The sequence below is a fragment of the Corallococcus sp. bb12-1 genome (assembly GCF_026626765.1).
GTDB classification, from domain to species: Bacteria; Myxococcota; Myxococcia; order Myxococcales; family Myxococcaceae; genus Corallococcus; species Corallococcus terminator.
Genome location: NZ_JAPNJZ010000016.1, coordinates 171,074 through 228,744, shown reverse-complemented (window position 1 = coordinate 228,744; position 57,671 = coordinate 171,074). Strand labels below are relative to the sequence as shown.

Below are 57,671 nucleotides of genomic sequence, written 5' to 3'. Positions count from 1 at the left end.
CAGTTCGTGGGGCGGTAGTCCTTGAAGAAGTTGCCCCAGACGAACTCGTTCGTGTTGATGGCGGTGATGATGGGGTCGACGATGCGCGCGGCCCCGTCCACGATGTCCAGCGGGGGCTGGAAGTCCAGCTCCTGCACCTTGCGCTCGGCGTGGAGGATGGGGTCTTCGTCCGTCACCCAGCCGGTGTCCGCCGCGTTCATGAAGATGCCGTCCCGGGCGTAGTCCGCCGCGGAGGTGAGCGTCATCATGTTCAGCGCGGCCTTGGCCATGTTGGTGTGCGGGTGCTTGTCCGTCTTGGTGCCGCGCGAGAAGCTGCCCTCCATCGCGGACACGTTGACGATGTGGCCCGGCTGCGAGCGGTCGCGCATCATCAGCGGCTTGAGCTTGCCCACGAGGATGAAGGGCGCCACCGCGTTGATGAGGTGCACCTCCAGCATCTCCGAGGTCTGCACCTCCGACAGCTTCAGGCGCCAGGAGTTCGTCTTGCGCAGGTCCACCTGCTGGAGGTCCGCGTCCAGCCGGCCCTGCGGGAAGAGCGCCTGCGTGTCGGGCTCCTGCTCCATCGCGTAGGGCAGGAGCGACAGCGCCGCCGACGAGTGGATGCCCAGCGCCGGGTCGCTGCTGCGCCACGTGGTGGCCGACAGCGCCGTGCTCACGTCCGTGTCACCCGCGCTCAGCACGTTGCCCGGGGTGCCCGGATTGAGGGCGGGCCGCAGTGCCGCGATGCAGGCATGGTGGCCGGCGAGCAGCGGGCGCACCTCCTGGGGCAGGGTGTTCGCGTCCCGCAGCTCACCCTCCAGCAGGTGCCGGTAGAAGCCCGGCGGACGGCGCACCGTCTGCGCCGCGTTGTTGATGAGGATGTCCAACTTCGCGTGCGTCTCTTCGATGTGGCGCGCGAACAGCTCCACGCTGGGCGCGTGGCGCAGGTCCAGGCCGTGCACGTGCAGCCGGTGGGACCAGTCCGCGAAGTCCGGCTCGCGCGCGTAGCGGAGCACCGCGTCCTGCGGGAAGCGCGTGGTGGCGATGACCGTCGCGCCCGAGCGCAGCAGCATCAGCGACGCCTGGAAGCCAATCTTCACGCGGGCGCCGGTGATGAGCGCCACCTTGCCGTTGAGGTTCGCCTGCTGCGTGCGGCGGGAGTAGTTGAAGTCCCCGCATGCGCTGCACAGCATGTCGTAGAAGAAGTGGAGCTTGCGGTACTCCTGCTTGCACACGTAGCACTTGCGAGGCTCCTCCAGCACGCGCTCCTCGGTCTCCGTGGGCGGCGGCGGGGGCAGCATCGGCAGCGTGAGCACGGGGGCGCGGCGCAGCGCGCGGATCTCCGTGTTGGCGCGCACGACGCGGTCCTTGTCGCGCTTCTCGACCTTGCGCTCGCGCTTGAGCGTGTTCAGCAGCTTCGACTTGGCGGCCTTGTCCGGGTGCACCAGCCGGCCGGCGGCGGCGAGCAGGCCGTGGTGGTCTTCTTCCGGGAGGCGGGTGAGCAGGATGCGGTGCTCGGTCAGCGTCCGCAGCAGGTCGATGGCGCGGCGCACTTCCTCCACGCTGGGGGTGGGAGGAACGGGGGCGTCCTGCGGCGGCGGGGTGGTGTTGACGAGTTGATTCATCGCCCGCGTGCTTACCCTCCCGGACGCTCCAGGGGAAGGCGGGCCCGCAAGGGGCTCGGTGGGCGGGCGGGGCGCCGGGCGTCCGGGCTGGGAACCTACACGGGCCGTCCGCCGGAGCTTCGGTCGTGTCGAGGGCGGAGACGGAGAGGGTGGGCCTGCGCGCCCTGGTGACGGTGTGGGGCGCGCAGCGGCCAGGGTCCCCCCCTCCTTCCACGGAGGGCAGGCGAGGGGACCTGTTTCAAGCGCCGCGATGCAGGCGGCGCGGGGGATTCAACTCAGGAGTCGTAGCCGTAGTAGCCGTCGAGCACGACGACCTTGCGCGTGGCCGGGTAGTAGAGGACGGCGCGCGTGTCGAACTCGTGGCAGTTATGGCAGGACACGCCCTGGGTGTAGAGCCACGCCTGCACGTCGCCGCCACCCGCGAAGGCGTCAATCGCCTGGAGCAGCGCCGCGCCGTCGCCGTAGTAGTTCGACGTGAAGAGGATGCTCTGCGACAGGCCCGCGCGGTTGGTGTACGTGCCGCCCGAGGGATCCGGGAAGGACTGGTCCTGCTCGGCGACCTTCGCGACCACGCCCTGGATGGTGGGGGTCGTGGCGGGGCACGACGGCGTGCGGAACGCGGTGATGGGGGACAGGCCATGCCACGCGCCGTTGTTGGAGCCGACGTTCCACGTCGCGCGCGCGGGCTCCAGCGCCGAGGCGTTGATGGACGTCAGCGACAGCGGCTGGGGCGAGCCCACGTCACACGCGTTGGCGACGTACAGGCAGCGCGTCACCTGGCGGTAGGTGCCGCACGCGGAGAAGTCCGTCGTGCCAGCGGGCTGGTTCTGCACGCAGTCGTAGGTCGCGGGCTGGCAGGAGGGCGACGGCCAGACGTCGTACGCATCCCCGGTGGTGAGCGCGAGGCTGGTGACGCGGCCGACCAGCCGGCCCGTCTTCTGCGCCGTCCCGCCCGCGTTGAGCGCCGCCGTGAAGGTGAGCGGCGTGGTGTGCGGGTCCATGGCCTGCTTCAGCGTGTCGTAGCTCCAGTCCAGCTTGAAGCTGTCCGCGTCCACGTTGCCCACGGCGGGGATGCCGTCCGGCGCGGTGACGGTGAGGGCGCTGGCCGCCGCGTCCACGTTGCCCCGGTACACGAGCGACTGCAGGCCGTTCACGACGTAGTAGGGCGTGACGTCCTCCGACACCCACACGGCGTTGGAGCCGCGGAAGTCATAGAAGCGCGGGGCCACTTCGATGCGCGCGGTGTAGTGCGTGGGCGTGCCCGTGAAGGTGTCCACCGTCACGAACAGGGGCAGTCCGGCCAGCACCGAGTTCAGCTCGTGGCCTTCCGGGAGCACCACCTCCAGCCGGCGCTCGCTGATGATGTTCGCCTCGCCGAACGCGTCGTCGGGCACGTAGCTGAACACGTTGCTCAGGTAGCGGTTCGCCGTGGCGTGGAGGATGAGCGAGCGCACGCCGTTGCGCGTCTCGAAGGTGCCCAGCGTTTCGAAGCTCAGCGTGAGCGACGCCTCGGTGGCGTAGAGGCGCTCCACCGTGGCGGCGGCGGTGCTGGTGCCCGTCGTCTCCACGGACTCGACGGCGTCCGTGGGGGCTTCGGTGGGGCCGCTACAGGCGGGAGCGGCGAATGCGACAAGACATGCGAGTCCGAGTGAACGGGGATTCATGGCGGAGCCTCCGGGGTGGGGAAGCGCCGCATAGCACGTCCGGCTGACACGGGCGGAAGGGCCCCGGTGACAACACTGTTACACAGGTATTGTTACGAGGACTTCTTGTCGAAGGACTGGCTCCAGGTGGGCGCGGCCTTCTTGATGAGTTCCAGGAACTCCGCCGGGATGTCGTCGGAGCCGGTGAGGGGGCGGACCTCCACCACGTCATCGTTGCCCATGCCGCCGGGGTAGCGGCGGGCCCAGGCGATGGCCTCCTCCTTCGACTTCACCTCCAGCACGTAGAAGCCGCCGATGAGCTCCTTCGTTTCGGTGAAGGGGCCGTCCTTCACGTCGGACTTGCCGCCCTTGAAGACGACGTGCGCACCGGCGGAGGAGGCACTGAGGCCCTCGGAGGCGACGAGCACGCCGGCCTTGTGCATCTCCTCGTTGAATTTCATCTGCGCGATGAAGACGGCCTCGTTGAAGGGCGCGTCGGCCGGCGCGGGCGTGGGTTCCGGAGTGGACGGCCTGGGGATGAGCATGAAGCGCATGGGGTGCCTCCTGGGGGGATTCGTGGGTCTACCGGTGCGACGAGTGATGGGCGGCGGAATCGACACGGGGCCGGTGTTTTTCCTCACGGGGCTGCCTGGGTGGGTGGGAGGCAGGCGTACTCGTCCCGGTGAGGAGGTGTTCGCGCTTCGCCACGGAGCACCGCCGTCCGTCCCGTCCGTGCCTCGAAGCGTTGGATGAAGTCGGCCAGGGGGGCCGCGGTGAAGTGGGGGCGTGGAATCCCGGTGGCACGGATGGCGTGCTCGATGGCCTCGGGGGGACCTTCCACCTCCACGAGCGTGTCCATGTGGGCGAACTGTTCGAAGCGCAGGGTGGCGCCGCGGAACCTGTACCAGGCGATCTCCCGCTCGATGTGCTCCTGGGGGATGAAGCCCGTGCGCTCCAGGATGGCTCGCAGCATGGCTTCGTCCTCGACCCGGGTGGTCAGCTCCTCACGCACCTTGTAGCCCTGCTCCGAACGGGCGGGGCCCTTCCAGGTCAGCTCCACCCAGGTGCTCGCGGCAGAGCGGTAGGTGCGCGACCTCAACCGCTCGCCCACCCGCGCCGGGCTGCATGTGTAGTGTTGGTCGATCATCATCCCTTCGAAGCGCAGTGTTCCTCCGGCTTCCTCGACGTGTCGTCGACGCGACAGGAGGTCATCCACCACGCTCTTGAGTTCAATCTCTCGCATGGTCCGGAAGATGGGTCAGGGTGATGAGGCGTGCATGGGAGGGTGATGAGGCGTTTCTCATTCGCGAACAGGTAGACGGGAATTCCCATGGAATACGATTGCGGCTCCTGTCTGGAAGTGAAACCGCGATGAGAAGTTCCTCAGGAGGTAACCGCTTCGCGGACAGGGACAGCCTGTCTCGGGCATGATTGTCGGATGCCGAGCACGTCCGTGAATGCCTCTCCCCTGCCCTGGGGGCCATGGGTCTTGTCGGGCATCCTGGGACTCGCGCTCGTGCGGCTTGTCTATGCGGGGCAGGTGGAGCTGGCGCCGCAGGAAGCCTATTACTGGCAATACGCACGGCATCTGGACCTGTCCTATCTGGACCATCCCCCGATGTGCGCATGGTGGATGGCATTGTCCGTGCGACTCCTGGGCGACTCCGAGGTGGCCGTGCGGCTGCCGGCGATCCTGTCCTCCGCCCTGCTCTCCGGCCTGCTGTATTCGTTGGGCGCGCGACTCTACGCTCCCGCGGTGGGGGCGCTGACCGCGCTCGCCGCGAACGCCACGGTGCTCTTCGGCCTGGGCGCGGTGGTCATGACGCCGGATGTGCCGCTCGTGTTGTATTGGACCGCCGCGCTGCGCGTGCTCTGCGAGCTGGTCCTGCCGGACGGTCGCGGGCCGGGTCGCTTCGGGTGGCGTTGGCTGCTGCTGGGCCTGTTGTGTGGGCTGGGCCTGCTCTCCAAATACACCGCCGCCCTGCTGCCGTTGCAGGTGTTGGCGACGGCGCTGGCCACCCCGCGTGGGCGCGCGGCCCTGCGCACCCCCTCTCCCTATGTCGCGTGCGTTGTCGCCCTCGCGGTCTTCGCCCCGGTGTTGCTCTGGAACCAGTCGCACGACTGGGCTTCCTTCGCGTTCCAGACCACCGGCCGCGCCCGGACGGTGGATGGCTTTCATGCCTATCTCGTGGGGCGCTACCTGGGGCTTCAAGCGGTGGCCGTGGGGCCGCTCCTCTACCTGGCGCTGCTCCTGACGGCGGGTGTCCTGGTGAGACAGGCCTGGCGCGGGGGGGCCCGGGAGCGATTGCTGGCGTTTTCCAGCGTGCCGGGGCTCGCCCTGTTCACGCTGGTGAGCCCCCTGCACTGGGTGAAGATGAACTGGGTGGCCCCCGCGTACATCGGCCTGCTGGTGGCCGCCGCCGCGGGCGGTTGGGCGTTGCGGCACCACCGGGGCGTGCGGGCCTATGGGCTGCTGAGCACCAGCGTGGGGGCCGTGCTGATGGTTGGCATGTACCTGATGCCGCTGTGCCCCTGGGTTCCCTTCCGGGAGCGCGACAACCTGGTGAGCGGCTGGAAGGAGCTGGCGCGCGCGGTGCAACGCTACCGGGACGCGGCCGGTTCACCGCCCCCCCTGGTCGTGGGTTGGGGTTACAAGACCGCGAGCGAGCTGGCGTTCTATCTGCCGGACCATCCGGAAACGCAGTCAGACTCCGCCCTGGGGGGCCATGGGCTGGCGTATGGCTTCTGGATGGACCGGGTGCGCCCGGTGAAGAGCGCCTTGATTGTCGCGGACGCCCGCAAGCCGCTGCGCGATGCGGCGTCTCGCCTGGGGGCGCACTGTGATTCGGTGTTGGAGCTGCCTTCCGTGACCGTCCACCGGGGCCCGCGAGCGGTGACGACCTTCTCGGTGTGGTCCTGTCAGGGCTGGCATGTGCGCCGGGAGGTGGCGCGAGGCGCCTCACGCACGGCCGCGGAGCACGTAACCGACACCTCGCACCGTGTGGATGAGCCTGACTCCGAACGGGCGATCCACCTTGGCCCGGAGATAGCGGATGTAGACCTCCACGACATTGGAGAAGGTCTCGAAGTCATGGCCCCACACGGCCTGGACGATGCGCGTCCGGGACACCACTTCGCCCGCATGCTCCATGAGGAACTTCAAGAGCGCGTATTCCCGCGCGGTCAGCGTGAGCTCCACCCCGGCGCGCACCACCCTCCGGCCCGTGGGATCCAGGGAGAGATCCGCATGGGTCAGGTAGTGGCTGGCGCGATGGTCGACCCGACGGAGCACCGCGCGGACCCGCGCGAGCAGTTCCTCGAAGGCAAAGGGCTTGACCAGCGAGTCGTCCGCACCGGCGTTGAGCGCGCTGACGCGATCCGTGACCGCGTCGCGCGCGGTGAGCATCACGACCGGGGTGAGGTCCTGCTTCGCGCGCATGGACTGGAGCAGGTCCATGCCGGACAGCCCTGGGGCCCTCCAATCGAGGATGACCAGGTCGAATCGTTCACTGCGCAGCAGCTCCTGCGCGTTGGCGCCGTCCTTGCTCTCCCGCACACGGAAGCCCTCTTCCGTGAGGCCACGCGCGATGAAGGAGCGGACTCGCAGTTCGTCTTCGACGATGAGGATGGGCACGGAAGGGGTTCTCTGGCGGAGGGGCTTGGGAAGGGGTGATGCGGCGGCTCAAGGGCGGCTGTCGCCAGCGCCGGGATGGCCCTGGTGCGGGAAGGACACGCGCAGATGCGCTCCTCGTCCCGACGGGAGGAACACCGCGCTCGCTCCGTGGGCCCGGGCGACGAGCGCCACCAGGGACAAACCAATCCCATGGCCCGGCTTCTCGGCGCGGGCCCGCGCGGTCCGGTAGAAAGGTTCGAAGACGCGCATCGCATCCTCGGGAGCGATGCCGGGCCCTTCGTCATGCATGTCGAGGAGCGTGGCGTCCGCGTCCTCGTGGATGCGGACCCGGACGCGTCCGCCCTCGGAGAACTTGAGCGCGTTCTCCAGCACGTTGTCGAAGAGCTGGCGCAGCAGGTGGCTGTCCCCGGGGATGAGCCCCGGAGTCCCGGCCTCGACGTCGACGCGCTGTCGTGCGTCCGGAGGAAGGGCGCGCAGGGACTCCGTGACGAGCTGGGACAGACTGACGGTGTCGACCAGTTCCAGCGTGCCGGGGGCGGCTCCCTGCGCGAGCACCATCAGGCGTTCCACGAGGGTGGCCAGGGAGGTCACCGTCCGGTGCATCCGTTCCAGCGCCCTGGCGACTTCCGGCGGGGGCGACGTCTCCGCCTGGAGCTCCAGGTCGGCCTGGAGCGTCGCCAGGGGCGTGCGCAGCTCATGGGCCGCGTTCGCGGCGAAGCGCCGTGAATGCTCCAGGGACTCGTGGAGGCGCGTGAGCAGCTCCACCAGCGCGACGCGCACGGCGTCGACCTCGCCGTAGCGGGCTTCGGTGAGGAGCGGCGCGGGCAGCGGCGCTCCCGGTTCGATGCCCGAAAGGGAGGCGCTCAGTTCGGTGAGGGGGCGGGCCGCCCAGCGCGCCACCCGTCGACTCATCAGGAGGCTGATGAGCGCTGCGCAGGACGCGCCGATCGCGGCGGCCAGGGGCAGCAAGAGGCGGAGGCGGGGAATGCTCTCCAGTTGCTCCTCCGCCACGGCCAGCCGCCCGTGCGCCTGCTCTCCACACCGCCGGATGCCCGCCCCCCCTGGCGCCTGGGACCAATCACAGCCGGAATGGACGGGGACGTTCGGGTTCCCCCCCAGCCTCATGTCAGCGGAGAAGAGGGCGATGCGGATGCCGAAGGCCGCGAGTTCCTTCTGCTCGGCGTCGGCTTCGATTGCCGCCGTCGCGTCTCCCAGTCCCTTCACTTCCTCCACCAGGTCCACTGCCGCGTCCCGCAACCGCCGGTCCTCTCCCGCGAGCAGCATGTGGTAGGCGAGCAGCCCCGTGGCCCCGGCCGTGAGCGCGCTGCTCGCCAGGGCCACCGCGAGCATGGTGCGCGACAGCCTGTGCACCATCGAGCCTCGGGAGCGCGTCGCGTCAGCCGTTTCCAAGGCCATACCCCGCGCCTCGCAGCGTGCGCACGACGTCGTCGCCCAGCTTGCGGCGAATCCTTCCGATGAGGACTTCCAGGCTGCTCGCCGCCCCGGCGGTGATGTCGCCCCAGACGGATTCCAGCAGCGCATCCCGGCTGACGACGTGCTCTCCGTGGGAGGCGAGCGTCTCCAGGATGGACCACTCCTTGGCGGTGACGGAGACGACCTTGCCGGCACGCAGTGCTTCGCGCCGGCCAAAGTCGAGCACCACGTCCCCCAACTGGATGCGGAGGGTGCTCGTCCTGTCCCTCCTGCGTCCGACCGCGCGCACCCGGGCCCGCAGCTCCGCGATGGCGAAGGGCTTGCCCAGGAAGTCATCCGCGCCCGCATCCAGTCCTTCCACCCGTTCAACCACGCTGTTGTGCGCGGTGAGGATGAGGATGGGTGTCTGGACTCCGTCCCCGCGAAGCTCGCGGCAGAGCGTCAGCCCGGAGCCGTCCGGCAACCCGATGTCGAGGACGATGACGTCCACCTCCTCGGTGAGCGCCTGCCTCGCGTGCTCCACGTCCTCCGCCTGCCGGACGACGTGGCCGTCCCGCTCCAGCGCCTGGGTGACGAGGGAGCGCAGCTCCTGATGATCATCAACGACAAGGACTCGCATGAGGGCTCTTTCACTGCGAGCTATAGCACCCGGAAAAGGGCTCGGCTCTTGCCCCCGGGAAGGCGTTCAGCCGCCGTTTACCCTCGGCTGGCAGGGTGGCCGCATGCCTTCAAGACACGGGATTCGCAGACACAGGGCGCTCGGGGTGGCGCTCGCGTGCTTGATGACAAGCGGCTGCGCCACCTCTCCTTATGATCGAGCCTGGGTGTCCTCGGAGCTCTCGACGCTCGCGGCGCCCGTGGGGCCGGAGACCCCCGAGGCGCCCTCCCTGCCTCCAGGCCTCGCGGGCGTGGAGCGGTTGGATGAGGGGACCGCGGTCGCGGTGGCCCTCTGGAACAGCGCCGCGCTTCAAGCCGACATGGCGCAGCTCGGTGTCTCCAGGGCCGACCTGGCCGAAGCTGGTGCGCTGCCCAACCCCACTTTCTCGCTGCTCATGCCGGTGGGGCCCCGGACGATTGAAACCTCGCTGCTGCTGCCGCTGTTCTCCCTCTGGCAGCGCCCCGCGCGCGTCGCCGCCGCGAAGGTGCAGGTGGAGCAGGTCGCGCGAGGGCTCGTCCAGAACGGTCTGGACCTGGCCCGCGATGTCCGGGTCGCGCACGCGGACTGGGTGCTCGCGCGGAAGCGGCGCGAGGCGCTCGCGGAGCTGGCCGCCCTGTGGTCGCGGACCTTCGAGCTGGTGCAGGCGCGTCTGGCGGCGGGCGATGCCACCCAGGTGGAGGTGGCCTCGCTGCGCGCGGAGGCCCGGCTGGCGGAGGACACCGCCCGGCGGGCGACGACCGATGCGCGGCTGGCCCGGGAGCGGCTGCGGCTGCTGATGGGGGTGGTGCGAAGCCCGTTGTTCGAACAGGCGGAGCCCCTGGAACCTCCCCAGGACACCCGGGCCCTGCGCCCCCTTGCTGAACTCCTCCAACTGGCGCAAGCCGCGAGGCCCGACGTGCGCGCCGCGGAGCTGGGCATCCAGGGCGCGGGAGACCGGCTGGGCTGGGAGCGGTCACGCATCGTCCAACTGCTCGCGCGGCTGGACACGAAGCCGTCGACGGCGGCGGATGGCTCTCCGAAGGCCTTGTGGGTGCCGGGCTTCCAATTGGAGGTTCCCCTCTTCAACTGGAACCCTGGCGGTACGGGGCGCGCGGAGGCGGAGTTGATGCGCGCATCCTCCCGCTACCTCCTGCTCCGGCAGCAGGTGACGAACGAGGTCCTGACGGCGCGCGAAGGCGCCCTCCAGGCGACCCTGTCATTGGAGGCCTTCCAATCCGACATCCTTCCGGCGCTGACCGCCGCGAGCGATGGCGTGCGCAAGGCCTTCGAGGCTGGCGATGCGCCGTACCTCCAGGTGCTGGAGTCGCTGCGCCGCCTGGCTGACGCGCGCCTGCGTGCCCTCGACATTGAAGCAGATCTCCGCCGTGCGCTCGCCCAGTTGGACCGCAGCCTTGGCAAACAGGGAGTGGCCCATGAATAGGCATGTCCGGCTCTGGCTCGTTTCCACGTGCGTGGCCCAACTCCTCTCCTGTCATCAGGAGAAGGCCGCGCCACCGCCCGCCGCGGCGAAGGTCAGCGCCCACACCGAGGAGGCCGCGCTCGCGACGGTGACGCTCACTCCGCGGGCGGAGCAGCGATTGGCGCTGCGCGTCCAGCCCGTGGAGAAGAGGACCGCGACGCAACGGCAGCGGGTGGGCGGTGAGGTCGTGGTGCCATCTGGAAACGCGCTGGTGGTGACGGCGCCCGTGGCGGGAGGCGTGTTCGCGGAGCGCGAGCCATCCGGGCTGCGCCCTGGCGCCTCCGTGAAGCGGGGCGACGTGTTGTTGAGACTGGTTCCGCTGGCCACCGTGGACCGGGACCTCCATGCCCAGGCGCTCCGGGCGGTGGAGGCCGCCACGGCCCGCGATGAGGTGACGTCGGGGCGGCTTGCTCGCGCGGAGCGGCTGCTGAAGGGCGGCGCGGGAACGGAGCGCGGGGTGGAGGAGGCCCGGGCGGAGCGGGCCGTGGCGGGCACGGAGCTCCAGACCGCGCGGACCCGTCTGGAGATGGTGAGCCGCTCCCCGCTGGAGTCGGATGTCAGCCTGCGGGTGCGCGCGCCCCGGGATGGTGTCTTGCGACAGGTGTCGGTCGCACCCGGCCAGTCCGTCACGGCGGGGGCACCGCTCTTCGAAGTGGTGGGTGTCACCGCGAACTGGGTGCGCGTCCCGCTCTTCGTCGACGAGGCTTCACGTGTGCGGGTGGATGCGCCGGTGCGCGTGCATGCGCTGCTTTCGGGACGGGATGAGGGGGTGGAGGCCCTGCCGGTGATGGGGCCGCCCAGCGCGGATCCGCTCTCCGCCACGGTGGACCGCTTCTTCGAACTGCCCGCGTCCGTCCGCCTGGCTCCGGGGCAGCGGGTGGGCATCACCCTGCTGATGGGCAAGGAGGTGCCGGTGCTCGCCGTCCCTGCCTCCGCCGTCGTCTACGACGCGTTGGGAGGCGGCTGGGTCTACGTGCGGCAGGCAGAGCATGTGTACGCCCGGCGCCGGGTGGATGTGCTCCGGCAGGAGGGCGGGGATGTGCTGCTGGAGCGCGGACCTCCCGAGGGCACGTCCGTCGTGACATCAGGCGCCGTGGAGTTGTTTGGAACCGAGTTTGGCGCAGGCCACTGACGGATGGAGCCTTGACCTCGAATGCGTAGACTCATCTCCGCCTGTCTGCATTACCGGCTGGTTCCCATCGCCGCCGCCGCGCTCCTGCTGGTGTTGGGCTATGTGAGCCTGCGCTCCATGCCGGTGGATGTCTTTCCCGAATTCGCGCCACCGCTGGTGGAAATCCAGACGGAGGTCCCCGGCCTGTCCAGCCTGGAGGTGGAGAAGCTGGTCACCACTCCGCTGGAGAACGGGCTCGCGGGCGTGCCCGCGCTCAAGACGCTCCGCTCCAAATCCGTGCTGGGCCTTTCGTCGGTGGTGCTCATCTTCGACCGGGGCTCGGACCTCTTCCGGGCACGGCAGTTGGTGCAGGAGCGGCTGGCGCGCCTGGCGCCCACGCTGCCCGGGGTGGCGCGTCCCCCGGTGATGCTGTCCCCCGTGTCGGCGACGAGCCGGGTCCTCAAGGTGGGCCTGCGCTCCGACACGCTGGACCGCATGGCCCTGTCGGACCTGGCGCGGTGGACGCTCCGTCCCCGGCTGATGAGCATTCCCGGCGTGGCGAATGTCGCCATCTGGGGACAGCGGGACCGCCAGCTCCAGGTGAAGGTCGATCCCGAACGGCTGCGCGCCGCGAACGTGCGGCTGGACGACGTGCTCCGCGTGGCGCGGGATGCGAGCCTCCCCGCGTCGGGAGGTTTCGTCGACACGCCGAATCAGCGCCTGTCGCTCACCCTCGTGGGAAGCGCCACGCTGGAGTCGCTCCAGGAGGCGCCCGTGGCCTTCCGCAATGGGGCCGCCGTCCGGCTCGCGGACGTGGCGACGGTGCAGGAGGGGCACCCCCCTCCCATTGGCGAGGGCATCGTCGACAGCGAGGCCGGCATCCTCCTCATCGTGGAGAAGCAGCCCTGGGGCAACACGCTGGAGGTCACCGCGCAGGTGGAGTCCGTGTTGGAGCAGATGCGTCCCGCGCTCCAGGGCGTCACCGTGGTGCCCGGCATCTTCCGGCCGGCGACCTTCATCGAACAGGCGGTGGGCAACCTCCAGCATGCGGTGCTGCTGGGGTGTCTGATGGTCATCCTGGTTCTGTTCGCCTTCCTCCAGGACGTGCGGACGGCGGCCATCAGCCTCGTCGCGATTCCGCTGTCCCTGATGGGCGCGGTGGTGGCGCTGCGGCTCGTGGGGGCGACCCTCGACACGATGGTGCTCGCGGGCCTGGTGCTGGCCCTGGGCGAGGTGGTGGATGACGCCATCATCGACGTGGAGAACGTCCAGCGACGGATGGCGGAGAACCGGATGTTGGGCAACCCTCGCTCCGCCTTCCAGGTGGTCCTGGAGGCGTCGCTGGAGGTGCGCAGCGCGGTTGTCTACGCGACGGTGATCGTCATCCTCGTCTTCCTTCCCGTGTTCCTGTTGGAAGGCATCAGTGGAGCGTTCTTCCGGCCGCTCGCGGTGGCGTATGTGCTGGCGGTGGGCGCGTCGATGCTGGTCGCGCTCGCGGTGACCCCGGTGCTGTGCCTGCTGTTCTTGAAGCACGCGGAGAAGGAGCCCCGGCTGGGGCGGTGGATGCGCGAGCGGCTGGAGCCGCTGGTGGCCTGGGTGATGGACCGTCCGAAGCTGGCGATTCGCGGGGTCGTCGCCGTATTGCTCACGGGCGGCGTGCTGGCGGTGTCGCTGGGGGAGGGCTTCCTGCCGCACTTCCAGGAGTCGGACTTCCTCATGCATTGGGTGGCCAAGCCGGGAACGTCCGGGGACGCGGTCCTGCGCACGGCGCTGCGCGCCAGCGAGGAGCTGCGCGCCATCCCCGGTGTCCGTCACTTCGGTGCGCACATTGGCCGCGCGGAGGTGGCGGACGAGGTGGTGGGTCCCAACTTCGCGGAGCTGTGGATCAGCCTGGACGCCGTCGACGACTACCCGGCGACGGTGGGGCGCATCAATGAGGTCGTCGAGGGCTATCCGGGGCTTCAGCGGGATGTGCAGACGTACCTCCAGGAGCGCATCAAGGAAGTGCTCAGCGGGGCCAGTGGCTCCATCGTGGTGCGTTCCTTCGGGCCCGACATCGACGTGCTGCGCTCCAGGGCCCGGGAGGTGGAGGCGAAGCTCCGGGCGATTCCTGGGGTGGTGCACCTGAAGGTGGAGCCGCAGGTGCTGGTGCCGCAGATCCAGATACGACTGGAGCCGGAGGCGGGGCGAAGGCTGGGATTGACGCCGGGCGACGTGCAGCGCGCGGTCGCCACGCTGCTTCAGGGGACGAAGGTGGGGGAGGTGTATCGCGAGGAGCGGACGGTGGATGTGGTGGTCTGGGGCGAGGACGCCCTGCGCCAGGACCTGGCGGCGGTGAAGGCCCTGCGCCTCCAGTCGCCCTCCGGCGCTCCTTACCGGCTGGGCGATGTGGCCCGGGTGGAGATGGTCCCGGTGCCCAATGTCATCCAACATGAGGGTGCGTCCCGCCGGTTGGATGTGACATGTGACGCGGAGGGGCGTTCCCTGGGCGCGGTGGTGGGCGACATCCAGGCGGTGGTGGCGGGGCTGGACTGGCCCGCGGGCCATCACGCGGAGGTCCTGGGTGAGCATGCCGAAAGACAGTCGGCGCGTGCGCGGCTGGTGGCCATCTCCATCCTGTCGGTGTTGGGGATCGCCATGGTGCTGTACCTCGACTTCCAGTCGGGCCGGCTGGTGGCGTTGACGCTGGGGACGCTGCCCTTCGCGCTGGTGGGAGGCGTGGTGGGCGTCCTGCTCACGGGCGGTGTCGTGTCATTGGGGTCGCTGGTCGGATTCGTCACGGTGCTGGGCGTGGCCGCGCGCAATGGCATCCTGCTGATCAGCCACTACCGTCACCTGGAGACGAACGAAGGTGTCGTGTTCGGGAAGGACCTGGTCCTGCGGGGCACGTTGGAGCGGCTCCAGCCCATGGCGATGACGACGCTGACCACGGCGTTGGCGCTGGTTCCCCTGGTCGCGGGGGGATTGAAGCCCGGGCAGGAGATCGAACATCCGATGGCGGTCGTCATCCTGGGCGGGCTGTTCTCCTCCGCGGTGCTCAACGTGCTGCTCGTGCCCTCGCTGTATCTGCGCTGGGGGCGGGTGAAGCCTGCGCGGGTCGATTGAGCGTGTTCCGTGGCACCGTCTGTTGAGTCACACTCCTGCATCGCAGCTGACTTGCCATGCCTTGGAAGCCGTAAGCTCACCCCAAAACGTCGGCAGGGTGATGCAGGTCTGTTCCCAGGTGCCTCGACTTTCGATGCCGTTCAGGAGGAGTCCACGTGATGAAATGCCCACCGGTGCAACCGGGTCCATCAGGCACGTGGTTGAGGTTGGCCTTCCTGGGAGCCTTGGGTTGCGTTCTGGCCTGCACGGGGGCGGATCTCCAACTCAAGAGGGCGCCTGCGGTGTTGGCGGATTATCCCCGCGGACCCGGAAGCTTTTGCGCGCTGAACCCTGAAGGGTGTCCGCCCCCGTCACGGCCCGTCCAACCCGCGCCAGTCGAGGAACTGGAATCCCCCGCGAACAAACAAGGGTGCTTGGATGCATGTGAGGCTGGTGGCGAGGTCCTCAAGAACTTTTGTAGGCGTCTTCGGAACACGCGAAAGAAGGCGCTGTGCTGGGCTGCGGCAGAAGGCACCAAGCAGGCCTGCAGAGGGATGTGTGGCGCGATCTATGAGTGCGAAGGCTCCGCGGACTGCGCGCAAGATGCTGGGCAGTGAGGAGGTATCGTGAAGGACTGGCGACCCATGCTTTCTGCCATTGATGATCCGATCGCGGATGACTACTGGTCCTACGAGACCCGGGATGGAACACGGCGAACCTCTCGGGTCACGATTGGCCGCCCCGCGTCGCTCGTGGACAAGAAGGATTGGTACTGCCCGATCCTCTTCGAGCACGTGACGGACGGCATCTACTACTCCTACGGAGTGGGACCCGTCGACGCGCTGATGAACGCCATGTACTTCGTTCGAAGGCGCTTCTACGCGTTCAAGGAGGTACAGCCTCGGGCGAAGAAGTCCACGACAGGGGTCAAGCGACGCAAGGAGTCGACGAAAAGCGAGGCCGCGCGCGCGAAGCCCCAGAAACGTGGAGCTTCTTCGGTGCGTCGTAAGCGAGGGTCCTGAAAGGACGGTGTGTGGCGAAGGTCGCCGCGACGGAAGGCCTGCGAGGTGCTTTGGCTCCTGGGCGGCGCTACCGCCGTGAAGCGGGCAACCGGGCGGGCCACAGGGGCGCGGTGTGCACACCATGACGCAGGGGCACGTCGTGCCTCCGTGACGTTTCCACTTCCGCGCGAAGGCTCTCGCCGTGTCCTGGTTCTCCGTCCCCCTGCTGCCAATGGTCACCGTGCTCGCCGGAATGGCGGGTGGCCCGGTGGCTCGCGCGCAGAGCGATACCGCCGACCCCGGCACCGCGCCTTCCGGCTCCGTGGAGGTGTTGGCGCGCATGGAGGGACCGGGACCGTCCGGCATCGCGGTGACACCGGAGGGACGCATCTTCGTGGGCTTCCCCCGCCACGCGGACGACCACGCGAGCGCCACGCTGGCGGAGTTGAAGGGGGGACGGCTCTTCCCCTATCCGTCCAGCGCCATGAGCCTGCCGTCCGACGCGCCCCCGGCGGAGCGGCTGTTGTCGGTGCACGGGATGACGGTGGACCGGCTGGGCCGGCTGTGGATCATCGACGATGGCAAGCGCCAGGGCCATGACATCCCGGAGGGCGGCGCGAAGGTCGTCGGCATCGACCCGAGGACGAACCGGGTCATCGCCAGCGTGCCGCTGAAGGCGCCCGCGCTGCGCCCCGACAGCCACATGAACGACCTGCGCGTGGACCTGGGGCACGGCGCCAAGGGGACGGCCTATGTGTCTGATTCCTCGTTCGGCACCACGCCCGCGCTGGTGGTGGTGGACCTGGCCTCCGGACGACAGCGGCGTGTCCTGGCCAATCACCCGTCCACTCAGCCCGACCCGGGCTTCCTCACCGTGCTGGAAGGCCGCGCGCTGAAGTACGACCCCCGGCACCCCACGTTTCCCGTGGGCGGCGTGGACGGGCTCGCGCTGGGCGAGGGCGGCCAACGGCTGTACTACGCGCCCCTGAGCAGCCACCGCCTCTACAGCGTCCCCACCGACGTGCTGGCCAACCCCGCCGCCTCCGACGCGCAGGTGGCCGCCTCCGTGCGCGATGAGGGGGAGAAGGGCGCCGCGGACGGCCTGGCCGAGGACTCGCAGGGACGGCTGTACACCACCGACTTCGAACACGACGCCATCCTGCGCCGGGCCCCGGACGGCACCTTCGAGCGGCTGGCGCACGACGCGCGCTTCGTGTGGCCCGACGGCATCTTCGTCGACGCGCACCACGTCTACGTGACGCTGGGCCAGTGGAACCGACTGCCCGACTTCAATGGGGGCAAGGAGCGGCGCCAGCCTCCCTACCTGCTGGTCCGCATCCCCGTGGAGGCTCCGCCCACGGTGCGCTCGCCCACGGGGTGAGGCGGGCAGGCGACGGGACGGGCCCTGCCAGGGCGTGCCGGGGGGGCTCCAGACGTGGCCCCATGGGTCGGACCCCGGTGGTAGACCGGGAGGTGCCATGGATGATCCAACCGACAGGGACGGAGACCGTCGCCGGGAACCGCGCAAGCCGAAGCCGCCCCGGAAGGTGTCGGCGCGCTACCTGGAGAACGCCGCGCTGCACTACCTCAAGCGCTACGCGGCCACCGTGAGCCAGCTCAAGCGCGTGCTGATGCGCCGGGTGGACCGTTCGGTGAAGTTCCACGGAGGCGACCGCGCGGAGGCGGTGGGTTGGGTGGAGGCGCTGGCCCAGAAGCTCATCCGCAACAACCTCATCAACGACGGGGCCTACGCGGAGACCAAGGCGCATTCGCTGCGCGCGTCGGGTCGCAGCGCGCGGGTCATCACCCAGAAGCTGCGCATGAAGGGCGTGGCCCCGGAACTGGTGCAGCAGAAGGTGGCGGAGGCCACCCAGGATGTGTCCGAGGACGCTGCCGCCCTCATCTGGGCACGCAAGAAGCGGCTGGGCCCCTTCCGCCGCGACGCCAGCACGCGCGCGGACAACCGCCAGCGGGACCTGGCGGCGCTCGCGCGCGCGGGCTTCTCCTTCACCATCGCGAAGCGCGTCATCGACGGAACGGCCGACGAGGCACCGCTGCGCCGCTGACGCGGTCGCGGCGTCCATCGGGGCTCCCTTCCGCCTGCTTCCGGAGGGCAACACCTCGAAGGCCAGGGCTGGCTGGAGCCGCGCCTGCCGCTCGGAGTCAGGGCATGGCCGCCCTCCGCCACGGCGTGGGTGTCACCTTTCGGGCCCACCGTTCGCCAGGGATTGGTGGGTGGCAATATTCACCTGGAGTGATTGCGCCTGCCGTAGAAGGACCATCAGGAGAGCCCGGCGTCCGTATGGAACGGAGGCCGCCGGGCCCTGGATGTCACGCTGTCGTGCTGTCTGGCTTTGGCCGTGCTCAGTACATCTTCAGGTCATACCCCGGGGTGGGCCGCCAGTCGCTCCCGCTCGGAACAGTGCGCCGGTCGGTCACCTTCACCGCGTAGACGCCGCCCGCGGCGACGTTGGCCGTCGTCCGGTAGATGAAGCAGGAGGGGGTGATCTGCGAGCAGACGGTCGTCTGGGTCGAAGCCAGCAGCGCGCCCAACGTGCGGGTGGCGTAGTTGTACGCGTAGATCTCCACGCGCAGTTGCGGGCCGTTGCGCAGGTTGTAGGCCTCCACGGTCATCACCTGGTTCACGGGCGTGGCCACGAGCGCCCAGTCCGCGTCTCCCGCGCGGTGGGACGTGTGCTTGAGCTGCGGCGTGCCCATGTAGGAAGAGGCGGAGCTGTGCGTGTTGTCGCTCTCATAGGAGTCCGGAGGCGCCACCAGGCAGTTGGCGGGCGGGCTGAACCCGTCGTTGACGCAGACACTGCCCACGCAGTTGCAGCCGGAGGCACAGTCGGAGCCCGTCGTGCAGGCGCGCACGGGCGGGGTCTCGCAGTGCCCTTCGGGCGGGGGCGGGCCGAAGCCGTCCGGAACGCAGAAGCCCGCCTGGCAGTAACAGGCGTCACGGCAGCCCAGCGAATTCGCACAGGCCAGGGCGAGCCCTGCTTCCTGGACGGCGGGCTCTTCGGCCGGGACGCCCTCCTCCACGGGCCCGCATCCCACGACGAACATCACCAGCGCTGCGACACCCCAACGAACAGTCTTCACGGTGCTCTCCCCTTGAGGGTTCAAGCGAGGACACCCCCTGGTGCCCTGCGCTGAAGCCATTTTCACTACGCGTGAACACTGTCGCCCATTGCTGGGATGGACGAACTTTCTCAATGATTATCAATTCGTGAGAGCGGGCGAATCTGGCGGGCGCGGAAAATGACCGTGTTCGGAGGGATGCGCCGGACCGGGACTCGCCGGCGAGGGACGCGCCAGGCCCGTGGGTGGGGTTCGCGGTCTGTCTTTGGCTGCTCCTGGCGCTGCGCGACGGAGGTCGGAGACCCGGGAGGGTGTGTCGAGCGACGTGTCGGTCGACGCGTCGACGCGGGGGACGGAGGCCTCGGGCGTGGGGGTTCCAGAGGGAAGGGGTGGGCGGCATGGGTGCTGCAATCGGGTCTGGGCAACGAACGCGACACCTCGCGACCCGTTCCACCCGCCGCCCCTTGCTGGGAATGACCATGACGACCTCCACCGTTGCCGTACACCGTCCGCAGTCCGGCCCCATCACCCCGACGCCGCCGCAGCCCGTGCTGGAGGCCAGCGAGGTGCTGCCGCTGGGGCAGGGGGTGGTCGCGGCCTACGCCGCCTTCAACGGCAAGTCCTACCCGGTGCCCTCGGGCTGGACGCAGGCGGACAACCTCATCGCGTGGGTGCCGCAGGAGGGCGGCGCCGCGGAGGCCTTCGGTCTGTGGTTCACGTCCGGCAGCGATTCGTCCACGGCGATGCTGGCGCTGCGGGGCACGGTGACCGCCGCGGACACCCGCGCGGACGAGGAGTACGCCACCACGTCCTTCGTGCCGTTCTCCGGCGCGACGATGTCTCCCGTGCCGCAGGTGCACGGCGGGTTCTGGAGCATCTACACGGGGACGGGCGGCTCGGTGCCGACGTCGATGCAGGCGCAGGTGTTCGCGTGGCTGGCGGCGAACAACATCCAGACGCTCTACGTGACGGGCCACAGCCTGGGCGGGGGGCTCGCGGAGTTCCTGGCGCTGGACCTGGCGGTGAGCAATCCGTCGCTGGGTGTCACCACCGTCACCTTCGCGGCGCCGAAGGCGGGGCTCGGTGATTCCTGGGGGACGGCCTACGCCCAGTTCGTCACGAACCCGGCGACGGTGCGCGTCGTCAACCAGTACGACGTGGTGCCCACGCTGCCGCCCGGGCTCCGCTACGCCCAGGTGGGCGAGGAGTTCGACGTGCTCTTCTACAACACGCTCGGGGACACCAGCACGCAGGAGGCGACCATCCGCCACGAGATGGACAACTACCTCGCGGTGCTCACGCAGGCGCTGGCCACGCCCACGCCGCCGCAGGTCTTCGTCGGCACCTTCCCGGACGGCGTCTACACGGACAGCGGCGGCAACCCGCTCCAGGACACCAGCGTGGCGCCCACGGCCGACAACATCGCGAGCGCGAAGGCGTCCGCGCAGGCCCTGCCGCGGCGCCCGGTGGCGCAGCCTCCGCGCCGTCAGGTGGCGGTGAGGTAGTCGCGGCTACAACTGGACCTTGAACCCGCCAATGAGCGTGCGGGGCGCGTTGGGGCGGGCGCCATAGGGACGGCGTCCGACGATGACCGCCTCGTCCAGCAGGTTGCGGCCGCTCACGTAGAGCTGCCCCCAGCGGGTGATGTTCCAGTTGGCGTTCACGTCGAAGGTCAGCAGGGCGCCCGTCTTCACGCCTTCGGGGATCTCACCCTGGCCCGCCTCCTCGCGCATGCTGGCCAGGTAGGTGGTGCTGATGAAGGCACCCCAGCGCGCGCCCTCCACGCCCACCGACGCGTAGAGCTGATGCCGGGGCACGTACGGCAGTTCGTCCCCCGCCATCACGTTGCCGAACTGCGGATCCGACGAACGGAAGTCATTGAGCAGCTTCGTGCGCGTGAACGTGTACGACGCCGTCAGCGGGAAGGTGAGGCCGCCGCCCGGACGGAAGGTCTTCTCCGCGAAGGCCTCCAGGCCGTAGATGTTCGCCGCGCCCGCGTCCACCTGCCGGTCCAGGTTGTCATTGAGACAGCCATTGGAGAAGGTGCAGACGTCGGTGAGGTTGGAGTAGTCGTTGAAGAAGCCCACCACCTCGAAGCGTTCGCCTCGGCGGGACCAGCGCGCGCCAGCCTCGTAGTTGATGCTCTTCTCCTGGGACACGGCCTGGGGCTGTCCCGGCGCGGGCGGGGAGAAGCCCCGGTAGGCGCCCGCGAACAGGCCCAGCACCGGGGTGATGGCGCCGTACACGCCCACGCCCGGCATCAGCGCCTCCAGCGAGCCGTGGTCCACGGTTCCCGCCAGATTGTCGTGGGACTTGGAGCGGATGATCTCCAGGCGCACGCCCGGCGTCACCACCAGCGGGCCCCAGGCGATGGCGTCCGTCGCGTGCAGCGCGAGCGCGTGCGTGGAGTCCTTGTTGTCGGCGGTGACCTGCGTGGTGCCGCCCTCGGGGACCAGCTCCCCGCCCACCATCAGGAAGCCGTCCTGGGTGTGGCGGCGGTCGATGCTGTCGTAGTGGTAGCGCACGCCGAACTCGGCGTTGTGTGACAGCGGGCCCGTCTTCGCCGTCCAGCGGGCGACGCTCTGCAGGCCCTGGTTGACGAAGACGCGGTGGTTGGGCCCGATGAGGATGGCCTCGCCCGGCGTGGACGAGTCCAGCTCCCCGGTCAGCACGCCGTAATAGATGGCGTTGCGCGCGCTGGTGGGATCCGCGAGCACGTCGGAGATGGAGACGCCCCGGAAGCTGTTCACCTTGCGCCAACTGCGGTCCAGGTCGTGGCGGTACAGCGACGTCGTCACCGCGAAATCGCGCCCTTCCAGCACGTGGCTGAGCACCGCCTGCGTGCGGTGCCACTGCATGTGGTCGAACTGGCTGGCCTTGTAGCGGCGCAGCGGATTGGCGGCGAAGTCCGCGTCCGACAGGCCCAGGTACGTTTCGTTGGAGCCTTCGTCGGAGTAGCCCAGCTTGAGCTGGAGCGTCTGGCGCAGCTCCCCGTCCGGCACCAGCCGGTAGCGGGCCTTGGCCATCCATTCGTTGCGGTGGAAGCCGGTGGAGGCGTCGCTGTTGTCGATTTCCTTGAAGCCGTTGCTGCGCAGGTGGACGCCTTCGATGAGGAAGCCCGCGCGCTCGGTGCTCGCGCCGAAGTAGCCGTGCGCCTTGCCGTAGAGGTACTGGCCGCCCGCGAGGTCCAGGCCGAAGGACTCCTGCGCCGGGATGTCCCGGGTGATGAGGTCCACCGAGCCGCCCACCGTCTGCGGGCCCTGCTGGATGGACGAGGGCCCCTTGAGCACGCGCACCGACTGCATGCGCGTCATCAGGGGGAAGTAGTAGGCGGCGGGCGCGGAGTAGGGCGCTGGCCCGAAGAGGATGCCGTCCTCCAACAGCGTGACCTTCTTGCTGCGGTCCGGGTTCACGCCGCGCAGGCCCAGGTTGGGGCGCAGGCCGAAGCCGTCCTCGCCCCGGCCGTACACGCCCGGCACGGACTGGAGGATGGCCTGGGGGTCGTCCAACTCGTAGCGCTGGAGTTTCTCCGGCTTGAGGATGTGGATGGAGCCGCTCGTCTTCGTCTCGGACGTGCCCACCACCACGCTCTCGAACTTGCGGGAGTTCTCCGGCGCGGACTCCACGAGGGGGGCGTCGGCGGGCGCGGGCGTCTGTCCAGACGGTGCGGCGGGCTCCACGGAAGCGGCGGACTCCGCGGGCGCGGTGGCGGCCGGCTCGGGCGGTTCGGATACGGGCGGCGGAACAACCGGTGCGGCTTCGGGTGCCGGGACGGGCGAGGCCTGCGTTGGCGGCGGAAGCGAGTCTTGCGGTGGCGGAGGCGTCTGGGCCTGTGCCGACGAGGAGACAACGAAGGAAACCACCGCGACTGCCCAGGTCCGTGCACCCATGAAACGAAGACTCCCGGAGGTACGTGCGAAGAAGCGCGGCGGTCGCCCGGGCCGACGAGGGACGGTAGAGGTCCCCGCCGGCCCCGGAGGACCGCCGCTTACCGCGACAGCGAGCGAGGCGCGCTTTACTTCGCTTCGGCGACGCCCACGATGACGATCTTGCCGTCGGACTGGATGACGACGCTGCGCGCCACCTCTTCCAGCTTGCCGGGGATGACGTTCACCGTGACGATGCCACCCGTGCCGAAGGTGGTGTCGCGCGTGCCGTCCAGGTTGAAGCGCGCGATGGCGAAGTGGTTGTCACCCGCCTCGGTGACGAAGCCCGTGGCGTACACCTTGCCGTCCAGGCCGAAGTTCACGCCCCAGAAACGGTCGTTGGCCGTCTCGGAGAAGGGCACCGGGTTGGAGAACTCCACGCCGGTCGCCACATTGCGGATGAGCAGGACCGCGTCGTCGTCCTCTGAGCCACCGGCGCGGAAACCCGCGGCGGCGACGTACTCGACACCGCCCACGTCGGCGTGCGCCACGTCGAAGAAGGCCTGGTCCGGGCGGTCGAAGTCGTACAGCTTGTAGCCTTCCTGGAAGCCGGGCGTCGTGGCCGGTTGACCGTCCTTGGTCACCTGCACCGCCATGGGCTGGACCTTGCCCGCCGTCCGGACGCCGCTGCCCACCATGAACACGCTGTCGTCCTTGAGGGCCACCGCGTCACGGCCGCGGTCGTTGTCGCCCGTCAGGTTCAGGATGAACGAGCCGTTGGTGCCGTACGTGGGGTCCAGCACACCCGCCGCCGTGTAGCGGAAGGAGATGAGGTCCACCGTGCTGCCCCCCACGCCCGCCGCGCGGCCGTAGCCGGTGGTGACGTAGGAACCCGTGGACTGCCGGACCGCGGTGTAGGCCTCGGAGATGCCCCACTCTTTCGTCACGTCATTGGTGGCGAACGGCGCGGAGTTCACCACGCCCTTGGCGCCGAAGGTGGCGTCGGGCGTGCCGGCCTCGGTCAGGCGCAGCATCACGACGCGGTGGGCGCTCTGCGCGCCCACGCCCGTGGGCTGGCTCAGGTAGCCGGCGGAGAGGATGGTGCCATCCGCCTGCACGAAGCCGTGGCGCGCGGTGTCGCTCAGGCCGCCGATGTCCAGCGCGTACATTCCCTTGACCGCGGGGGCCATGGCGCCCGCGTTGAAGGTCTCGTCCAGCGCGCCGGCGGTGGTGATGCGGGCGACGACGCGGTCGGTGTCAGAGCGGGTGGCGCCTTCGGCCTTCTTGGAGCCGAACACCACCACGCGGTCCTGCGCGTCGCGGTCCGCGGACCACATGGCGTCACGAGCCGTGCCAGCGCCCGTGCCCAGGCTCACCCGCGCGATGCCGCTCGTGCCGAAGGTGTTGTCGAGCGTGCCGTTGGTGTTGAGGCGCACGAGCGCCAGGTCCGAGTCCGTCGTCGTGGCGGTGCCGGCGTCGGTGCCCGCGTCCGTCTGGGTCCCCGCGTCCGTGTTGGTGCCCGCGTCCGTCTGGGTGCCCGCGTCCGGCGTGGGGGTGGGCTCCTCGTCATCACCACAGGCGCCCAGCGCGGCCACGGTAGCGCCCAGGACCAGCATGCTGGGCAGCAGCTTCTTGAAGCTCCGGTGCTTCCTCTGATTCGACATGGATACCCTCGGGTGGGTGGGTCAAAAGTGAGAACGATTCTCATTTTCAACAACGTCAACGGGGCCGCTTGAGTAGCCCTGGGGGTCCTTGAAGTCAAGGCGACGGCCGGCGCCTCCACTGTGGCGCACAGAGTCGAGAATGATTGTCAGTCTCAAGTTGGGTTGATACTGCGACGGACATGAATCTCTCGCGAACCCGTCCTGATGCGCCCTCCCGTTGGGGAGTGAGGGCCCTGGCGTTCACCGCGGCGCTGTCCCTGGGGTGCAGCGACAGCAAGCCGAAGCCGGCGGATCCCCCGCCCACGGGCGAAACGGACGTGCGCGCGGAGCTGTTGAGCGCGACGGGCGCGTGCATCCTGGGCACGGCGCGTGACTTCCTGCCGAAGGCCACGGCGTTGCAGGCGGCGACGGCGGCACTGCGGGACGCGCCGGACGCGGCGGCGGTGGCGGCGGCGCGCACGGCGTTCCATGAGGCGATGGACGTGTGGCAGGTGATGGAGTCGATGCAGGTGGGGCCGGCGGCGATGCGCAGCAGCCCGGGCGGCGCGGAGATCCGCGACAACATCTATTCGTTCCCGCTGACCAACCGGTGCTCCGTGGAGGAGCAGCTCGTGTCGAAGGGCTACGAGTCGCCCAGCTTCTCCTCCAGCCTGGTGACGCGGCGCGGGTTCGTGGCGCTGGAGTACCTGTTGTTCTTCGAGGGCGCGGACACGGCGTGCGGCCCCAACTCGGCCATCGTGGCGCAGGGGACGTGGGCGGCGCTGACGGCGGAGGACCGGGCGGCGCGCAAGCGGGCGTACGCGGCGGTGGTTGCGGCGGATGTGAGCACGCGAGCGCAGGCGCTGGTGGACGCGTGGGCGCCGGAGGGCGGCAACTTCCAGAAGACGCTCGCCACTGCGGGTTCGGGCAACACGGTGTTCCCGTCCACGCAGGTGGCGCTCAACGCGATGAGCGACGCCATCTTCTATGTGGAGCGCGAGGTGAAGGACCAGAAGCTGGCCCGGCCGCTGGGGCTGCGCGACTGCTCGTCGGCCACGTGCCCGGAGCTGTTGGAGTCGCAGTTCGCGGGCCGCTCGAAGCAGAACCTCATCCAGAACCTGAAGGGCTTCCGGCGCATCGTGGAGGGCTGCGGCGCGGACTACTCCGGGCCGGGCTTCGACGACGTCCTGGTGGCGGCGGGCGCGGAGGCGGTGGCCACGCGGATGCACGAGGAGGTGCTGGAGACCGAGGCGGCGCTGGCCGCGGTGGAGGAGGCGGACCTCAAGCAGGCGCTGGTCGACGACAAGGCGTCCGTGCAGCGGCTCTACGACGACTTCAAGGGCATCACGGACCTGCTGAAGACGGACTTCATCACCACGCTGGACCTGGAGCCGCCCGCGGGCCTCGAGGGAGACAATGACTGAGTCGGTCGGGCGCGGAGACGCGACGTCCTCGCGCCCCTGGGCACGGCTCTGGGCTCGGCTGCTGGCGCCCCGGGACATCGCCGCGCTGGCGGCGTTCCGGGTGGCGCTGGGCCTGCTCATCGCCATCTCCGCGGTGCGCTTCCTGGCCTACGGCTGGGTGGGCGTCCTCTTCGCGCAGCCGAAGTTCCGCTTCACCTACTGGGGCTTCGGCTGGATTCCACCGCTGCCCTCGTGGGGGATGCCCGCGCTCTTCATGGCGCTGGGCGTGCTGGGCGTGCTGTTGATGGTGGGGCTGTTCTACCGGGTGACGGTGGTGCTGCTGTTCGCGGTGTTCGCCTACGTGCAGCTGCTGGACGTGACGAACTACCTCAACCACTACTACCTGGTGAGCCTGCTGCTGGCGTTGATGTGTTTCATCCCGGCGCACCGGGCCTTCTCCGTGGATGCGTGGCGCAAGCCTTCGCTGAAGCGGGACTGGCTGCCGGCGTGGTGCACGGACCTGCTGCGCTTCCAGGTGGCCGTCGTCTACGTGTTCGCGGGGCTGGCGAAGCTCACCTCCGACTGGTTGGCGCACGCGCAGCCGCTCAACATCTGGCTGGCCGCGCGCACGGGGCTGCCGTGGGTGGGGCCGCTCTTGGAGCAGCGCTGGATGGCGTACGCGGCGGCCTGGGGCGGGATGCTGTTCGACACCACCATCGTGCTGTTCCTCGTGTGGCGGCGCACGCGCCCGTTCGCGTACGTGGTCGTGCTGGGCTTCCATGCGGTGACGTTCGCGCTGTTCCCCATCGGGATGTTCCCCTTCATCATGGTGACGGGGGCGCTGGTGTTCTTCGACCCTTCGTGGCCTCGCGCGCTCTGGGCCCGGGTGCGGCGGCTTCCGTGGAAGGGCTTCGCGCCTTCGTCCGGAGCCGTGGTGGCTGGCGTGCCCGGCTGGAAGGGGCGGGCAGCGCTGGGCGCGGCCGTGGTCTACGCGCTCCTCCAGGTGCTGCTGCCTTTGCGCACGCATGCCTATGGCGGCAACGTGCTCTGGCATGAGCAGGGCATGCGCTTCTCCTGGCGGGTGATGACGCGGGAGAAGAACGGCAGCGCGACGTTCATGGTGCGCGACAGTGTCACCGGCCGGGAGTGGCACGTGCCGCCCAGCCAGTACCTCACGCGGTTGCAGGAACGGGAGATGGCGGTGCAGCCGGACCTCATCCTGCAACTGGCCCACCGCATCGCGCGGGACTACGAGGCGACGACGCAGCATCCGGTGGAGGTGCGCGCCGACGTGCGGGTGTCCCTGAATGGCCGGCTGTCGGAGCCGCTGGTGGATCCCACGGTGGACCTGTCGCGGGAAGAGGATGGCCTGGGGTCCAAGCCGTGGATCCTCCCCGCGCCCCAGACGCCGCCGGTGCACCTGCGCCCTACGCGCACCTCGCGGGCCTCACGGGGCGCCAGCGTCAACCCTTGAAGACGTGCTCGCGGTGTCAGCGGGCCGCTGGGGAGGCCGCCTCCTCGCCGGCAATGTTTCAGTAAGATTCCGTATATAGCTGAAATAGCTGATTAGTCTTGTATCCCGGACTCGGCCTCCGCATGAATGGTGACTCCCCTGTGGTGAGGAGTTCGTCATGCGTTCCCCTGGTCTGCTCCGTTGGCTGTCGCTTCCGTTGGTGTCGTTGTTCGCGTCCTGTGGTCCCGCCGCTCCGGAAGTCCCGGTCGATGCTCCGGTGGCCGTGCAGGAAGCGGCGCTCACCGAGCTGATCTCCAACGGCGGCTTCAACACCGGCACCACGGCGCCGTGGTGGAACAACGCGAGCACGCAGTCGTCCGTGGAGAGCAACCAGTGGCGCGTGGACGTCGCGGCGAACACGGCCAACGCCTGGGATGCCATCGTGGGGCAGAGCGGCCTGACGCTGGTGAGCGGGCGGGCGTACACGCTGGCCTTCACCGCCAGGGCCACGGCGACCATCACCGCGCGCGTGACGGTGCAGCAGGACGTCGCGCCCTACGCGACGACGCTCACCCAGACCTTCACGCTGGATGGCACCTCCAGGCGCTTCACCTTCCCGTTCACGTCCTCGCTGTCCACGGGCGTGGGGCAGGTGACCTTCCAGTTGGGTGGGCGGGCCAACGCCGTCACCGTGCGGCTGGATGACGTGTCGCTCACCACGGAAAGCGGCTCCACGGGCTCCGGGCCGGTGGCGATGACGAGCGGCTTCTACGTGGATCCCAACTCCAACCCGGCGGTCTGGGTGCGCGCCAACGGCGGTGACGGCCGCGCTTCGCGCATCAATGCCTCCATCGCCAGCAAGCCCATGGCGCGCTGGTTCGGCAACTGGAGCGGGGACATCACCCAGGCGGTGTCCAGCTTCGTCGGCGCGGCGGACGCGGCGGACAAGCTGCCGGTGCTGGTGGCCTACAACATCCCGGGCCGCGACTGCGGCAGCCACTCCGGTGGCGGGGCGGGCAGCGCGGACGCGTACCGCTCGTGGATCTCCGCCTTCGCGGCGGGGCTTGGCAACCGGCCCGCGGTCGTCATCATCGAGCCGGATGCCGTCGCGCAGCTCGACTGCCTCCCCAACGACTCGGAACGCCAGACGCGGCTGGGCCTGCTGCGCTACGCCTCCGAGCAGTTCCGCGACCGCGCGCCCAACACCTGGGCGTACCTGGATGGCGGCAACGCGCGGTGGATCGGCGCCGACACGATGGCGCAGCGGCTGGAGTCCGCGGGCGCGCGCAACGTGCGTGGCTTCTCCCTCAACGTCTCCAACTTCTACGCCGTCGGCGAGTCCGCCACGTATGGCAACGCGGTCAACGCCGCGCTCTCCAGCCGCTATGGCTACTCGCGGCAGTTCGTCGTGGACACCAGCCGCAATGGCAATGGCTCCAACGGCGAGTGGTGCAACCCGGGGGGCCGCAAGCTGGGCACGTCCTCGCAGACGGGCGGAGGCGCGGAGCTGCTGCTCTGGGTGAAGGTGCCGGGGGACTCGGATGGCAACTGCGGCATCGCCCCGGGGACGCCCGCCGGTCAGTTCAGCCCGGACATCGCGAACCGGCTCATCGACGGCACCTGATGCTCTGTCCTTGACGTGATGCGGGCCTGTTCAGGGACGTGAGTCCTGTCCGGGCCCGAGTCTTGTCTTGGATTCACCCCGGCCCCGCCAGGGGCCTGGCTGCTCACTCTTCTCGATAGGGACAGACATGAAGCTGGAGACTCAGTGGATGCGCGCTCCCCGCTCACGCCTGCGGGCGCTGGTGGCGGGGGTGGTGCTGGCGGGGGAGACGCTCTAACCGAAGGCAGGGACTCCCCCCTGGGCGCGAACCCGGGGAAGGAAGGTGTCAGGCGGTCGCCAGGTGCTGGCTGGAGCCTGGCCCTCGTCGTCAGCGCTCCACCCGCCGCGTGCTGGGTCTCCGCGATTGCGAGCCCTCGTCGCGGATTGCACGCCGAGTGTGGGGGCCTATCTTTTTCGGGAACGCAGCGGATGAAAGGCCCGGAGGAATGGATGGCTCCAACTTTGACAGAGTCCAAGCGGACGACGGAAGCGCCCAGGACTGGATGGGGAAGCGATACCCGGAAGGAGCCAGGTCTGCTCATCGAGGACCACGCGCTGCTGGGTGACCTGTACACGGCCGCGCTCGTGGCGCGAGATGGGTCCATCGACTTTCTCTGCCTCCCGGATTTCAACTCGGATGCGTGCTTCACGTCGTTGCTGGGAACCCCCGACAACGGCCGGTGGAAGCTGGCTCCGACGTCGCCCGTGCGCGAGGTGCGACGCCGCTACCGCGACAAGACCCTCATCCTGGAAACGGAGTTCGTGACCGACGAGGGCACGGTGCGGGTCGTGGACTTCATGCCCATCCGCAAGGGGACCCCCCACCTGGCGCGACGGGTGGAGGGCGTCCGGGGCACGGTGACGATGCGCTCCGAGCTGCGCCCCCGGTTCGCCAATGGCTACACCCGTCCCCTGGTGCGCAGGCTGGATGGAGCCTCCTCCGCCATCGCCGGTCCGGATGCGCTCTATCTGCGAGGTGCAGCCGGTGAAGCGCCACCTCCGTTCGAATTGGAGTTCACGGTCAAGGCCGGCCAGCGGATTCCCTTCGTGATCTCCTGGGCCCGGCCCTACGACGACATCCCCAAGGCGCTCGATGTGGAGGCCGCCCTGAGTGAAACGCAGTCCTTCTGGGAGGACTGGGCCTCGCGGATCCGCGCGCCCGCCAAGTACGAGGACGTGGTCGTCCGCTCGCTGCTCACCCTCAAGGCCTGCACCTTCCATCCGTCGGGGGCCATCGTCGCCGCGCCCACGTTCGGGCTCCCGGAGACGCCCGGTGGGGAGCGCAACTGGGACTACAGGTTCTGCTGGATTCGCGACTCGGCCTTGACGTTGAACGCGCTCATGCTTGCCGGCCTCATGGACGAGGCGGGGGCGTTCGGCACCTGGTTGGAGGACGCCGTCGGAGGTGCCCCGGACCAGTTGCAGATCATGTACGGCATCCGGGGCGAGAGGCGCCTCTCCGAGTCCACGCTGGACTGGCTGGGAGGTTACGAAGGGGCTCGACCCGTGCGGGTCGGGAACGGTGCCTATTCGCAGTTCCAGCTCGACGTCCTCGGCGAGTTCTCCGCCGTCCTCTACATTCATGCGCAGCAGGCGGGCAAGCTGTCGGCGCGCGGCGAGACGGCTCTCAAGAAAGTCGCGACGCGGGTGTCGGAGGTCTGGATGAATCCAGACCATGGCATCTGGGAGATGCGGGGGCCGAAGCTCGCGTTCACCGCATCCAAGGTGGCGGCGTGGACCGCCGTCGATCGCTGGGTGCGCGCGATCGATGAGTACGGCTTGAAGGAAGACAGGGCGCCGTGGGTGAAGCTGCGGCAGACCATCTTCGATGAGGTGTGCAGCAATGCCTACGACCCCAAGCGCAATACGTTCACGCAGTCCTACGGCTCCAAGGAAGTGGATGCGAGCCTGCTCTTCATTCCGCTCGTCGGGTTCCTGCCGCCGGAGGATCCCCGCGTCATCGGAACGGTGCGGGCCATCGAAGAGGAGCTGATGCCGGACGGGCTGGTGCTGCGCTACCGGACGGAGGACAGCGTCGACGGTCTCTCCGGCGTGGAGGGCGTGTTCCTCGCCTGCTCCTTCTGGCTCGCGAACACCTACCACCTCATGGGACGGACCGAGGACGCGCGGCGCCTCTTCGACAAGCTCGTGGGGCTCTGCAACGACGTGGGCCTGCTCGCCGAGGAGTACCTGCCGAGTGAGCGCAGGTTTCTTGGCAACTTCCCCCAGGCTTTCAGCCACCTGGCACTCGTGAACTCCGCCTACCTGCTCTCCGGGGAACAACCCCCGCTGCATTCGCAGGTCCAGGGTGAAAAGCAGTCCTGAGTGTCTGGCCGGGAGCGCGGTGCCAGCCAGTGCGTGAACAGTGCTGTCGGACTGGAGTGCCGCGCGCCCGGGTCCTCACTTGACGGTGGAGTGCTCCCTCCTAGCTTGTCGGCGGAGCAGGGGGGCGGGGACCATGAGCGGATCACGAGGGGCAATCACCGCCGCGATGCGGTGGTTGGGACTGGTGGCGTCCTGGGTTCCTCTCTCCGCGCAGGCGTCGTTGTTCAGCGGCGACGCGCTGGACACCGCGGCGGACGTGATGAGCTGGGTCGTCATCGTCATCGCCCCGGTGGTGCTGATCGCCGTGTTCTGGATGCTCCACATCCTCCCGGAGAAGATCGCGGAGAAGCGCCACCATCCGCAGTTGGAGGCCATCAAGACGCTGTGCCTCCTGTCGCTGTTCTTCGGGGGGCTCCTATGGCCCCTGGCGTGGCTCTGGGCCTACTCCAAGCCCACCCTGTACAAGCTGGCGTACGGAGAGGACCGCGTCCGTCCCTCGCACGGCCCCGAACTCGCGGAGGCGGGTGAGGCCGGGCATCCCGCCCATCACGCGCCGTCCTCCGAAGGGGAATCCCCTGATGAGAGAGGGGAGCCGCACTGATGGAACTGCTCCTGCTGCTCGTCTACTCGGTCATGGTCTGGCTGGTCTTCTTCAAGTTCAGGCTGTTGCCGTGGAACTTCGTCTCCCAGGTCATCGTCATCACGCTGCCCGTCATCGGCATCGTGATGTTGCTCCTGCTGGCCAACGTGTATGCGCCGTCCTCATCGGATGCGCGGGTGATGAACTACGTCGTGCAGGTCGTGCCGCGGGTCTCCGGGCGCGTCATCGAGGTGCCCGTCCAGCCCAACAGCCCGGTGAAGAAGGGCGACGTGCTCTTCCGCATCGACCCCGAGTCCTCGCGGCTGGAGGTGGAGGGGATGCGGGCCAAGGTGAAGGAGCTGGAGGCGAAGGTCGCGGGCGCCCGGGCCATCGAGCGGCAACTGATATTGGAGCGCAAGACCGCGCAGGGACGGCGGGCGTCCGTCGCGGCCCGGCTGGACCTGGTCCGGCGGCGCGTCCGGCAACACACGGTGCTCGTCACCAGCGGGGCGGGCAATCAGTTCGACTTGCAGCAGGCGGCGTCGGAGGCCCGGACCCTGGAGGGCGAGCTGGCCGCGGCGAACGCCGCCGTGGGGCAGGTCACGCAGAAGCTGGAGGCGCGCACCGAGGACGGGACGCTCGTCGAGCTTGCCCAGGCGGAGGCCGGGGAGCAGCAGGCGCGCGCGACGCTGGCGGACGCGGAGTGGCGCCTCAAGGAGACCGTCACGTATGCGCCCGCGGATGGGACGGTGGTGAACCTCCAGCTGCGCGCGGGCTCCTATGCGGCGGCGCTCCCCATCTCTCCGGTGATGAGCTTCGTGGAGAATGAGCAGTACGTCATCGCGTACTTCAATCAGAACGAGCTGCACCAGGTCCGGCCGGGCAACGAGGCGGAGGTCACGCTGCTGGCGTTCCCGAACCGGATCATCAAGTGCCGCGTCGAGTCCGTGGTCTGGGCGACCGGCCAGGGTCAGCTTCCCGTGTCCGGAGTCGTCCCCGAGACGGGGTTTCAAACCCCGCCTCCCGGGCGCTACGCCGTCAAGCTCGCCGTCGAGCACTCGGAGGATGCCCGCATCCTTCCGGCGGGAGCGCACGGACACGCCGCCATCTACACCGACGCGGTCCACCCGGTGCACGTCCTGCGCAAGGTGATCCTCCGCGTGGGCACCAAGCTGGACTGGCTGATTCTCAAGCTGCACTGAGGAAGGGCGGCGCATGTTCGAGCACCGAGGGCGGGTGGGGCTCCGGGTCGGGGCGGTGCTCCTGGTGGGCTGGGGCGGCTCGGGGTGCCCCACGCGCGCGCCTCCGCGTGGGCAGGAGGTCGTCCAACAGGCGCTCGTGCACACGTCGCTCGCTCCCGCGTGGGCGTCCCCGGGCGCGCCGGGTGGCGGCATCCAGGACGGGTGGTTGGCGACGTTCCAGGACGCGGAGCTCCAGGCGCTGGTCTCCGAGGCCATGCGCCACAGCCCGGACCTGCGCTCCGCCGCGGCGCGGGTGGATCAGGCGGCGGCGCAGCTGGGCGTCGCGCGCGCGGGATTGTTTCCCTCCCTCGACATCGAAGGGAGGGAGTCGTTCGGGATTGGCCAGGGGTTTGAAGGTGTGCTGCGGGGCATCGACTTCTCCGCCGGGTGGGAGGTCGACCTGTGGGGGAAGATCCGCTACCGCCGCAACGCGGCCAGCGAGTCGGTGGCCGCGGCCGAGGCCGAGTTCGAGTTCGCCCGGCAGTCGCTCGCGGCGACCCTGGCCAAGGGCTGGCTCCTGGCCACGGAGGCCCACCTGCTGCAATGCATCGCCGTGGAGCGGATCCAGATGGGCGAGGAGCTCGTCCGGCTCACGACCACGCGGGTGCAGGTGGGCGCTGCCAGTGAGAACGAGCTGTCGCTGGCGCAGGCGAACCTGGACTCGTACCGCGACATCCTGAAGCAGACCGAGTTGGCCCGGGTGCAGGCGGTGCGCGCGGTGGAGCTCCTCGCCGGGCGCTATCCCTCGGGGGCCCTCGCACCAAGGGCTTCCCTGGTGGAGCTTCCCGGCCCGGTGCCCGCGGGGATTCCCGCCTCGGTGCTCGAGCGGAGGCCGGACCTCATCGCCGCGGAGCGCCGCGTGGCCGCCGCGTTCAACCGGGTGGAGGAGGCCAAGGCCGCGCGGCTCCCCGCGCTGCGCCTCACCGGCGCCGTGGGCTACGTCGACAGTGACGTGGTGGTGTTGAAGGACACGCTCACCAATCCGACGGGAGGCGTCGCGGCGGGGCTCCTGGCGCCCCTCTTCCACGGTGGCGCCCTCGCGGCGCAGGTGCGGGTGCGGACGGCGGAGCAGGAAGAGGCGCTGGGCGCGTACGCGGCCGCGGCCCTGCGCGCCACGAACGAGGTGGAGGACGCACTGACGAGCGCGAGGGTGCTCGGCGAACGTCGTGAGCTGCTGGAGAAGGTGGTCGCCGGCCAGGCGCGTTCGCTCGAGCTGCTGAGCGTCGACTACCGCGTCGGCAAGGTCGACCTGCGCACGGTGCTCCAGCAGACCCTGCTGGCGGATTCAGCGCGCATCCTGCTCTTGAGGGTGCGCAGCGAGCAGCTCATCCAGCGCATCAACCTCCACCTCGCGCTGGGGGGCAGCTTCGCCGTCCCGGCCCAGCCGAAGTCCGACGATTGATGGCGCGGGGGCCCTCCGGTGAAACACCGGAGGGCAGGGGGAGCGCTAGCTGGACTCGGCGACGCTGGCGCGCCGGCTGGCGCCACCGTTGCCGTCGCCGAGCGGGGCGGTGCGCTCCAGGTTGCGCCGGGCGAGCGCCGCGAGTTCGTCGGGCGCCTTGGTGGCGCGGCCCTTCTCCTTCTGCACCGTCATGATGCCGCCGCTGCCGTGCTTCTCCTGGGCCTCGGAGACGATCTTCTTCATGTCCGACGCCTTCACCCAGTACGCGCCATTGGCGGGGTCGCGCACGCGGTAGAGGTCGTCGTCCTTGCTGTTCGTCTTGCCCGGGTCCACCGCGTCGATGGTGATCCAGTGCAGCTCGCCCGGCTCCTGGCTCTGCTGTCCCGGCTCCAGGGTCGTGTTGAGCAGGGCGTTGGAGTCCACCAGCGCCAGCGCGTATTCGCCCTTCTTGAGCGCGCCGCTCAGCGCCTTCGGGTCGCATTCGCTGGAGCCGCTGGTGACCTCGATGCCCATGCCGCCCAGGATGGCGCCCATCTCGTCCGGGGTCGCGCCGTCATCCAGGTTCACGTCCACGCCCAGGTCCCTCACGCCGGTGGGGGAGACCGCGAGCGTGTCCGCGCGGTTGCGCACCTTCTCGCGCGCCTGCTCCTGGCTCAGCTCGGCCTCGTTCTCGCCATCCGACTGCTCCAGGAAGGTGAGGGTGGCCTCCGCGCAGCCCTTCTTGCTGGTCTGCACGACGGTGGGCTCGCTGGTCTTCCAGCCCTTCTCCTGCTGGGCCTCCTTCGCCTCGTTGGCGGGCAGCGCGCTGGGCGTCGTCGCTCCCGGCGCCTGCGGGGCCGCCAGCTCCGGCAACCCCTTCTTCTTGGCGCGCTCCTCCTGGAAGGAGTCCAGGTAGCGGCCCTCGTTGGCGTTGAGCGGCTTGGCGTTCGGCGCGTCGGAGAGGGGCTGCTTCACGGACTGGGCCGCGGCGGCCATCTGCGCCGCATGGGCCTCCGCCTGTGCTTGTGCCTGACGCACACGCTCCATCACGGAGTCGATTTTGGCGCCGATGTTGAATCGCCCGGCCATGGGAGCTCTCCTGTCGTGTCGCGTCAGTGTCCTGCCCGCATTATCCCGGGAGGACTCCAGAGGTTGCGTCGGAATTCCAGGATCTGACGAGAACGCGCGGTTTCAGACGCAACCGGGCCGTCCGCCGGGCGGACAACCATGGAATCCTGGACTGAGGGGTACACTGGACCCATGGCGAACCGGCATGACAGGGACGATGGGGCTTCCGCGCCCGCCTCCGCACCGCACGTTTCAGCGTCGCGGGAATCCTACGGTACGGGGCGGGGTGGCCCGGCCAGTGGAACGGGGCGACCGGGGCCGGAAGCGTCCGGTCCCTCACGCGGGGCGGGCGGGGAGTCGCAGCGGCTGGCGTCGCGGCAGGTGGGCCGGTTCCTTCCGCTGAAGGTGCTGGGGCAGGGCGGGATGGGGGTGGTGTACGCCGCCTATGACCCGGACCTGGACCGCAAGGTGGCGCTGAAGCTGCTGCGGGTGAAGGGCGGCCACGAGGACCTGGAGCAGGGGCGGGCGCGGCTGTTGCGGGAAGCGCAGGCGATGGCGCGCATCTCCCACCCCAACGTCATCCCCGTCTTCGAGGTGGGGCAGTGGGACCACCAGGTCTACGTGGCGATGGCGCTGGTGGACGGCGGCACGCTGCGCGACTGGACGAAGGCGAAGCCCCGGACGTGGCAGGAGCTGCTGGACAAGTACCTGGCGGCGGGCCGGGGCCTGGAGGCCGCGCACGTGGCGGGGCTGGTGCACCGCGACTTCAAGCCGGCCAACGTGCTGGTGGGCAAGGACGGGCGCGTCTACGTCACCGACTTCGGGCTCGCGCGGCCCATGGGCGAGGTGGACGACGACGAGGACGACGGTGAGCGGACGCGGCCGGTGGCGGGGGATGACGGGGCCCTGCTGAACTCGCAGCTCACGCAGGCGGGGCTGGTGATGGGCACGCCCGCCTATATGTCGCCGGAGCAGTTCCGGGGCGAGCTGTTGGACTCGCGCTCCGACCAGTTCAGCTTCTGCGCGGCGCTGTACCGCGCGCTGTACGGCATCCGTCCGTTCGACCCGGACGAGCTGTCCCGGGTGGCCTCGCAGTTGAGGCCGCGAGAGGCCGGCGCCGACGAGCCCGGGGTGACGGAGGCGGTGGTTGCGCAGGTGCTGCCGCCGTCGCCCATCCAGGAGCCGCCGCGCGACACGAAGGTGCCCACGTGGGTGCGTCGCGCGTTGATGAAGGGCCTGTCGCTGGAGCCCCGCGACCGCTTCCGCTCCATGGCGTCGCTGCTGGAGGCGCTGGCCCAGCGGGAGAAGCGGGCCCTGCGCAACCGGCGGGTGGGCGCCGCGGTGGCGGCCACGGTGGTGCTGGGCGTCGCGAGCGGAGCGGTGTGGTCGCGCTCGCGGGCGTGCGCTGGCGCGGAGGGGCTGGTGGCGGAGCGCTGGAGCGCGGAGGCCCGCGAGAAGGTGACGCAGGCCTTCCTGGCGACGAAGAGCCCGGTGGCGCAGGACATGGCGCGCCGGGTGGGCGCGGTGCTGGACGGCTACGGCGCGCAGTGGGCGGCGCAGCACACCACGGCGTGCGAGGACACGCGGGTGCGCGAGGTGCAGACGGAGGAACTCCTGTCCCAGCGCTTCGTGTGTCTGGAGCGGCGGCGCAAGGACCTGGGCGCGCTCGTGGGCACGTTGCAGACGGCGGACGCGGCGCTCGTGGACAAGTCGCTGGACGCGGTCTACGCGCTGCCTTCGCCTTCCGACTGCGCGGACGTGGAGGCGCTGACGGAGGTGCAGCCCCGGCCGGCGGATCCGATGAAGCGCGCGGAGCTGGACGCGCTGGAGGATCAGCTGGCGGAGGTGAAGGCGCGCATCGACACCAGCCGCATGCCCAAGGCGCTGGAGCTGGCGAAGAAGGCGGAGGCGCGCGTGGTGGCCACGGGCTACCTGCCGCTGGTGGCGGAGCTGCGCTTCCACCTGGGCTGGGCGCAGGCGGTGCTGGGCGACAAGGACGCGGGCGGCGCGGCGCTGGAGCAGGCCGTCTACGACGCGGAGGTGGGACGGGCGGACCGGCTGGCGGTGTCCGTGATGAACAAGCTCATCTACGTGGATGGGGAGCGGGAGAAATACGAGCTCGCGCAGCGCTGGGGTCGGCTGGGGGACGCGACGCTCAAGCGCGTGGGCGGGGACGCGGTGCTGGAGAGCGACCTGAAGGTGAACGAGGCCAACCTCGCGCTGATGCAGGACCATCCGGAGGAGGCGCGGGCCCTATTGGAGAAGGCGTCAGGGCTGCTCGCGACGGCGCTGCCGGAAGGGCATCCCAAGCGGGCGCGGGTGACGTTCACGCTGGGGCGCACGTTGCTGGAGACGGGTGCGTCCGCGGAGGCGGTGAAGGTGCTGTCGGACGCGCTCCAGCAGACGGAGAAGGCGATGGGGCCCGTGCATCTGGACACCGCGCGCCGACACCAGGCGCTGTCCATGGCGCTGCGCGAGCAGAAGGACTTCGCCCAGGCGCTGGAGCACGCGCGCGTTTCGGTCTCCATCCACCGCACGCTGCTGGGGCCCCAGAGCGTGAAGCTGGCGGAGGCGCTGGATGAAGAGGGCATGAGCCTGCTCGCGCTCAAGCGCTACCCGGAGGCGCTGAAGGACTACGAGGAGTCGCTGGCGGTGAAGCGGGCGAAGCTGGAGGCGGACGATGAGCTGCTCCAGTACTCGCTGGATGGCGTGGGGCAGGCGCTGCTGGCGATGGGCCGCACGCGCGACGCCATCGCGCCGCTCCAGCAGGCGCTGACGTTCAAGGACGCGCAGGAGGACTCGCTGGCCGAGTCCGGCTATGCGCTGGCGCAGGCGCTGTGGAAGGAAGGCGAGGAGGCGGCTGCCCGCGACGCGGCGACGCAGGCGCAGGCTCGCTTCACGTCTTCAGGCCGCGCGGTGCAGGCGAAGGACGTGGAGGCCTGGCTCCAGGCCCGGCCCGAGAAGAAGGCGAAGGCCGTGCCGGCGTCAGCGGTGCGTGGTGGCAAGCGCAGACGGTAGGGCTCCAGGGCTCCGGGGTTCGAACATCGGGCCCCGGAACTTCAGCACTCCGGCAGGCCGACGCTGAGGTTCGCGACCTCCAGGACGTTCACCGCGAGGCCTCCGCGCGAGGTCTCCTTGTACTTGTCCTTCATGTCGCGGCCGGTGTCGCGCATCGTCCTGATGACCTTGTCCAGGCTGACGAAGTGCCGCCCGTCCCCGGACATGGCCATGCGCATGGCGTTGATGGCCTTCACGGACGCCATCGCGTTGCGCTCGATGCACGGCACCTGCACCAGTCCGCCAATGGGGTCGCAGGTGAGGCCCAGGTTGTGCTCCATGGCGATCTCCGCCGCGTTCTCCACCTGGAGCGGCGTGCCGCCCAGCACCTCCGTGAGCGCGCCCGCCGCCATGGAACACGCGCTGCCCACCTCGCCCTGGCAGCCCACCTCCGCGCCACTGATGGAGGCGTTCTCCTTGTAGAGCGCGCCAATGGCGCCGGCCGTGAGCAGGAATCGCACCACGCCGTCCGCGTTCGCCCCGGGCACGAAGCGCCAGTAGTAGTGCAGCACCGCGGGGATGATGCCCGCCGCGCCGTTGGTGGGCGCGGTGACGACGCGACCGCCCGCCGCGTTCTCCTCGTTCACCGCGAGCGCGTACAGGTTCACCCAGTCCAGCACCGTCAGCGGGTTGGTGAGCCCCGCCTCCGGACGGCTCATCAGCCGCTGGTACATCGCCGCCGCGCGCCGCTCCACCTTCAGGCCGCCGGGGAGGATGCCGCCCGTCGTGCACCCGCGCGTCACGCACGCCTGCATCACGTCCCAGATGCGCAGGAGCCGCGCGCGGATGTCCTCCTCGCTCCGCCACACCAGCTCGTTGCGCAGCATCACCGTGCTGATGGGCTGACGCTCGCGCTCGCAGTGCTTGAGCAATTCCTCCGCGGACTTGAAGGGCAAAGGAAGCGGGGTGGCCTCCTCTCGCAGCGGGTCCTGTCCCGCCGCCGCCTGTTCGTCCACCACGAAGCCGCCGCCCACCGAGTAGTAGAGGCGGGAGACGAGCACCTCCCCGCCGTCGCCGAACGCGGTGAAGCGCATGCCGTTGGGGTGGTAGGGCAGCACCTTGCGCTTGTGCATCACCAGGTGCTCGCCGTCGCGGAAGGGCACCACCAGCCGCTGGAGCAGCGACACGCGGCCCTCCGCGCGCCAGTGCGCCACGAGCGACGGCACCAGCTCCACGTCCACGCCCTCGGGTGTGTCGCCGCGCAGGCCCAGCAGCACGGCCTTGTCGCTGCCGTGGCCCTTGCCCGTCGCGCCCAGCGAACCGAACAGCTCCACCTTGAGCCGCGTCACGCGCTCCAGGAGCCCCGCGTCCGAAAGCCCCACCACGAACGTGCGGGCCGCGCGCATGGGCCCCACCGTGTGCGAACTGGAGGGACCGATACCAATCTTGAAGAGGTCGAAGACGCTGACAGGCATGGCGGCCGCCACCATGCCATGCCCGCCGCGCGCCGCCCCAGCGACACCCCGTCGCGACGCGCTGCATGCATCCACTTCAGGTCAGCCCGCTCGCTGGGGAAGTTGTCATCCCAAGCATGACGCAGGCTGACCAACCCTCCGTCTCCCTGGCTACTCCAGCGGCGCAGGAAACGCCGGCAGCGCGGCGAAGTCTTCAAGCACGTGCTGGCGGATGACGCGGGCGTTGGAGTCCTTCGCCAGCGCCTCCACGCGGATCATCGAGGCGATCGTCTGTTCGCGGTCGCTGTTGTAGATGGGCACCAGCTTCCGCTCGCGCGACTCGCGCAGCGGCCACAGGTCGCCGGTCAGCAGCACGGCGCCGGACTTCGCCGTCTTCAGCAGCAGCACGGTGTGGCCGGGCGTATGTCCGGGGGCCTGATGGATGGTCACGGTGCCGTCGCCGAACACGTCATGGGCGCCGTCGCCTTCGATGAGCATGGGCTTCACGTGTTCCAGGGCGCTGTAGTGGGGAATTTCGCCGCGACGGCGGGCGGTCTCGGAGAACGCCGCCGCGTATTCGTCCGCGTCCACGATCCACTTCGCGCTGGCGAACAGGTTGGCGTTGCCCGCGTGGTCGAAATGCATGTGGGAGAACGACAGGTAGTCGATGTCGGCTGGTACCAGCCCGAGCTCACCGAGCTGGGTGGTGAGCTTCTTCGGGACCTCGAAGCGCATGGGCGCGCCCTGGGGTCGCAGGCCGCCCGGCATGTCCGCGATGGACTCGGAGAAGCCGGTGTCCCAGAGCAGATCGCCCTTCGGATGGCGGATCAGATAGCAAGGATTGATGCCCTCGCCTCCGACGCCGCTCATCGAACCATCGTCCGCCATGGAGCCGAAGTCGGTGGCCTGCACGTGGCCACAGTCGATGGCGTAGAGCTTCACGGAGGACGGCGCCGCGGCCCCCGGCGCATCGACGGTGGACGTCTTGTTGGACGTGGCGCAGGCGGTGAGCGTGAGGCAGGCGGACAACAGGCGGAGGGCCTTCATGGTGTCGCTCCAGGAAAGAACGCGAGGGGGACCAGCGCGACGCGACGGCGCGCGCCGAAAAGCGCGCCGCCAACGCCTCACGGTGGTGTCCAATCCCGAGATTCGTCCGGGGCCCTCGAACGCGGCCCTGCCCTACCCGGCGGCGGGCTGCGGCCCCGTGGCGGGCTGGGGCGGCGAGGACTGCGTCTTCGGCCGGAACGCCAGCAGGCGCAGGCCGTTGAAGACGACGAGCAGCGTGCTGCCCTCGTGGAGCACCACGGCCTGGCTGATCTTCGTCAGGCCCAGCACGGCGGCGACGACGAGCACCGCGCTCACGCCCAGCGCGATGACCAGGTTCTGCTTCATCACGGCCGTGGCCTTGCGCGACAGCTCCAGCGCGAAGGGCAGCTTCGCCAGGTCGTCGCTCATCAGCACCACGTCCGCGGTCTCCAGCGCCGCGTCGGAGCCGGCGCCGCCCATGGCCACGCCGACCGCCGCCGCCGCCAACGCGGGCGCGTCGTTGACGCCGTCGCCCACCATGGCCACCGCGTGGGTGCGGCCCATCTCCTTCACCGCCGCGACCTTGTCGGCCGGCATCAGCGGTGCCTTCGCCTCGTCCAGGCCCACCTGCGTGGCGATGGACTGCGCGACGCGCGCGTTGTCGCCCGACAGCATCACGGTGCGCTGGATGCCGCCCGCCTTGAGCTCCTGCACCACCTGCCGAGCGCCGCCGCGCAGCGTGTCCGCCACGCCCAGCACGCCCAGGTAGACGCCCGCACGGCGCACCACCATCGTCGTCTGGCCCGCCTCCTCCAGCCGCGCCACCTCCGTGGAGACATCCGTGGGAACCTTCTCGCCCGCGAAAAGCGCGAGGCTGCCCACCTCCACAGCGTCGTCGCCCACCTTCGCGCGGATGCCCTGGCCGTGGATGGCCTCCAGGTCACGGCCCACCGGCACGGTGACGCGTGCCTCGGCCGCGCCGTCCACCACCGCCTTGGCCAGCGGGTGCGCGGACAGCGCCTCCACGCTCGCGGCGGTGCCGAGCAGCTCCTCGCGCGTCACGCCCGGCGCGGGCCACGTGGTGAGCAGCCGGGGCTTGCCCACGGTGAGCGTGCCCGTCTTGTCGAAGGCGATGGCGCGGATGCCGCTCAGCAGCTCCAGGTAGATGCCGCCCTTGATGAGCACGCCGCCTCGCGCCGCGGACGCCACCGCCGACAGCACGGCGGACGGCGTGGAGATGGCGAGCGCGCACGGCGACGCGGCGACAAGCAATCCCACCGCGCGCAGCACCGCCTCCTTCAGCTCCGTGCCCGTCAGCACCAGCACCACCGGGAACACCACCGCCGCCGCCATCACCAGCGGCGCCACGGTGCGCTCCAGGCGCTGGGCGAAGCGCTGCCGGCTGCCCTTCTGCGCCTCCGCCTGCGCCACCATGTCCACCACGCGCGCCAGCACCGACTCCGACGACAGGCGCGTCACCTCCACCTCCAGCGCCGCCTCGCAGTTGATGGTGCCGGAGAACACTTCATCCCCCGGCTTGCGCGCCACCGGCATGGATTCGCCGGTGATGGCGGCCTGGTCGAGCGAGCTCTTGCCCTCGCGGATGATGCCGTCCAGGGGGACGCGGTCACCAGGGCGCACGATGATGCGCTCGCCGCGCGACACGTCCGCCACCGGCACCTCCACCACGTCCGAGCCCCGGCGCACGCGCGCCACTTCCGGCCGCAACTGGCCCAGCGCTTCGATGGAGCGACGCGCCTTCTCCATGGCCCGGTGCTCCAGCGCGTGGCCCGCGCTGAAGAGGAAGAGCAGGAACGCGCCCTCGAACCACGCACCGAGCACCGCCGCGCCCAGCGCCGCCACGACCATCATCGTCTCGATGTCGATGCGAAGCTGCGCGATGGACTGCACCGAGCCCTTGATGGCGAAGAAGCCGCCGCTCGCCATCGACAGCGCCCAGAGCACCGTGGCCACCAGCGGCGGGGCCAGCGCGAAGTGCTCCACCACGAAGCCCGCCGCCAGCAGCACGCCCGAGGCGACCACCAGTGGCAGCTCCAGGAGCGGCGCCAGCCCGCCGCCGTGCGCGTGGTGCGAACAGGCATGGCCCGCCATGGGCACTTCCAGCCCGTACCCGAGCGCCTTCACCCGGGCCTCCACGTCCGACAGCTTCAGCTCCTCCTTGTCGTACTCGATGACCACGCGCTCGCTCGCGTACGCGACGCTGGCGGTGAGCACGCCCTTCATCTTCGCGATGGCATGTTCGATGACCTGGGCCGCGTCCGCGGAGTCCATCCCACGCACGAACCAGGTGTGGTGCAGGTAGCGCGCCGCCACCTGGCCGCCCGTCTTCTGGGCCAGCGTCACCAACTGCGAGGCGCTCATCAGCGACGGCTGGTAGTGGATGCACACCTCCGCGTAGCCCGCGTCGCGGCGCAGGTGCACGTCGGTGATGCCCCGCTGCGATTCCAGCGCCGCCTCCAGCCGGGCGAAGCGGCCCTGCTCATCCGTCTCTCCCGGCAGCGTGCCCTCCAGGTCCAACTGGAGCGCGGTGCCGCCCCCTTCCGCCGGACGGTGGGCCGGCGGACGGATGACGCGCTGGGAGTGGGCATGTCCGTGGTGGTCATGCCCCTCATGGTCGTGGCCATGGGAGCAGGAAGGGCCATGCACGTGGGCCTCGCCGTGCGCATGCGCGTGCCCGTGGTCATGACCTGCGTGGTCATGGCCGGCGTGATCATGGCCGGAGCCGTGGTCGTGGTCGCACCCCGGGCCGTGGACGTGGAGCTGCACGGCGTTGCCGCTGCCCTGCGCCTCCTTGAGGCCCTTGATGTTCAACGAACCAAACCGCGACCCGCTCTTCTTCTGCTCCGACATGGCTGTGTTCCTGACGCGCCCTAGTGGCGGTGACCGCGGCGTGAATGCGAGGGAGCGGCGGCGGCCGGCGGTGCTGCCGGAGCCTCCTTGTGATCCTCGTCCTCGTCCTCGTCGTGGTGCTCTTCGTCCCCGTGGTCCTCGGGGATGGGCTGATCGAAGCGCTGACCCGCGACCTCCAGCGTGAAGCTCTTGCAGTCCGGAGGCACTTCGAACTCCAGCACCGCGGGCAGGCGGCCTTCGTACGTCTTCAGCACCTTGCCCTGCGCGTCGTAGACGGTGCCGCCGGCGGCGACGGTCATGGTCTCGTCCACCAGCACGGCGACCAGCTCCGCCATCTCCTCCATCCGGTCCGCGATGCGGTGGCACCAGAGGTGGCCCACGCCCGGATAGGTGGTGTGGGAGATCTCCTCCATCTGCTCCTCGTCCACCTTGTCGCCCACGCCCATGAACACGAAGTTGATGCGGGGCAGCCGTCCGGAGGCGATCTCCTTGGCCACCTGGGTGGCGTAGGCCGTCACGTCATGGGCGTCGTTGATCTGCGAGTCGGTGATGATGACCGCGAGGCCGCGCTTGGCGCCCTCCGACACCTGCTGCTTGATGTGCGCCACGAAGTCGCGGAGCACCGGCAGCATCACCGTGGCCTTGCCGTAGGAGCGCGGGCCAGGGAAGCGGTAGCCCTTGGCCTGGGGGCCGGTGAGGTCGCCCACCACCTCCAACTGGGTGCCGTCGCCCGCGGCCCAGTACGTCACGCGCACCTTGCCGTCCCGGTCCTTGTTGGCCAGGTACTCCAGCATCCACTGCATCTGCGGCTCGACCTGGTTCTTCACCGGGGCGAGCTTCGCGAGGATGCCGCGCGGCCCGTACGCGTTCTCCATGCTGGCGGAGCCGTCCATGTAGAGGGCCACGTCCAGGCCCTCCACCGTCGGGTCGTGCAGGAGCGTGGCGACGACCTTGTTGCCCATCCGGTGGACGTCGGAGAAGGGGCGGTTGATGACTTCGTGGCCGGCCATCAGTGGTGGTCCTCGTCTTCGTCCTCGTCGTGGTGCTCTTCGTCGGGCAGCGGCTGGGTGTAGCGCTGGCCGTGGACCTCCAGCGTGAAGCTCTTGGCGCCCTCGGGCACGTCGAACTCCAGCACCGCGGGCAGGCGGCCTTCGTACGTCTTCAGCACCTTGCCCTTGTCGTCGTAGATGGTGCCGCCGGCCGCGACCGTCATGGTCTCGTCCACCAGCACGGCGACCAGCTCCGCGACCTGGGTGATCTCCTTGGCGATGCGGTGACACCACAGGTGCCCGACGCCCGGATATTCCTCGTGGGCGATGTGCTCCAACTGCTCCTCGTCGATGTCGTCGCCCACGCCCACCAGCACGAAGTTGATGCGGGGCAGCTTGCCGGTGGCGATCTTCTTGGCCACCTCCGCGGAGAACTTCTCCACCGCTTCCGCGTCGTGGAGGCGCCCGTCGGTGACGATGATGGCGCAGCCGCGCTTGGCGCCCACCTTCACCTGCTCCTCCAGGTACTTCACGTAGTCGCGCAGCGCGGGCTCCAGGTACGTGAAGCCGCCCAGCTGCTTGGCGCCCGGGAACTTGTACTGATTGACGTCGGTGCCCTTGAGCTCACCGACGACCTCCACCTGACGACCGTTGGTGCCGCTGGCCCAGTAGGCCACGCGCAAGAGGCCGTTGCGGTCCTTGGTGGCCAGGTACTCCAGCATCCACCGCACCTGGGGCTCCACCTGGTTGGCGGCGTCCTTCAGGGGCGCGCCGCGGATCCACTCCAGGAACGTGCGCGGCTTCGTCTCGTACTTGTACTCCTCGCGCATGCTGCCGGACGCGTCCATGTAGATGGCCATGTCCAGGCCTTCCACCGTGGGGTCGTGCAGCAGCACCGCGCGCACGCGGTCGCCTTCGCGGTGGAGGTCCGAAAACGGCTCGATCGGCTTCTCGTGTCCCATGGTCTGCCTTTCTGGAGGGTGAAAACGCTAGCGCTCCGCGTGCGAGCGTCGCAACGGGCGCGGTCAATCCTCGAAGTCGTTCATCCAGTCCGGCTTCTTGCCGGGCGGAGCGGGCGACTTCTGCTGCTTCGGGGGCTGCTTGTCCGCCGGACGGGCGGGCGGGTTCGCGGCGAAGTCCGCCTGCCACGCGGCGGGTGACGACGACGGCTTCGCGGGCGCGGGGCGCGGCGCGGGTGCCGGCTGCATGCGCGTGAGGCGCGGCTTCGCGGCGCCCGTGCGGGCATGCGCGTCCAGGAAGTCGTTCATCCAGTCACTGGAGCGCGCGGGCGGGGTGGGCAGGCGCGGCGGAATGGATGCGGGCTGGAAGGGCGCGCGAGGTGGCATGCGCGGTGTCGCGGCGCCCGGTGACAGCGTGCCCGCGAGCACGTGGGCGCGCAGCGTGCGCTCCGTCTCCGTGGGCCAGCCGGGCAAGAGCGTGAGGACGTGGCGCGACAGCTCCAGGAACTCCGACAGCGGCGCTTCGCGGGGGACCCGCACCTCTTCGTTCTGGAGCCAGCCGGAGAGCTTGCCCACCAGCCCGCCCTTCGTGGGACGCGGGATGGCGATGTCGCCCTTCACCTCGTAGCCCTTCACCTCCAGCTCCGCGACGGCCATGGCGCGGCTGGCGACGGGCAGGTCCAACGCGGCGATGGCCTGGGGGCCCTTGTTCGTCCTCGCGTCCTCCTGCAACTGGGCCAATACGGCATGCAGCACGCTCGCGACCTGCGAGCCGTTGGCGACGTTGTGCGTCTGGAGCTCCGCGGGCACCGCGGGGTAGGTGAGGACGAGCCCCTTGCCCTGGGCCAGCTGCTCCGCGCGGTCACCCGGCAGGAGCGCGTGGAATGCGCTGGGGGTGTCGCGGCGCTCCGCGTCCTTCACGTAGCGGAAGGCATCCGGGGCGCCGTGCGCGAAGCCCGCGAGCACGTCGCCCCGGCTCACGGTGAGCTGCCCGGGCACGCGCGTCACGGCATCGCCGGGCCAGGGGCCTGTCAGCGTGCCGTAGAGGTAGACGGGGTCGTTGAAGCCCTCCGCGTCCGCGGGGTGTTCCACCAACTCGGTGGAGAAGAAGAACAGCTCCGTCGCGGCCAGCCGGCGCGGGGGGCGTCCCGCGGCGACCTCATGGTGCGCGAGCTGCGCCTGCACGGACGCGGGCAGCCGCGCGCGGTCGCTGCCGGGGATGAGCTGGAGCTGGCCCACGACGTCGGTGCAGACGAACCACTCCGCCTCGCCCAGGTACGCGGGCTCCAGGCGGAACGCGTCCATGACGTGGACGACCTCGGCGGCATCGCACGGCACGGGCTCGACGGGGCTCGCGGCGTGGGGAACGAAGTAGCGGGGAGGGCTCACGGAGGCCGCGACAGGCTGGCGCAAGCGGCCATGGCAATCAAGGGGCGGGCCGGCGTCCCCGGGTCAGCGCAACGGCGTGGGTTCCATCGTTCGTGCCACGCCCCTTAAGTGGAGCGGGCGTGGAGCGAAAACGGCGCCCCCGGCTCAGGCCGGTTCGATGAAGTTGAGCCGGTATCCGTCCGGGTCCGTGACGATGATCTCCCGCGTGTACCAGGGCTGCACCTGCGGCCCCTCCACCGGGGCGCCCAGCGCGGTCGCCTTCGCGGCCACCGCGTCCACGCCGGCCTCGCCCGCGCGGAAGCCCACGAGCACGCCCATGCCCTTCCTGCCCTCCAGCTTCAGGCTCGCGGGCGGATTGATGAGGTAGACGTCCGACTCGCCGCCCCACTGGAGGCGGAGGATGGGGGGCTCCGACGCGATGCGTTCGAAGCCGAGACCTTCATAGAAGCGCACGGAGGCCGGGGCGTCCGTCACCAGCAACTTCACGAACGACCGCATCGTGTGGGGCTTGTCCATATGGGCGCGGCAGTCTGCCCGGGGCGCTGGAGGGATGCCATGCGCGGTTTGCCCCCCGTACCCGGTGTGTGGGGGGATGGCATATCGTCCCGGCATGGGCTGGCCGTGGTTTCGTCGTCGGAAGCGGATCCTGGGGGACGCAGAGCAAGCAGCGCTGGTGGAGGCCATCCGCCGCGCGGAGGCGGGCCACCGGGGGGAGGTGCGCGTCCACGTGGAGCGCACCAGCAGGGGCCTTCATCCCTTGTCCCGGGCCGCGCACCTCTTTGAAGGTCTGGGCATGCGACGCACCGCGAAGGACACCGGGGTGCTGCTGTACGTGGCGGTGGAGGACCGACAGGCCGCCGTCTACGCGGGCCGGGGCATCCACGGCGCCGCGCTGCCGGGCTTCTGGCAGGAGGTGGTGGACGCGGTGGCGCAAGGCTTCCGCGAGGGCGCGTCCCTGCCCGCCCTGGTGACGGCGGTGGAGCGCATTGGCGCGCAGCTGCGCCAGGCGGCACCCGGGGACGATGTCGCGGGCAACGAGCTGCCGGACGCCGTGAGCCAGTCATGAGCACGACGACCCGCACCGGCGGGGGGCCGCCGAAGGACGTCGCCTATGACGACGTCAACGAGCTCATCGCCACCGCCACGCGGCTGATGCAGAAGGACGCGGCGCCGGACACGCTCACCCCGGACGACGTGCGCAAGATTGGCGAGGAGCTGGACATCCCCGCCCGCTACGTGGACCAGGCGCTGGAGGCCCTGTCGCGACGCCGCGAGGAACAGGCGCGCGAGGCGCAGGCGAAGGAGCGGCTGGCCCGGCTGCGGCGCGTCCAGTTGCGCCGGGCCGCGTGGGTGGGCGTGGCTGTCGTCGGGCTGCTGGCCGTGTCGGGGCTCTTCGTGCGCAACGGGCTGACGGCCACGCTGTCGGACGTGGCGCGGCAGCGGGCGCAGGTGCGCAACGTGGTGGAGCGCCGCGAATTGCTGCATGCCCGCAAGGACACGCTCACGCCCGGCCTGTCACGCGACGCGGAGCTGTCCGGCGCGGACAACCGCGTGGCGATTGAACAGCGCCGCTATGACGAACGGGCCGCGGACTACAACGCCTCCGCGACCTCCTTTCCCACCGCCTGGGTGGTGCGGCTGACCGGCCTGCCCCCCGTCCTTCCGCTGTCCTCGGAGGTCTCCACATGGTGAAGGCCGTCCTGCTGTCATTGCTGCTTCCGACGTTGTTCCTGGGCGCTGTTCCCACCCTCACGCGCCCGGTGACGGATCAGACGGAAAGTCTGAGCGCCCGTGAGACGGAGACCGTGGCGCAGGCGTTGGTGAAACTGCGTACGGAACAACAGGTCCAGATGGCGGTGCTGCTCGTGGACTCCACGAACGGTCAGCCCATCGAGGACTTCTCCGAAGAGGTCTTCCGCACCTGGAAGGGAGGGGAGAAGGGGCGGGACAACGGCGTGCTGCTCGTCATCGCGAAGGGCGACCGGCGCTCGCGCCTGGAGGTGGGCTACGGACTGGAGGCGGAGCTGACGGACGGTGAGGCCCAGTCGCTGCTGCACGCGCAGGGCCCGCTCTTGCGTGAGGGGCGGTTCGATGCCGCGCTGCTGGCCATCATCGCGGGGGTGAGCGAGCAGGCGCCGGGGTCGTTCGGGCTGCATCCGCCCGGGACGAACTGGCCGTACTGGGCCGTGAGCGGTTTCTTCCTCACCCTGGTCGTGTTCGCCTTCGTGGCAGCGGGGCTGCTGATCCAATGCAGGCTTTCAGCCCTCCGGGGCATGGCCATGCCGGTCGTGGCGGCGATGCTGGTGCTGATCCCCCCGGTGGTGCTCGTTTCGGTCGCCTGGGACTCCCAGATGACCCTCCTGGAAATCCTCGTCGTGTATGTCGCGCTGCTGGCCGTGTTCCTCGGGGGCTGGTTCGTGGCCCGGAAGTGGTCGGGATGGCTGGGAGGCGTCCTGCTCGCGGGCATCCTCCTGGGGGCACTGGCGTGCGTGATGTGGCCGCCCTCGCCCACCGCCAGACTGGGGAGCCTGCTGGCGTGGACGCTCTTCCTGTCCATCGCCGCGATCCAGGCCCTCGCTCTCATCCTGGCCGTGGTGAAGGGCATCAGCGCGGCAGGCAGTGGGGATTCCTCTTCGTCGTCCTGGGCCACCTCGTCCTCGTCGTCCTCCTCCACGGACTGGAGTTCCAGCTACTCATCGTCGAGCTACGACTCCTCCTCGTCGTATTCCAGCAGTGACTCCAGTTCCTCCTCGTCGGACTGGAGCGGTGGTGGCGGCTCCTCCGGTGGCGGCGGTGGCAGTGATTCCTGGTAGTGCGCCTGTTCCTCCGAGGTCCCTCTCATGGTGAAGGCCGTTCTGTTGTCGTTGCTCCTGCCCACGTTGATCGTGGGCGCCATGCCCTCCATCGAGCATCCGGTGACGGATCCGGAAGGGATGCTGAGCGCCCAGGAGCGGGAGTCCATTTCGAGCGCCCTGGTGCACTTGCGTGACGAGCGCCAGGTCCAGATGGCGGTGCTGCTGGTGGGCACCACGAACGGCCAGCCCATCGAGGACACCGCGAGCCAGGTCTTCAGCGCCTGGAGGGGCGGGATGGCGGGCCAGGACCGGGGCCTGCTGCTCATCGTCGCGAAGGACGACCGGCGCATGCGTCTGGAGGTGGGCTACGGGCTGGAGGCGTACCTCACGGACGGCGAGGTCCAGGTGCTGCTGGATGCCCAGGGGCCACGGATGCGCGAGGGGAAGCTCGCGGAGGTGCTCACGTCCATCATCGCGGGCGTGCGCGCGGAGTCGGAGGCGGGAGTGTTCGCGACCACCCTCGTGTCCTCGCCCACCTTCTCCAAGAAGGCCAGGACCCTGGCCGCGAGCGGGGTGCTCTTCGCCATGATCGCGATGTCCTTCGGGGTGGGCGGGGCGCTGGACTGGTGCAGGAGTCAGGGCCTTCGAAACGGGCGCGTCCTGCGAGTGGCGGCACTGGCGGTGGGGATTCCCCTGGTGGGCCTTGGTTTGAGCGCGAGTTTTTTTGAACTGCCCGTGGCCCATGTCCTCGCCGTGTATGTCGTGATGGTGATGGGCACCTGCTTCGGGTGGCACTTCTACTCGGAACATGGGCCCCTGGGCCTGGGCATCCTGGGCGCGCCGTTGATGGCCGCGCTCTTTCAGGTGGCGACTCCCGAGCCTGACTACGCCCACGGCCACGGGCTCTGGTTCGTGGTGACGTTGTTCATGTGCGTTCCCTCCTTCGGAGTCATCCTCTCCGTCACGCACTTCCTGCAATGGGCCTTCCTCGTGGCGACGGGCAAGGAAGGCTTCTGGGATCGGGCCGGGTCCGGTGGGAGTTCGGGGTCCAGTTCCTGGTCGTCTTCGTCCTCGTCGTCCTCGTCGTCGTCTTCTTCTTCCAGCAGCTCCTCGTCCTCGTCCTCGTCCTCGTCCTGGAGTGGGGGCGGGGGCTCCTCGGGGGGCGGTGGCGCCAGCTCGTCCTGGTAGTTCGGACCGTCGCGCCTGGTTGCCTGCCTGCTTCCAGTGAAGCGGTCTCCGAAGGCAACGTCCTGCACCCGACAGGAAGGCTGCCTCCTTCGGGGCGCCATCGCCCGCTGGATGGGCACTCCCTACCTTGGGAGCATGAAGGCTTCGCGCAAAGGGCTGCCCGTCTACGTGCCACCCCGGACGGTGTGGTCGGTGGGCGCCCAGGTGGTGCTGCTGGTGCTCCTGGGCACGGCGATGCAACGCCTGGGGCCGGTGCTGACGCTGCTGGCGGTGGCGCTGCTGCTGGGGCTCGCGGCGGAGCCCGTCGTGCGCCGGATGCAGTCGTGGGGCGTGCGCCGGGGGCTGGGCGTGGCGCTCATCGCGTTGACGCTGCTGGGCGTCACCGGCCTGCTCATCCTGACCCTGGTTCCGATGCTGGTGGAGCAGTTGGAGAACCTGGTGCACGCGGCGCCGGGCTTCTTCGCGGAGCTGACGCAGGCGCCGTGGGTGCAGAAGCTGGATGAACACTTCGGGGTGCTGTCGCGCCCGCAGGACGCGTTCAACATGGAGCCCGGGGTGCTGGCCCGGCCGCTCATCACCGTGCTGTCCTCCACGGTGGAGTTGATGGGCGCGGGCGTCACGGTGCTGGCGCTGGCCGTGTTCGGGCTGCTGTTCGGACACGATCTCTACGCGAGCATCCTGGGCTGGGTGCGCCCCCGTCAGCGCGGCCGGGTGCGCCGGGTGGTGGGCCGGATGCGCGAGGCGGTGGGTAACTACCTCGTGGGCACGCTGCTCATCGTGAGCGTGGGCGGTGCCTTCACGGCGCTGATGTCGCTGGCGCTGGGGGTGCCGTACTTCCTGCCGCTCGGGCTGGTGGCGATGGTGCTGGGGCTCATCCCGTTCATCGGCAGCTTCATCACCGCGCTGCTGGTGAGCGTCACCACGCTGGCGTCGGTGGGGTCGCGCCGAGCGCTCATCGCGTTGGCCCTGTTCCTGGTCTACCAGCAGATCGAAGCCCACCTGCTCAGTCCGCTGGTGCAGCGTCGCGCCATCAAGATGAACCCGCTGCTCATCTCGCTGGTGGCCCTGGTGGGCGGCTCCGTGGCGGGGTTGCTGGGGGTCATCCTCGCGGTGCCGGCGGCGGCGGCGGGGCAGGTGCTGCTGACCGAGGTGCAGCGGGAGCGCCGCAAGACGTGGACGCGGGAGCGCCGGCTCGCGGCGGCGGCCCGGGTGCCGGCCGTGCCCGGGAACGCGGACGAGGCACTGTTGGCCGGTCCGCTTTCCCCCCGGGGCCGGGATGACTCGCGGCGTGCGCCTCCGGCCGACTCCGGGCATCCTGGGGCGCCGCACTGAGCCGTCCCCCTGAACCGGGCCCGTCATGACTTCCGATGAGAGCGTTTCGTCGTCCTTCAAGCGCGCGGCGGCGGAGCGCGCGGTGGACTTCATCCAGTCCGGCATGGTGGTGGGCCTGGGCACGGGCAGCACGGCCGCGTTCGCGGTGCGGCGGCTGGGCGCGCTGCTGGCGGCCGGGACGCTGAAGGACGTGGTGGGCGTGCCGACCTCGCGCGCGACCGAAGCGCTGGCCGCGTCGCTGGGCGTGCCCCTCACGACCCTGGAGGTGCACCCGGTGGTGGACCTCACCATCGACGGCGCGGACGAAGCGGCGCCGGACCTGTCCCTCATCAAGGGCGGCGGCGGGGCGCTGCTGCGCGAGAAGGTGGTGGCCCAGGCCAGCCGGCGGGAGATCATCGTGGTGGACGCGGCCAAGCTGTCACCGAGGCTGGGCACGAAGTGGCCGGTGCCAGTGGAGGTGCTGGTCTTCGGGTGGCGCTCGCAGTCGCTGTTCCTGGAGTCGCTGGGCGCGCGCGTGACGGTGCGGCTGGCGCTGGACGGCAAGCCGTTCCAGACGGATCAGGGCAACGTGGTGCTGGACTGTGATTTCGGTCCCATCAACGACGTGGCGGGGCTGGCCGCGCGGCTGGAGTCCCGCGCCGGGGTGATGGCGCACGGCCTGTTCCTGAACCTGACCACCGACCTGCTGGTGGCCGGTCCGGATGGCATCACCCACCGGGTCCGGGGTGCGTGACGTCAGGTGAGGCGGGAGAGGTCGTGCGCGGTGTCCACGTCCTCCTCCCCGCCGGGAAGCGCGACCTCCACCACGCGCGACGGGTCGCGGGCGATGAGCCTGCGTGCGCCGTCCGAGGCAGGAAGCGCTTCCAGTTCGGGAAAGAGGCTGCGCGAGAAGAGGGCGGGGACGCCCCGGGTGCCCGCGTAGGCGGAGGCGACGATGGGCGCGTGCGTGCGCTCGAACGTGGCGACGAGTTCGCGCAGGTGGGAAGCATCCACGCGGAGCTGGTCGCACAGCATCACCAGCGCGCCGTCCACGTCCGGCGGCAGGGCACGCAGGCCGACATGCAGGGACGAGCCCTGGCCCAGCGCCCAGTCCGGGTTGTCCACGCACCGCACGGCCAGGCCTTGAAGCTCCGCCGCGATGTCCTCGCGCCGCGCGCCGAGCACGACGACCACCGGGCCCGCGCACAGGGCCGCCTCCGCGGCGCGCCGCACCAGCGAGGTGCCCTCATGGCGGAGCAACTGCTTGGGCTGGCCCAGGCGGGAAGAACCCCCGGCGGCGAGCAGCACCACGGCCACGGTCATGTCCGCCTCCGATGCGATTGCACCCAGGCGAGGGCGTGCCTTTCGTTCAACGTCCGCACCACGGTGATGCCGTCACGCCGACCTGCGCTCCGGCGCGGCGGCATCCGCGTGGATGGGCGCCTGTCGCTCACGCAGGCGTCCTCCGTCCCGACCCGCGAGCACCGTCTGTACCTCCGCGAGGATGGACAGGGCAATCTCATCCGCCCCCTCCGCGCCCAGGTCCAATCCCATGGGCGCGTGCAGCTTCTCCAGTTGCGCGGCGGTGGGGGCCTGCGACAGCTCCCGCAGGATGCGCTCGGTCCGGGCTCGGGGCCCCAGCACGCCCAGGTAGCGCACCGGCCGCGGCACCAGCCTGGACAGCAGCTCCCGGTCCTGCGGCAGGCTGTGCGTCATCACCAGCACCAGGCTGCGCGAGGACAGCGGCACCTTCTCCAGCACCTCGGTGGACTTCGCAGCGATGACCGCCTGGGCCAGCGGGAACCTCCGGCGCAGCATCTCCACCGGCCGGTCCGCCACCACCGTGAGGTGCCAGCCCAACCCCTGCGACCGCGACACCACGGGCGCCACGTCGAAGCCGCTGCCGAACACCACCACCGACGGCGCCGGCTCCACCACCTCCACCAGCACGTCCGCGCCGCCGCACGCGCCGCTCCACGGCACGCCTCGCGCCAGGGCTTCGGTCGCGGCCTCCCGCACCGCCTCGCGCAGCGCGCCGGAGAGATTCCCCGCCTGCAGGCCGTCCTCGCGCAGCATCAGCCGTGAACCCACGGCCTCCGCCGGCCCCCGGAACACGGTGGCCACGACCGCGCGCAGGGACTGCTTGCGCGCCTCCGCCGCGAAGGTGAGCGCATCCTCGGGGCCGGGCTCCCAGCGCTCCAGCAGGATGTCCACCACGCCGTTGCACCCGAGCGCGAACGACAGCCCGCCCTCGTCCTCGTCGGTGTCCCCGGTGGTGTCGTAGCGCAGCACGCGCGGCCCGCCCGACGTCCAGAAGAAGGCCTTGCGCACCAGGTCCCCTTCCAGGCACCCACCGCTCACCCCTCCGGCCAGCCAGCCGTCCTCGCCCATCAACATGCGCGCGCCGGGGCGCCGGTACGACGAACCGGACACCGCCACCACCGTCGCCAGGACCACCGGACCGGAGGCGCGTCCACGCACGCGCAGGATGTCGTCGAGTTCCCTCATCGCGGCGCCCATCTAAACACCCATGCCCGGCACCCGTGCCGAATCCTCGCCCGCCGCGTGTGCGCCGTCCGACGCTCGAGCCCTCTCCAGCTTCTCCCCGTGCACGCAGGGCAGACATCCAGCCGAGCCCCTGCTCACTGAATGACGCTGGCGGACACGACCCCGCGCCACGAACTTGAGTGGAGGACACGTGTATGGAGGCTTGGTGGAATCATCAGTGCCACGGCAGGACACCCGACATCAGGACACCCTCGCGCCCGGGGGTGTGGCGCGGCCCCGTCTTCAGCTCCTGGGGATGGGGAGGCAGGCATGAAGATGCCCGAACTGTTGGAGCACCTGCCGGCGGTGGGGCACCTGCTCGGCCGCAAGCCGGGCGGACGGGAGGACGTCTTGCCGAGACGTGACCCCAGCATCACGCTGCCGGACTTCCACACCGTGCCGCTGCCCGCCAGCGAGCGACGGCTGGGCGACGGCCGCACCCTCATCGTGCACCACCCGTCGCCGCGCGCGCCCCGGGGGCCCGGCCTCACGGTGATGAGCTACAACATCCTCATGGGCGGCGAGCGCCAGGAGGCGCTGCTGGAGTACTTCACGCAACTGGAGTCCCAGGACCGCATGCCGGACGTCATCGGCCTGCAGGAGGCGGGCGTGCCCATGTCGGTGCTGCTCGCGTCCCGCTTCGGCTTCCACCTTGTGTACCAGGGCAGTGACGGCGACAACGGTGGGCGGCTGGTGAACGGCAAGGCGTATCTGAGCCGTCACCCCATCGTGGACGCCGCGCACTTCACCTACGTCCTCACCGACGCCGAACGCCAGGAGGCCATCACCCGTCAGGGCCAGGCCGGAGAGCTGGTGGAGGACCGGGGCGTGCTGTGGGTGAAGCTGGAGGTGGAGGGCCGCCCGCTCTACCTCTACAACCTGCACCACGCGCTGGGGGACTCGGGCATCAACGCGCGCAACCTGCACCAGCTCAACTCGCTGCTGCGCCAGCGCGAAGGCGTTCCCGCCGTGGTGCTGGGCGACTTCAACGCCAACACCGCCATCAAGCGCGGCGGCTCCTGGCTGATGGCGCACCTGCATCCGCAGCAGGACAACGACACGGACACCATCGAGGAGTACCGGCTGCGCTACGGCGACCTCCACCATGTGACGGTGGGAGACCGGGGCGTGGGCAACATCGCCGACCCGCGCCTGCGCCATGAGCTGCACGTACTGGAAGAGGAGCTGCCGGAGACGGTGTGCCACGCGACGACGGTGCGGGTGCGGCTGGCGGACCAGTCCCTGACGACGCCCCAGCTCGCGCGCGCGGAGCTGGGCGCGGGCCAGGTCCCGAAGGGCAGCCCCGCGTGGCTGCGCCTCCAGGATGTCGCGGACTGCGCCACGCTCACCTCGCTGCCGGACAGCCATGGCGTGGTGCACGCGACGGGCAAGCGCTTCGACAACTTCTACGCGACGCGCAGCCTCACCCCCGTGCTCTTCGAGGTGGACCGCTCCACCGAGTCCTCCGACCACCAGCCGGTGGTGGCGCACTACCGCTTCAACGGGGTGCCGCCCGGAAAGCCGCCGTCCCGTTCGAGCTGACGTCCCGGCTTTCGCGGCGAAGGGCCGCGCACCCGGGGGCGGACCCACCCGTCCACGGAGGGGCCGGGCGGAGGCGTCTGGATGATTCCGTCCGGCTGGGCTGTAGTGGGAAGCCGGATGCCCGTCCTTCGACACGCCTTCCTGCTCAACGCCGTCCGGGAGCTTGGCCGCTCGGTGCCGGCCATCCTCCGGACGCGGGCCTCCTGGGATGAGTGCCTGGGGCACATCCGCGAGGCGTGCACGGCGTCGTTGGGCATGGAGCTCGACACGCTCGCCCGCTTCGATGCCCGCTCCGTCGTCGGCCTCTTCACCCACCCTGAGCAGGCGCGCATCCTCGCCCGTCTGGTGGATGAGCGGGCCCGCCTGTTCGAGGCCCACGGCCGCTACGCGGAAGCGCTGGAGGACAGCGTCTACGCGGGCCAGTTGCTCGCGTGTTCCCGAGCCCGCTTCGGTCTGCCCCGCGACGCCCGCGCCGCCGATGTGCTGGAGCGCGAGGCGGGGACACCTTCACCGCTGGACTGAAGGCGCCGCTGGACTGAAGGGCGCCCCCCTCCATGCCGCCCTGGCTTCAGCCGGCCTTTTTCACCTGGAGGACGACCTTGCCCACGGCGGCGCGCGACTCCAGCTCGCGCAGCGCCTTCGCGCCGTCCTCCAGTGGGAAGACGCTGCCCACCAGGGGATTCAAGATGCCGCGCTCGGCGAGCCCCTCCAGGTCCTTCGCGGTGGTGGCCGTCAGCTCGGGCCCGTGCATCAGGAACGCGCCCCACGCCACGCCCACCACGGACACGTTGCGCAGGAGCAGCCGGTTCACGGCCACCGACGGAATCTGTCCTCCGGCGAAGCCCACCACCAACAGCCGGCCTTCCGGCGCGAGCACCTTGAGGCTCTTGTCGAAGATGTCTCCGCCCACCACGTCCAGCACCACGTCCGCGCCCCGGCCGTCCGTGGCCTCGCGCACCCCTGTCGTCCAGTCATTCACCAGCAACGTGACGTCCGCGCCCGCGCGCTTCGCCATCTCCGCCTTGCGCGCGTCGCCCACCACCGCGAGCACGCGCGCGCCCGCGCCCTTCGCCACCTGCACCGCCGCCGTGCCCACGCCGCCGGCCGCGCCGTGCACCACCACCGTCTCCCCGGCCTTCAACTGCCCGCGCCGGTGCAGCGCGAAGTGCGCCGTGTGGTAGTTCATCACCACCCCCGCGGCCTGCTCGAAGCTCCACGTCTGGGGAATGGGGAACGCCAGCTCCGGCGCCACCGCGCAGACCTCCGCGAAGCCGCCCAGCGTGAAGGAGAACCCCATCACCCGGTCGCCGGCCTTCACCCGCGCTCCCGGG

Annotated in this window: 44 protein-coding genes and 1 pseudogene (2 of these 45 running past the window's edge); 24 read left to right on the top strand and 21 right to left on the bottom strand. The window is 70.1% G+C overall.

All coding sequences use genetic code 11. The annotated features are described in order from the left end of the window. The 4 genes from OV208_RS20085 to OV208_RS20070 form a co-directional block, all read right to left on the bottom strand. Nucleotides 1-1,604 carry the 5' portion of an SDR family NAD(P)-dependent oxidoreductase gene (locus tag OV208_RS20085; protein ID WP_267575456.1) on the bottom strand. It extends 4 nt beyond the left edge of the window, so 1,604 of the gene's 1,608 nt are visible here — the first part of the coding sequence; it begins with the start codon at nt 1,602-1,604; its stop codon lies beyond the left edge, outside the window. Between the two features lie 275 nt (nt 1,605-1,879). Beyond that, nucleotides 1,880-3,268 (bottom strand): hypothetical protein, encoded by a 1,389-nt coding sequence (locus OV208_RS20080; protein ID WP_267575455.1) that lies wholly within the window; start codon nt 3,266-3,268, stop codon nt 1,880-1,882. Between the two features lie 92 nt (nt 3,269-3,360). Further along, nucleotides 3,361-3,801, bottom strand: a complete 441-nt coding sequence (locus OV208_RS20075; RefSeq protein ID WP_267575454.1) for a YciI family protein — start codon at nt 3,799-3,801, stop codon at nt 3,361-3,363. Between the two features lie 83 nt (nt 3,802-3,884). Further along, nucleotides 3,885-4,490, bottom strand: coding sequence for a hypothetical protein (locus OV208_RS20070; protein WP_267575453.1), 606 nt, complete (start codon nt 4,488-4,490; stop codon nt 3,885-3,887). Between the two features lie 195 nt (nt 4,491-4,685). Here OV208_RS20070 and OV208_RS20065 point away from each other — a divergent pair. Continuing rightward, nucleotides 4,686-5,342 (top strand): annotated as a pseudogene (locus OV208_RS20065) (glycosyltransferase family 39 protein); the annotation flags it as partial. Between the two features lie 864 nt (nt 5,343-6,206). Here OV208_RS20065 and OV208_RS20060 read toward each other — a convergent pair. From OV208_RS20060 to OV208_RS20050, 3 genes are read right to left on the bottom strand one after another with little or no spacing between them, the layout of a single operon-like run. Continuing rightward, nucleotides 6,207-6,881, bottom strand: coding sequence for a response regulator transcription factor (locus OV208_RS20060; protein ID WP_267575512.1), 675 nt, complete (start codon nt 6,879-6,881; stop codon nt 6,207-6,209). A gap of 48 nt (nt 6,882-6,929) precedes the next feature. Continuing rightward, a complete protein-coding gene (locus OV208_RS20055) occupies nt 6,930-8,297 on the bottom strand; it encodes a sensor histidine kinase (protein WP_267575452.1) in 1,368 nt (455 codons plus the stop codon). Beyond that, complete coding sequence (locus OV208_RS20050) at nt 8,278-8,934, bottom strand: response regulator transcription factor (RefSeq protein WP_267575451.1); 657 nt, start codon at nt 8,932-8,934, stop codon at nt 8,278-8,280. The genes OV208_RS20055 and OV208_RS20050 overlap by 20 nt, the downstream gene beginning before the upstream one ends. Before the next feature lie 205 nt (nt 8,935-9,139). Between OV208_RS20050 and OV208_RS20045 the strand changes: the two genes are divergently transcribed. From OV208_RS20045 to OV208_RS20020, 6 genes are all read left to right on the top strand, one after another. Beyond that, nucleotides 9,140-10,393, top strand: a complete 1,254-nt coding sequence (locus OV208_RS20045; RefSeq protein WP_267575450.1) for a TolC family protein — start codon at nt 9,140-9,142, stop codon at nt 10,391-10,393. Further along, nucleotides 10,386-11,564 (top strand): efflux RND transporter periplasmic adaptor subunit, encoded by a 1,179-nt coding sequence (locus OV208_RS20040; protein ID WP_267575449.1) that lies wholly within the window; start codon nt 10,386-10,388, stop codon nt 11,562-11,564. The genes OV208_RS20045 and OV208_RS20040 overlap by 8 nt, the downstream gene beginning before the upstream one ends. Before the next feature lie 21 nt (nt 11,565-11,585). After that, on the top strand, nt 11,586-14,648 hold the full coding sequence (locus OV208_RS20035) for an efflux RND transporter permease subunit (RefSeq protein WP_267575448.1): 3,063 nt from the start codon (nt 11,586-11,588) through the stop codon (nt 14,646-14,648). 623 nt (nt 14,649-15,271) lie between these two features. Next, nucleotides 15,272-15,649, top strand: a complete 378-nt coding sequence (locus tag OV208_RS20030; protein WP_267575447.1) for a hypothetical protein — start codon at nt 15,272-15,274, stop codon at nt 15,647-15,649. A 181-nt stretch (nt 15,650-15,830) separates the two neighbouring features. Beyond that, on the top strand, nt 15,831-17,009 hold the full coding sequence (locus tag OV208_RS20025; protein WP_267575446.1) for an L-dopachrome tautomerase-related protein: 1,179 nt from the start codon (nt 15,831-15,833) through the stop codon (nt 17,007-17,009). A gap of 97 nt (nt 17,010-17,106) precedes the next feature. Continuing rightward, nucleotides 17,107-17,694 (top strand): regulatory protein RecX, encoded by a 588-nt coding sequence (locus tag OV208_RS20020; protein WP_267575445.1) that lies wholly within the window; start codon nt 17,107-17,109, stop codon nt 17,692-17,694. A gap of 298 nt (nt 17,695-17,992) precedes the next feature. Here OV208_RS20020 and OV208_RS20015 read toward each other — a convergent pair whose 3' ends face one another. Further along, nucleotides 17,993-18,730 carry a hypothetical protein gene (locus OV208_RS20015; RefSeq protein ID WP_267575444.1) on the bottom strand — a complete coding sequence of 246 codons (738 nt, stop codon included), beginning with the start codon at nt 18,728-18,730 and terminating at the stop codon, nt 17,993-17,995. Nucleotides 18,731-19,188: 458 nt separating this feature from the next. Between OV208_RS20015 and OV208_RS20010 the strand changes: the two genes are divergently transcribed. Further along, nucleotides 19,189-20,214 carry a lipase family protein gene (locus OV208_RS20010; protein ID WP_267575443.1) on the top strand — a complete coding sequence of 342 codons (1,026 nt, stop codon included), beginning with the start codon at nt 19,189-19,191 and terminating at the stop codon, nt 20,212-20,214. Nucleotides 20,215-20,220: 6 nt separating this feature from the next. Here OV208_RS20010 and OV208_RS20005 read toward each other — a convergent pair whose 3' ends face one another. Both OV208_RS20005 and OV208_RS20000 read right to left on the bottom strand, forming a co-directional pair. Beyond that, nucleotides 20,221-22,599 carry a TonB-dependent receptor family protein gene (locus OV208_RS20005; protein ID WP_267575442.1) on the bottom strand — a complete coding sequence of 793 codons (2,379 nt, stop codon included), beginning with the start codon at nt 22,597-22,599 and terminating at the stop codon, nt 20,221-20,223. Between the two features lie 125 nt (nt 22,600-22,724). Then, entirely contained in the window at nt 22,725-24,239 is a 1,515-nt protein-coding gene (locus OV208_RS20000) for a hypothetical protein (RefSeq protein WP_267575441.1), read from the bottom strand. 179 nt (nt 24,240-24,418) lie between these two features. Here OV208_RS20000 and OV208_RS19995 point away from each other — a divergent pair, with 179 nt between their 5' ends. From OV208_RS19995 to OV208_RS19965, 7 genes are all read left to right on the top strand, one after another. Next, nucleotides 24,419-25,642: an imelysin family protein gene (locus OV208_RS19995; protein WP_267575440.1), complete on the top strand. Its 1,224-nt coding sequence runs from the start codon at nt 24,419-24,421 to the stop codon at nt 25,640-25,642. Next, nucleotides 25,635-27,095 (top strand): HTTM domain-containing protein, encoded by a 1,461-nt coding sequence (locus OV208_RS19990; RefSeq protein WP_267575439.1) that lies wholly within the window; start codon nt 25,635-25,637, stop codon nt 27,093-27,095. The genes OV208_RS19995 and OV208_RS19990 overlap by 8 nt, the downstream gene beginning before the upstream one ends. 157 nt (nt 27,096-27,252) lie before the next feature. Next, nucleotides 27,253-28,698, top strand: coding sequence for a glycoside hydrolase family 6 protein (locus tag OV208_RS19985; protein ID WP_267575438.1), 1,446 nt, complete (start codon nt 27,253-27,255; stop codon nt 28,696-28,698). Nucleotides 28,699-29,127: 429 nt separating this feature from the next. Further along, nucleotides 29,128-31,002, top strand: a complete 1,875-nt coding sequence (locus tag OV208_RS19980) for a glycoside hydrolase family 15 protein (RefSeq protein ID WP_267575437.1) — start codon at nt 29,128-29,130, stop codon at nt 31,000-31,002. 133 nt (nt 31,003-31,135) lie between these two features. After that, entirely contained in the window at nt 31,136-31,603 is a 468-nt protein-coding gene (locus tag OV208_RS19975) for a DUF3302 domain-containing protein (RefSeq protein WP_267575436.1), read from the top strand. Then, nucleotides 31,603-32,784 carry an HlyD family secretion protein gene (locus tag OV208_RS19970; protein ID WP_267575435.1) on the top strand — a complete coding sequence of 394 codons (1,182 nt, stop codon included), beginning with the start codon at nt 31,603-31,605 and terminating at the stop codon, nt 32,782-32,784. The genes OV208_RS19975 and OV208_RS19970 overlap by 1 nt, the downstream gene beginning before the upstream one ends. A 13-nt stretch (nt 32,785-32,797) precedes the next feature. Then, on the top strand, nt 32,798-34,225 hold the full coding sequence (locus tag OV208_RS19965; RefSeq protein WP_267575434.1) for an efflux transporter outer membrane subunit: 1,428 nt from the start codon (nt 32,798-32,800) through the stop codon (nt 34,223-34,225). Nucleotides 34,226-34,270: 45 nt separating this feature from the next. On the opposite strand, the gene OV208_RS19960 is transcribed toward OV208_RS19965, so the two are convergent. Next, nucleotides 34,271-35,293: a hypothetical protein gene (locus OV208_RS19960; RefSeq protein WP_267575433.1), complete on the bottom strand. Its 1,023-nt coding sequence runs from the start codon at nt 35,291-35,293 to the stop codon at nt 34,271-34,273. A 171-nt stretch (nt 35,294-35,464) separates the two neighbouring features. Here OV208_RS19960 and OV208_RS19955 point away from each other — a divergent pair, with 171 nt between their 5' ends. Continuing rightward, nucleotides 35,465-38,290, top strand: a complete 2,826-nt coding sequence (locus OV208_RS19955) for a protein kinase domain-containing protein (RefSeq protein WP_420715032.1) — start codon at nt 35,465-35,467, stop codon at nt 38,288-38,290. A gap of 41 nt (nt 38,291-38,331) precedes the next feature. Here the strand turns inward: OV208_RS19955 and OV208_RS19950 are convergent, their stop codons facing one another. The 7 genes from OV208_RS19950 to OV208_RS19920 form a co-directional block, all read right to left on the bottom strand. Then, complete coding sequence (locus tag OV208_RS19950) at nt 38,332-39,744, bottom strand: L-serine ammonia-lyase (protein ID WP_267575431.1); 1,413 nt, start codon at nt 39,742-39,744, stop codon at nt 38,332-38,334. A 150-nt stretch (nt 39,745-39,894) separates the two neighbouring features. Then, nucleotides 39,895-40,770, bottom strand: a complete 876-nt coding sequence (locus tag OV208_RS19945) for an N-acyl homoserine lactonase family protein (RefSeq protein ID WP_267575430.1) — start codon at nt 40,768-40,770, stop codon at nt 39,895-39,897. Between the two features lie 132 nt (nt 40,771-40,902). Beyond that, nucleotides 40,903-43,620, bottom strand: coding sequence for a heavy metal translocating P-type ATPase (locus OV208_RS19940; RefSeq protein WP_267575429.1), 2,718 nt, complete (start codon nt 43,618-43,620; stop codon nt 40,903-40,905). A gap of 20 nt (nt 43,621-43,640) precedes the next feature. After that, nucleotides 43,641-44,630, bottom strand: coding sequence for a VWA domain-containing protein (locus OV208_RS19935; protein WP_267575428.1), 990 nt, complete (start codon nt 44,628-44,630; stop codon nt 43,641-43,643). Further along, nucleotides 44,630-45,571, bottom strand: coding sequence for a vWA domain-containing protein (locus OV208_RS19930; protein ID WP_120532857.1), 942 nt, complete (start codon nt 45,569-45,571; stop codon nt 44,630-44,632). Before OV208_RS19930 ends, OV208_RS19935 begins: the two co-directional genes overlap by 1 nt. A gap of 63 nt (nt 45,572-45,634) precedes the next feature. Then, a complete protein-coding gene (locus OV208_RS19925; RefSeq protein WP_267575427.1) occupies nt 45,635-46,981 on the bottom strand; it encodes a hypothetical protein in 1,347 nt (448 codons plus the stop codon). Nucleotides 46,982-47,101: 120 nt separating this feature from the next. After that, a complete protein-coding gene (locus tag OV208_RS19920; protein WP_267575426.1) occupies nt 47,102-47,455 on the bottom strand; it encodes a VOC family protein in 354 nt (117 codons plus the stop codon). Between the two features lie 94 nt (nt 47,456-47,549). Here OV208_RS19920 and OV208_RS19915 point away from each other — a divergent pair, with 94 nt between their 5' ends. The 6 genes from OV208_RS19915 to rpiA all read left to right on the top strand — a co-directional run bounded on the left by OV208_RS19915 (nt 47,550) and on the right by rpiA (nt 53,005). Then, nucleotides 47,550-48,023 (top strand): TPM domain-containing protein, encoded by a 474-nt coding sequence (locus tag OV208_RS19915; protein WP_267575425.1) that lies wholly within the window; start codon nt 47,550-47,552, stop codon nt 48,021-48,023. Continuing rightward, nucleotides 48,020-48,649 carry a hypothetical protein gene (locus tag OV208_RS19910; RefSeq protein WP_267575424.1) on the top strand — a complete coding sequence of 210 codons (630 nt, stop codon included), beginning with the start codon at nt 48,020-48,022 and terminating at the stop codon, nt 48,647-48,649. The genes OV208_RS19915 and OV208_RS19910 overlap by 4 nt, the downstream gene beginning before the upstream one ends. Next, nucleotides 48,643-49,770, top strand: coding sequence for a TPM domain-containing protein (locus OV208_RS19905; RefSeq protein ID WP_267575422.1), 1,128 nt, complete (start codon nt 48,643-48,645; stop codon nt 49,768-49,770). The genes OV208_RS19910 and OV208_RS19905 overlap by 7 nt, the downstream gene beginning before the upstream one ends. A gap of 27 nt (nt 49,771-49,797) precedes the next feature. After that, entirely contained in the window at nt 49,798-50,940 is a 1,143-nt protein-coding gene (locus tag OV208_RS19900) for a TPM domain-containing protein (RefSeq protein WP_267575420.1), read from the top strand. A gap of 135 nt (nt 50,941-51,075) precedes the next feature. Next, nucleotides 51,076-52,272, top strand: a complete 1,197-nt coding sequence (locus OV208_RS19895; protein WP_267575418.1) for an AI-2E family transporter — start codon at nt 51,076-51,078, stop codon at nt 52,270-52,272. Nucleotides 52,273-52,297: 25 nt separating this feature from the next. Further along, complete coding sequence (rpiA, locus tag OV208_RS19890; RefSeq protein ID WP_267575416.1) at nt 52,298-53,005, top strand: ribose-5-phosphate isomerase RpiA; 708 nt, start codon at nt 52,298-52,300, stop codon at nt 53,003-53,005. 2 nt (nt 53,006-53,007) lie between these two features. Here the strand turns inward: rpiA and OV208_RS19885 are convergent, their stop codons facing one another. Then, on the bottom strand, nt 53,008-53,574 hold the full coding sequence (locus OV208_RS19885) for a nucleotidyltransferase family protein (RefSeq protein ID WP_267575414.1): 567 nt from the start codon (nt 53,572-53,574) through the stop codon (nt 53,008-53,010). Between the two features lie 72 nt (nt 53,575-53,646). Continuing rightward, complete coding sequence (locus OV208_RS19880; protein ID WP_267575413.1) at nt 53,647-54,759, bottom strand: XdhC family protein; 1,113 nt, start codon at nt 54,757-54,759, stop codon at nt 53,647-53,649. A gap of 309 nt (nt 54,760-55,068) precedes the next feature. Between OV208_RS19880 and OV208_RS19875 the strand changes: the two genes are divergently transcribed. Together OV208_RS19875 and OV208_RS19870 are read left to right on the top strand one after the other, a co-directional pair. After that, nucleotides 55,069-56,340: an endonuclease/exonuclease/phosphatase family protein gene (locus tag OV208_RS19875; protein ID WP_120544506.1), complete on the top strand. Its 1,272-nt coding sequence runs from the start codon at nt 55,069-55,071 to the stop codon at nt 56,338-56,340. Nucleotides 56,341-56,457: 117 nt separating this feature from the next. Then, nucleotides 56,458-56,862, top strand: a complete 405-nt coding sequence (locus OV208_RS19870) for a hypothetical protein (RefSeq protein WP_267575412.1) — start codon at nt 56,458-56,460, stop codon at nt 56,860-56,862. 46 nt (nt 56,863-56,908) lie between these two features. Here OV208_RS19870 and OV208_RS19865 read toward each other — a convergent pair whose 3' ends face one another. Continuing rightward, nucleotides 56,909-57,671 carry the 3' portion of an NADPH:quinone oxidoreductase family protein gene (locus OV208_RS19865; protein WP_267575411.1) on the bottom strand. The gene runs 215 nt beyond the window's last position, so only the last 763 of its 978 coding nucleotides appear in the window; the start codon falls outside the window, past its right edge; it ends in the stop codon at nt 56,909-56,911.

What these genes read in the sequence shown, in the direction of transcription:
- OV208_RS20005 (WP_267575442.1), bottom strand. Translation starts at nt 22,599, where the DNA reads ATGGGTGCACGGACCTGGGCAGTCGCGGTGGTTTCCTTCGTTGTCTCC.
- OV208_RS19875 (WP_120544506.1), top strand. Translation starts at nt 55,069, where the DNA reads ATGAAGATGCCCGAACTGTTGGAGCACCTGCCGGCGGTGGGGCACCTG.
- OV208_RS19900 (WP_267575420.1), top strand. Translation starts at nt 49,798, where the DNA reads ATGGTGAAGGCCGTTCTGTTGTCGTTGCTCCTGCCCACGTTGATCGTG.
- OV208_RS19915 (WP_267575425.1), top strand. Translation starts at nt 47,550, where the DNA reads ATGGCATATCGTCCCGGCATGGGCTGGCCGTGGTTTCGTCGTCGGAAG.
- OV208_RS20010 (WP_267575443.1), top strand. Translation starts at nt 19,189, where the DNA reads ATGACGACCTCCACCGTTGCCGTACACCGTCCGCAGTCCGGCCCCATC.
- OV208_RS20030 (WP_267575447.1), top strand. Translation starts at nt 15,272, where the DNA reads ATGCTTTCTGCCATTGATGATCCGATCGCGGATGACTACTGGTCCTAC.
- OV208_RS19935 (WP_267575428.1), bottom strand. Translation starts at nt 44,630, where the DNA reads ATGGCCGGCCACGAAGTCATCAACCGCCCCTTCTCCGACGTCCACCGG.
- OV208_RS19955 (WP_420715032.1), top strand. Translation starts at nt 35,465, where the DNA reads ATGGCGAACCGGCATGACAGGGACGATGGGGCTTCCGCGCCCGCCTCC.
- OV208_RS20035 (WP_267575448.1), top strand. Translation starts at nt 11,586, where the DNA reads ATGCGTAGACTCATCTCCGCCTGTCTGCATTACCGGCTGGTTCCCATC.
- OV208_RS19950 (WP_267575431.1), bottom strand. Translation starts at nt 39,744, where the DNA reads ATGCCTGTCAGCGTCTTCGACCTCTTCAAGATTGGTATCGGTCCCTCC.
- OV208_RS19930 (WP_120532857.1), bottom strand. Translation starts at nt 45,571, where the DNA reads ATGGGACACGAGAAGCCGATCGAGCCGTTTTCGGACCTCCACCGCGAA.
- OV208_RS19960 (WP_267575433.1), bottom strand. Translation starts at nt 35,293, where the DNA reads ATGGCCGGGCGATTCAACATCGGCGCCAAAATCGACTCCGTGATGGAG.
- OV208_RS20050 (WP_267575451.1), bottom strand. Translation starts at nt 8,934, where the DNA reads ATGCGAGTCCTTGTCGTTGATGATCATCAGGAGCTGCGCTCCCTCGTC.
- OV208_RS19995 (WP_267575440.1), top strand. Translation starts at nt 24,419, where the DNA reads ATGAATCTCTCGCGAACCCGTCCTGATGCGCCCTCCCGTTGGGGAGTG.
- OV208_RS19985 (WP_267575438.1), top strand. Translation starts at nt 27,253, where the DNA reads ATGCGTTCCCCTGGTCTGCTCCGTTGGCTGTCGCTTCCGTTGGTGTCG.
- OV208_RS20000 (WP_267575441.1), bottom strand. Translation starts at nt 24,239, where the DNA reads ATGTCGAATCAGAGGAAGCACCGGAGCTTCAAGAAGCTGCTGCCCAGC.
- OV208_RS19975 (WP_267575436.1), top strand. Translation starts at nt 31,136, where the DNA reads ATGAGCGGATCACGAGGGGCAATCACCGCCGCGATGCGGTGGTTGGGA.
- OV208_RS19945 (WP_267575430.1), bottom strand. Translation starts at nt 40,770, where the DNA reads ATGAAGGCCCTCCGCCTGTTGTCCGCCTGCCTCACGCTCACCGCCTGC.
- OV208_RS20080 (WP_267575455.1), bottom strand. Translation starts at nt 3,268, where the DNA reads ATGAATCCCCGTTCACTCGGACTCGCATGTCTTGTCGCATTCGCCGCT.
- OV208_RS19965 (WP_267575434.1), top strand. Translation starts at nt 32,798, where the DNA reads ATGTTCGAGCACCGAGGGCGGGTGGGGCTCCGGGTCGGGGCGGTGCTC.
- OV208_RS19910 (WP_267575424.1), top strand. Translation starts at nt 48,020, where the DNA reads ATGAGCACGACGACCCGCACCGGCGGGGGGCCGCCGAAGGACGTCGCC.
- OV208_RS19880 (WP_267575413.1), bottom strand. Translation starts at nt 54,759, where the DNA reads ATGAGGGAACTCGACGACATCCTGCGCGTGCGTGGACGCGCCTCCGGT.
- OV208_RS19905 (WP_267575422.1), top strand. Translation starts at nt 48,643, where the DNA reads ATGGTGAAGGCCGTCCTGCTGTCATTGCTGCTTCCGACGTTGTTCCTG.
- OV208_RS19970 (WP_267575435.1), top strand. Translation starts at nt 31,603, where the DNA reads ATGGAACTGCTCCTGCTGCTCGTCTACTCGGTCATGGTCTGGCTGGTC.
- OV208_RS19870 (WP_267575412.1), top strand. Translation starts at nt 56,458, where the DNA reads ATGCCCGTCCTTCGACACGCCTTCCTGCTCAACGCCGTCCGGGAGCTT.
- OV208_RS20055 (WP_267575452.1), bottom strand. Translation starts at nt 8,297, where the DNA reads ATGGCCTTGGAAACGGCTGACGCGACGCGCTCCCGAGGCTCGATGGTG.
- OV208_RS19895 (WP_267575418.1), top strand. Translation starts at nt 51,076, where the DNA reads ATGAAGGCTTCGCGCAAAGGGCTGCCCGTCTACGTGCCACCCCGGACG.
- OV208_RS20075 (WP_267575454.1), bottom strand. Translation starts at nt 3,801, where the DNA reads ATGCGCTTCATGCTCATCCCCAGGCCGTCCACTCCGGAACCCACGCCC.
- OV208_RS19940 (WP_267575429.1), bottom strand. Translation starts at nt 43,620, where the DNA reads ATGTCGGAGCAGAAGAAGAGCGGGTCGCGGTTTGGTTCGTTGAACATC.
- OV208_RS19980 (WP_267575437.1), top strand. Translation starts at nt 29,128, where the DNA reads ATGGCTCCAACTTTGACAGAGTCCAAGCGGACGACGGAAGCGCCCAGG.
- OV208_RS19990 (WP_267575439.1), top strand. Translation starts at nt 25,635, where the DNA reads ATGACTGAGTCGGTCGGGCGCGGAGACGCGACGTCCTCGCGCCCCTGG.
- OV208_RS20020 (WP_267575445.1), top strand. Translation starts at nt 17,107, where the DNA reads ATGGATGATCCAACCGACAGGGACGGAGACCGTCGCCGGGAACCGCGC.
- rpiA (WP_267575416.1), top strand. Translation starts at nt 52,298, where the DNA reads ATGACTTCCGATGAGAGCGTTTCGTCGTCCTTCAAGCGCGCGGCGGCG.
- OV208_RS19920 (WP_267575426.1), bottom strand. Translation starts at nt 47,455, where the DNA reads ATGCGGTCGTTCGTGAAGTTGCTGGTGACGGACGCCCCGGCCTCCGTG.
- OV208_RS19885 (WP_267575414.1), bottom strand. Translation starts at nt 53,574, where the DNA reads ATGACCGTGGCCGTGGTGCTGCTCGCCGCCGGGGGTTCTTCCCGCCTG.
- OV208_RS20040 (WP_267575449.1), top strand. Translation starts at nt 10,386, where the DNA reads ATGAATAGGCATGTCCGGCTCTGGCTCGTTTCCACGTGCGTGGCCCAA.
- OV208_RS20070 (WP_267575453.1), bottom strand. Translation starts at nt 4,490, where the DNA reads ATGCGAGAGATTGAACTCAAGAGCGTGGTGGATGACCTCCTGTCGCGT.